Raw genomic sequence first — 57671 nt, 5'->3', positions numbered from 1 at the left:
ACAATTCCACTGGACGGCCTGGCTGGAGAGTAAATGATGAAAATTGTTAAATTGGCGCAGACCGTGTCAAAGGGAATTGCAGCCCTGGTAATGACGCTGGGGTTATCAACTCTGGTGCATGCCACGACGTTGGAAAATATCAGTTTTTCTTCACTGCCCGGTGATGTGACCGAAATCCGTCTTGATTTCGACTCAACGCCGCCGAAAGTCAGTGGTTACACCATTGAACAGCCAGCACGTATCGCGATCGACCTGCCAGGCGTGAACAGCAAGCTTAAGAGTAAGCGTCATACGATTGGTTCCGGTAATGCGCACAGCGCTATGCTGGTATCAACCAAGGATCGTTCCCGGTTGGTTGTTAACCTCAGTAAGCTCGTTGCTTACAGCACGGATGTTTCCGGTAACTCTCTGTTGATCAGAGTTGGTGCCGCTGGTGATGAATCTGTTTTCACTCAATCGAGTGATACCTTCGCTGCTTCTTCAGAGCCTGCAGCTGATGACCTGAAAGTGGTTAATGTGGATTTCCGTCGCGGCACTCTGGGGGAAGGTCAGATTCAGATTGCTGTAAATGATCCAAGTGCTTCTGCAAGCATTCGCCGTGAGGGATCAAAAATTATCGCGGATCTGAAAGGTGTACGTTTGCCTGAAGAGCTGAGCCGCCGTCTGGATGTGACCGACTTCTCCACACCAGTACGTTACGTCGATGCCAAAAAAGACGGTTCTTCTACGCAGATCGTGATCGAGCCAAATACGGATGACTTCGATTACCTGTCTTACCAGACGGACAAAATGATCTCCATTAATGTGTCTGTTCTCCCTGAAGATGAGCAGGAGAAACGCGCGCAGGTATTCCCATATACCGGCGAAAAACTCTCTCTGAACTTCCAGAATATTGAAGTTCGCGCCGTTCTTCAGCTGATTGCAGATTTCACCGGCCTGAATCTGGTGGCATCCGATACAGTGCAGGGCAGTATTACCCTGCGCCTGCAGAATGTTCCCTGGGATCAGGCTCTGGATCTGGTGCTGAAGACCAAAGGTCTGGGTAAGCGTCAGATGGGGTCTGTTCTGTTAATCGCACCGTCAGAAGAAATTGCAGCGCGTGAGAAAGTGGAAATGGAGGCCGTTCGTCAGGTTGAAGAGCTGGCACCGCTGGTCACTGAATATATGCAGCTGAAGTACGCCAAAGCCTCAGATCTGGCAATGCTGCTGACCTCTGAAGATGGTCTGCTGTCGGAACGCGGTTCTGCGGTTGTTGATGAACGTACCAATACTCTGTTAATGAAAGACACTTCAGCAAATCTTGAGAAGGTTCGCGAAGCTCTGCTGCTGCTGGATGTACCTGTACGTCAGGTATTAATTGAAGCGCGGATTGTTGTAGCGACTACTACTGTTGCTGAAGAACTGGGTGTTAACTGGGGTGGCGGCGGCTACGACCTGAGCAGTAAAGGTGACTCAGCTATTACTTTTGGTGGCAGTCAGACCACTCTGACTGAGGTGTCCGAGGTTCTCAATACCGGAAGTGGCGAAGTTACTTTCCCGGGTGCGAATGTTGTTGATGCCGGTGTAACTTCTCCGGGTGCCAGCAGCTTCGCGATCGGTTACCAGACCGTCGACATGATTCTCGATCTGGAAATCTCTGCACTGGAAACCGATGGCCGTGCCGAGATTGTTTCTCAGCCGCGGGTAATTACCGCAGATGGCAAAACCGCTGTGATTGAATCCGGTACCGAGATTCCATATCAGCAAGCTTCCTCCAGCGGTGCGACCAGTGTGTCGTTCAAATCCGCTGTGCTGAAACTGGAAGTAACTCCGCAGATTACTCCGGATGACCGTATCATTATGGACCTGATTATTAACCAGGATTCTGTGGGTGAGGAATACGCAGGTATTCCATCCATTGATACCAATGCGGTGGAAACTCAGGTGCTGGTAGACAACGGTGAAACGGTTGTACTGGGTGGTATCTTCCGCCAGGAAGAGGTTCATACCATCAGTAAAACGCCGTTCTTTGGTGATCTGCCATTAATCGGAGCTTTGTTCCGTTACTCCAATGAGTCAACGGATAAGAGTGAGTTGCTGGTGTTTATTACGCCGCGACTGGTTAAGGATTCCCTTACCAATCAGTAATTTATGACGCGTACTCCCTCTGTATTTCTTGTCGGGCCAATGGGTGCTGGAAAAAGCACCATTGGCCGTCTTCTTTCCGCAGAACTTAAGCTCGAATTCATTGATTCAGACAAGGTCATTGAAGAGCGCTGCGGTGCCAATATTCCCTGGATTTTCGATATGGAAGGCGAAGCCGGCTTCCGTGAGCGGGAAGAACAGGTTATTGATGAGCTGACACAGGCCAGTGGTATTGTCCTGGCAACCGGTGGCGGTGCGGTGTTACGCGAAGCTAACAGACGCAATCTTTCTGCCCGCGGTACGGTTGTGTATCTGTGCACGTCGGTTGAGCAGCAGCTTGCCCGCACAGCGAAGGATAAAAACCGTCCTCTGTTGCAGACCGAGAACCCTGAAGCTGTGCTGCGTGGCTTGTTTGAGCAGCGCGATCCGCTGTACCGTGAAGTGGCAGACATCATTATCTATACCGATAAGCGCAATCCCCGCTGGGTTGTGCAGGAACTGAAATCTCAAATTAAGGCAGAATAAATGAATACCCTGACTGTCGATCTTGGCGACCGTAGTTACCCTATTTACATCGGTACCGGACTGCTCGGGGAGAAGGATCTCTACGCACCTCATATTAAGGGACGCCAGGTGCTGATTGTTACCAATGAAACGGTCGCACCTCTTTATCTGGATACCGTCAAAGCTGCGCTGAAGGATTATCAGGTTGATGCCGTTATTCTGCCTGATGGCGAGTCCTACAAAAATCTGACCACCTTGAACCTGATTTACGATGCGTTGCTGGAAAAACAGCATAACCGCACCACAACACTGCTGGCCCTTGGTGGTGGTGTGATCGGAGATATGTGTGGTTACGCTGCAGCTTCCTATCAGCGTGGCGTTAACTTTATTCAGGTACCAACAACCCTGCTGTCGCAGGTGGATTCTTCTGTTGGTGGTAAAACCGGCGTGAATCATCCGCTCGGTAAAAACATGATTGGGGCCTTTCATCAGCCGCAGTGTGTTATCGCTGATACGGATACGCTGAATACCCTGCCGCAGCGTGAGCTGTCGGCGGGTATGGCGGAAGTTATTAAATATGGTCTGATCTGTGATCGTTCCTTCTACGACTGGATTAACGACAACATCAGTGACCTGATGAAGAAAAATCCGCAGGCGTTGGCCTATGCGATTGAACGATCCTGTCAGGATAAGGCCGAAGTAGTCGCTCAGGATGAAAAAGAATCCGGTATTCGCGCGATTCTTAATCTTGGGCACACATTCGGTCATGCCATCGAGGCCCATCAGGGCTACGGTAACTGGCTTCATGGGGAAGCGGTGGGGACGGGTATGCTGCAGGCTGCCGATCTTTGCTGCCGTATGGGGCAAATCAGTCCTGATGAGCTGACTGCGCTGCGCAATCTGCTGATTGAAGCCGGATTGCCCGTGGCAGGTCCGGATGATATGAGTACCGATGATTACATCAGCCGCATGCAGGTTGATAAAAAAGTATTGGATGGCCATTTGCGTCTGGTACTTCTGCGGGCAATTGGTGATGCTTATGTGACATCGGATGTGCCGCGGGATCTTTTGCTGCAGACCCTGCAGGCCGGCGATAAACTGGGCGTTCTGTAACTGGTAACGACAGAGCTGAGCAGTCAGGCAGGCAGAGTCACAGGAGTCGGTATGGAAACAGATTTCCCGCTTGAGCAGGATAACGATGAGGCTGTCACAGCAGTCACATCCCGGAGTTACACCATGTCGGTTCCAACCTTATTGCCAGGGCAATACAAACATCTTGAGCTTCTTGCTCACCTGGCGTCATTCAGTGAAATGCTGGTCGCCGTCAGTGGGCCGGACGGCAGCGGCAAGACAACGCTGGCGATGGCCTTGTCCGCACAATGCGAAGAGCCTGAATCCAGCCTGTTTATTGCTGCAGATCTGATGTTGGGTCTGCCGGCGATCCTGCAGGCAATTGCCAGACACTGGGATATGCCGCAACTGCCGGACGACCTGGTTGCTGCGCGTGATGCGGTCAGACAGGCTGCTCAGGAGCAGGCTGAAAACGGTAAAAGTCTGCTGATCGTTATTGATCAGGCTGAGCAGCTTGATCAGGACACGCTCAATGCTATTTCACATTTTGCTCTGCTGGCGCCACAGACGATATCGTTTGCCCTGTTCGGCTCCTCCGGTTTTGAGCTGCTGTTCCGGCAGAGCCCGGCCTCGGCGCCACTGCATGTTCTTGAGCTGGAACCTTTAAGTTCTGATGATGCTGCGCTGCTGCTGCAGTTGGTTTATACCCCTGGCCAGCCGCTCCCGCTCAATCCTGATGAGCTGGCTTCGATTTATGATATGTCCGGAGGCTGGCCATCGGCCCTACTGCTGGCGGCAGAATCGTTTCTGCTCGACGCATCGGCGGATGCGCCTGCGGCGTCTGTCCCTGAGGACAAAAAACCGGCGCGATTCCCGTTAGCTCATATCCTTGCCATTGTTGTCGTCGCAGCCGCGCTCGGAATCTCCTTTCTTTACCGTGGCGATGAAGCCTCAGATGCAGAGCCTGAGGTGACAGAAGCGGTCGCTCCGGCGGTGCCTGCTGTCGCACCTCAGACAATGGACGCTTCCCGTGACCAGGAGCCTGCTGCAGAAGAAAGTAAAGCGGGTGCTTTGTCCTCTTTAGAGACTGAAACTTCAGAAGTGAAGCCGCCGCAAGTTGCATCACTGCCGGATTACAATTACGTTGCTAAAGAATCCGATGCGGCCGTGGACAGTACTGCAGAAGAAGCGCAGACTAACGAGTCTTCAGTGGTTAAGGCTGATTCGGCGGACGTTAAAGCTGCTGAACCGGCGCTGAAGCCGCAGTCAAAAGCTGCGCCACCGGTTGAAGCGGGGCGCACTTATACCAGCGCAGAGAAGACGTTGCTGGCTACTGCAGATGGTTTTATTGTGCAGCTGTTTGGCAGCTATCAGTCGGCGAATGCTGCGTCGTTCCGCAAGGAGTGGCAAGGTAAGCTGGTTGGCAGTCTGTACCAGTATCAGACAATGCACAAAGGTAAGCCATGGCACGTGGTGGTTGCCGGGGTTTTTAACACCCGCGACGAAGCGAAAGCGGCCGTTGATACCATGCCCCCGGTACTGCGCCGGCAATCGCCCTGGATCCGCGATATTACTGCGGTACATGAGGCCCTGAAGTAGGCTGAGAAGCACACTGAACAACACCTATTCCACCCCGGGCCGGCGCCTGACCGGCCCCTGAAAACAATAAGATGGATGTGCCCGCATTTGTGGCAGGGGCTGCAGATGTGTAGAATGGGCGTCCTTTTGTCTCGATGCTGCTTATTTTTTGCGCAAAAGATTGGCGTAAGCCCTTGATATACCAATAGTTTTTACTGATGAGAGCTGTTCTATGAGAACTGGTCTGTATACCCCAGGCGACTTTAAGGACAACTGTGGTTTTGGTCTTCTGGCCCACCTTGAGGGTCAGCCAAGCCACAAGCTGTTAAAAACAGCCATTGAATCCCTGACCTGTATGACACACCGTGGCGGTATTGCTGCCGATGGTAAAACTGGTGACGGCTGCGGTCTGTTGCTGCAAAAGCCTGATTCATTCCTGCGTGCAGTAACGGCGGAAGCTGGTATTCAACTGCCTGCTCAGTATGCCGTTGGTATGCTGTTTATGGATCTGGACGACGCTGTTTACGCGAAACAAAAAGCTGCCACAGAGCAAGCTATCAGCGAACAGGGCCTTAGTGTCCTGGGCTGGCGTACAGTTCCCACAAATAACGACTGTCTCGGCCCGATGGCTCTCGACTGTCTGCCACGCTTTGAGCAGGTGTATGTAGCTCCAGCGGCAGAAATGTCCGATGAAGACTTTGCGATCAAGCTGTTTTATGCCCGTCGCTACGCCGAGAAAGCCCTTACTGAGTATCCTGACTTTTATATTGCCAGCCTGTCCGACCGAGTGCTGTCCTACAAAGGTCTGATGATGCCGGTGGATCTGCCGAACTTCTATCCGGATCTCGGCGACGAGCGTATGGAAACTGCTATCTGCGTATTCCACCAACGCTTCTCCACTAACACCATGCCGCGCTGGCCACTGGCTCAGCCGTTCCGCATGCTGGCACACAATGGTGAGATCAACACCATTCAGGGCAACCGTAACTGGGCCAATGCCCGTTCCGGTAAGTTCCACAGTGACCGTCTGCCGAACCTGACTGATCTGTCGCCGCTGGTGAACACCACAGGTTCTGACTCCTCCTCCATGGACAACATGCTGGAGCTGATGGTAACCGGTGGTATCGGTCTGTTCCGCGCTGTGCGCATGATGATTCCGCCAGCATGGCAGAATGTTGAAACCATGGATGCCGATCTGCGCGCATTCTATGAATACAACTCCATGCATATGGAAGCCTGGGATGGCCCGGCCGGTCTGGTTATTACCGATGGCCGTTATGCCGTGTGTGGTCTGGACCGTAACGGTCTGCGTCCGTCACGCTGGGTTATCACCAAAGACAAATTTATTACTGTGGCATCTGAAGTGGGTGTTTACAGTTATGAGCCGTCAGATGTTGTGGCAAAAGGCCGTGTTGGCCCAGGCCAGATGCTGGCCATCGATACTCAGGAAGGCAAACTGCTGAAGACTGATGATATCGACAGCCTGCTGAAAGCCGAGCAGCCATACAAAACCTGGCTGAAAGAGAACGCTATCCGTCTGGAAAGCCAGCTGCTGCTGCAAAAAGCAGAAGACGCTGAGCCGCTGTCCGGCGATATCCTGTCTTCTCATCAGAAGCTGCAGCTGGTCACCAACGAAGAGCGTGATCAGGTGCTGCGTCCAATGGGTGAAGACGGTCAGGAAGCGACCGGCTCCATGGGTGATGATACGCCGATGGCCGTGCTGTCTCAGCGTGTGCGTCATATGGCCGATTACTTCCGTCAGCAGTTCGCGCAGGTTACTAACCCGCCGATCGATCCGCTGCGTGAAGCCATCGTGATGTCACTGGAAACCTGTCTGGGTGCCGAGAAGAATATTTTCGAAACCAGCGCAGACCATGCTGACCGTATTATTCTGACCTCGCCAGTATTGTCGCCGCTGAAGATTCAGGGCATCAAGAACACAGGTAAAGATGCGTTCCGTCACACTCAGCTGTCCATGGCATTTGATCCTGCGGTTGGTCTGCAACAGGCCATCGTTAATCTGATCGAAAAAGCCGCACAGGCTGTTCGTGATGGCAATGTCATCCTGATTCTGTCTGACCGCGAAGTCAGCGAAGATCAGCTGGTCATCCCTGCCGCTATGGCAACCGGTGCCGTTCACCATTATCTGGTGGATAACGGCCTGCGTACTGACGCGAACATTATTATTGAAACCGGTGCGGCACGTGATGCGCATCAGTTTGCTGTGCTGTTGGGCTTTGGTGCGACTGCCGTCTACCCATGGCTGGCGTACGATATTCTGACCGATCTGCACCGCTCCGGCGAACTGCTGGGCGACCCGCTGAAGTCTCATCAGAACTTCCGTAAAGCGATCCGTAAGGGTCTGCTGAAAGTGATGTCGAAGATGGGTATTTCGACCGTTGCTTCCTACCGTGGCTCACAGCTGTTTGAAGCGGTTGGTCTGAGCAACGAAGTGGTTGAACTGTGCTTCTGTGGCGTCACCAGCCGTATCGGTGGTGCGACCTTTGAAGACTTCCAGAACGATCTCGAGCTGGTACGCAAAAACGCGTGGAAAACCCGCAAGAAAATCGATCAGGGTGGCCTGCTGAAGTATGTTCACGGTGGCGAATACCACGCTTACAACCCGGATGTAGTGAAAAACATTCAGGAAGCGGTACAGACCAACAGTCAGGAAGCTTACGACCGTTTCGCCGAGCTGGTGAACAAGCGTCCGGTAGCGACCATCCGTGACCTGCTGGGCTTCCGTAAGGACATTCAGCCAATCGATATTTCTGAAGTTGAACCGGCAGAAAGTATCTATCCACGTTTCGATACCGCTGCCATGTCGCTGGGTGCGCTTTCTCCGGAAGCTCACGAAGCACTGGCAATGGCGATGAACGAACTGGGTGGCCGTTCCAACTCAGGTGAAGGTGGCGAAGATCCGCTGCGTTACGGCACTGTGCGTAACTCCAAGATCAAACAGATCGCCTCTGGCCGTTTTGGCGTAACCCCGCACTATCTGTCCAGCGCTGAAGTGCTGCAGATTAAAGTCGCTCAGGGTGCCAAGCCGGGTGAAGGTGGTCAGCTGCCAGGCGGTAAGGTGAACAACCTGATCGCGACCCTGCGCTATTCCGTGCCGGGCGTGACGCTGATTTCGCCTCCGCCACACCACGATATTTATTCGATCGAGGATCTGGCGCAGCTGATTTACGACCTGAAACAGGTTAATCCGGAAGCACTGGTTTCTGTGAAACTGGTATCAGAGCCGGGTGTCGGTACTATTGCTGCCGGTGTGGCCAAGGCCTATGCCGACCTGATTACCATTTCCGGTTATGACGGTGGTACTGCGGCATCTCCGCTGACCTCTATTAAGTATGCAGGTTCTCCATGGGAACTGGGTCTGTCCGAAGCCCATCAGGCACTGCGTGCCAATGATCTGCGCGGCAATGTCCGGGTACAGACCGATGGTGGTCTGAAAACCGGTCTGGACGTGATCAAGGCTGCCATTCTGGGCGCTGAATCCTTCGGTTTCGGTACTCTGCCAATGGTGGCGGTGGGTTGTAAATACCTGCGTATCTGTCACCTGAACAACTGTGCAACCGGTGTTGCCACGCAGAACGATGATCTGCGTGCCAAGCACTACATCGGCACCAAAGACATGGTTAAAAACTACTTCCGCTTTATCGCTGAAGAAGTCCGTGGCCTGATGGCGCAGATTGGTGTGCGTACCATGGAAGAGCTGGTTGGTCGTACTGACCTGCTGGAAATGCTGGAAGGCACAACCGGTAAACAGCGCAACCTGGATCTGATGCCGATTCTGGCCAATGACCACATCCCGGCTGATAAGCCGCATACTGTTAAGGTAGCGCGCAACAAGCCGTACGATGAAGGTCTGCTGGCTGAGCGTATGGCGGCGGAAACCAAAGAAGCCATTACCAACAAAACCGGTGGTGAGTTCAGCTTCCATGTGACCAACTGTGACCGTTCCATCGGTGCCCGTCTGTCTGGTGAAATCGCCAAACTGTACGGTAACCAGGGCATGGCTGATAAGCCAATCCGCCTGAATCTGACCGGTGTTGCCGGCCAGTCATTCGGTGTGTGGAATGCCGGTGGTCTGGATATGATTCTGGAAGGTGATGCCAACGACTACGTGGGTAAGGGTATGACCGGCGGCAAGCTGGTGATTTTCCCACCGAAAGGATCAACCTTTAAAACCAACGAAACCTCTATCGTGGGTAACACCTGTCTGTACGGTGCGACCGGCGGTAAGCTGCTGGCTGCTGGCCGTGCGGGCGAGCGTTTCGGTGTGCGTAACTCCGGTGTTCATGCTGTTGTTGAAGGCGCTGGTGATCACTGCTGTGAATATATGACCGGCGGTATGGTATGTGTGCTGGGTGAAACCGGTTACAACTTCGGTGCCGGTATGACTGGCGGTTTCGCTTACGTTCTCGATCGTGACAACAGCTTTGTGGATAAATACAACCACGAGCTGGTGGATATTCACCGTATCTCGAACGAAGAAACTGAACAGTACCGCAGTCACCTGCGCAGCACTATCCGTGAGTTTGTTGAAGAAACAGGCAGCGCCTGGGGCCGTGAAATTCTTGAAGATTTCGATGGCTTTATCGGTAAGTTCTGGCTGGTTAAGCCAAAGGCTGCCGATCTGCAACAACTGCTGAACACTACCCGTGCTCGTCCTGAATAAGCGGAACGTAGCGGAACAGGATGAGGAGAGAGATTCGAGATGGTACAACGTCTGAATAACAACTTTCAGTTTGTCGATGTGGCCCGTAAGGACCCGACCAAAAAGTCGATTGGCAAGCGTAAAGCTGAATTCGTTGAAATTTATGAGCCGTTCAAACAGCAGCAGGTGACCGATCAGGCTCACCGTTGTCTGGCTTGTGGTAACCCATACTGTGAATGGAAATGCCCGGTTCATAACTTCATTCCTAACTGGCTGAAACTGGCCAGCGAAGGCAATATTCTGGAAGCAGTAGAACTGAGTCACCAGACCAACACACTGCCGGAAGTCTGTGGCCGCGTATGTCCACAGGACCGTCTGTGCGAGGGTTCCTGTACTCTGAACGATGGCTTCGGCGCCGTGACTATCGGTAACGTAGAGAAATACATTACCGACACCGCATTCGCGATGGGCTGGCGTCCGGATATGTCCAAAGTGGTTCCTACCGGTAAACGCGTAGCAATCATCGGTGCGGGCCCTGCAGGGCTTGGCGCTGCCGATATTCTGGTGCGCAACGGCGTTACTCCTGTGGTATTCGATAAATACCCGGAGATCGGTGGTCTGCTGACCTTCGGTATTCCTGAGTTCAAACTGGAAAAGAGCGTGATGGTTAACCGTCGTGAAGTCTTTGAAGGTATGGGCGTGGAATTCCGCCTGAACACTGAAGTCGGTAAAGATGTCGATTTCCAGAGCATCATCGACGAGTTCGATGCTGTGTTCCTGGGTATGGGCACCTACAACTACATGAAAGGCGGCTTCCCGGGTGAAGATCTGGAAGGCGTACACGATGCACTGGACTTCCTGATTGCCAACGTGAATCACAATCTGGGTTATGAAAAGAATCCGGAAGATTTCGTCAGCATGAAAGGTAAGCGTGTTGTGGTTCTGGGTGGTGGTGACACCGCGATGGACTGTAACCGTACTTCCATCCGTCAGGGTGCGAAGAAAGTGACCTGTGCTTACCGTCGTGACGAAGCCAACATGCCAGGCTCGAAAAAAGAAGTGGTTAACGCCCGCGAAGAAGGCGTTAAGTTCCTCTTTAACCGTCAGCCGGTTGCCATTGTTGGTGAAGACAAAGTCGAAGGCGTGAAAGTAGTGACTACTCAGATGGGTGAGCCTGATGAGAATGGTCGCCGCCGTCCGGAAGTAATCGAAGGTTCAGAAGAGATTCTGCCGGCTGATGCTGTACTGGTAGCTTTCGGTTTCCGTCCAAGCCCGGCGCCATGGTTCAAGGACTTCGGCATTGAAGTGAACAGCTGGGATGGCGTTGTTGCTCCGGCTGAGCAGGAATTTGCTTACCAGACCACCAATCCGAAAGTCTTCGCTGGTGGTGATATGGTGCGCGGTTCTGACCTGGTAGTGACTGCGATCTGGGAAGGTCGTCAGGCTGCCGAAGGCATTCTGGACTACCTCGACGTCTGATTACGTCAGTATTTTCAGCTTAAAATACGACAGACGGCACAAAACGCGGCTTTCCCGGTGGGAAGCCGCGTTTTTGTTTATGGCTTGCCGCCGCAACTGAATGTTATCCTTTAACCCTATAAAGATTGTTGGAGTATCAGGGAATGGCTTGGGCTGACACACTGAAAGCAAAATATTTACTGGCAGCGATGATGACAGCAGCATTGGCAGCCTGTGGCGGCGGAGGCAGTGGCAGCGGTGTTGCCTTTGGCGGCGGCGGTGGCCTTCAGGGTGACGATGAGCTGGATCCGGATGAAGACCCGGCCAATCCGACTGAACCGACCAGTACGGTTACCTATTATCCCCTGCAGTTTTTTCTGCAGGGAGAGAATTACGTTGAAGAAGACGTATTTGATGGCGTCTGGTTTGACCCCATGATCCATGGCTACGTGATTTCACCGGTGGATCAGGACACACTGGAACCCGTTGATGCTGACGTTGATGAGTTTATCCTGAGTGCTGATGGTGAACTGGTGGATGCTGCTGAACAAGGTGTGGTGATGCAGCGCCTTATGGGCATGGAGGTATCGCTGGATACCGCGATTCTGATCGATACCAGTGGCAGTAGCAGTGACATTGAAAGTGCCAGCAATCTTTTTCAGGAAGTCCGGGACTTTATCGCCGCTGCCCGTGCATCTTCTGATCCTGCAATCCGCAATCAGCGTTTTATCATCTGGGAGTTCAATGACCAGGTGAATGCTGTGACCACCACTCTGAGCACGGATGATAGCGCGTTGAATACCGCACTGAACGGTATGCAGAGCAGCTGGAATCCGGTCGGCGCATCAGGCCTTTATGAGGCGATTTTTTATTCAATCGGAAGCTATCTGCCTGACTCAACGCTGGAGCGTGAGACTGTGGCGTTGACGGACACTATCCCTGATCTGGTGGACGGCTACATATACAACGCTGATTACGGTTCAGGCCGCACCCGCCTGGACGGCATCCGCCTGACCAATATTGTGCTGTTTGCCTCCGGGCGTAATACCAAACAGGATGTATCTATGCTGGATGCCGAGGAGGCTTTGGGTTGGCAGTCTCTGGTTGTTTATGAAGAAGTTGCGGAAGAAGAGGGTGAGGACGGTACAGAGGATGACACTCTGGCTGAAGATGAGGAGCCTGCTGAAGAAGGGCAAAGCGAGGCGATTCAGGAAGGTACAGCGCTGTTGTCCAAGCCTATGATTTATGTGTCACTGGGAACACCGGCACCGGACACTGATCTGAGCGATATGTCAGCTGCTGTCATCGACACAAACTCCTGGAGCGATTTCAGTGGCACCGCAGAGCAGATCGTGAGTGCTCAGCAGGATATGGTTCGTCTGCGTACGCGCAACAGCAACCAATATATGATCCGCTATGTTGTGCCAGAGCGAAGTGGTACGCATGAGCTGGTGCTGACCAGTAATACGTCTGGATTTAACTATGCACTGACTACCTTGCTCGATTTGACATTGGCTGCGCCAGAACCTTTTGCTCAGCCAATGGTAGAAATCAGCGGCCCGGGTGATGCCTACCTGGTCGGTGATGTTGTCAGTCTCGATGATGCAACCCGTCTGTTCCCCAATACCCGCTGGACGACACAGGAATATGGTGCCGCGGATTACAGCTGGACGGTGAATGGCTCAGCACGCAGTAAAAACGCTGATGGTTCCATCACGCTGACTTCCGCTGATGCTGGTGCGACGGTTGTGCTGACTAATAACTCGTTGTCCTTCGGTACGGTATCCGCGACGGTGGCCGTAACAAATTGATCGGAAGCGAACTGATAGCACAGCGATAAAAAAAACCCGGCCATGTGCCGGGTTTTTGATTGCCCGTAAATTGTTCGCGCAAGAACCAAAGCACTGTATCGGGAAAACTCCAGCCTGCAGTCATCGTTCCACAGGTCCTGTAGGGCCTGTAGGTCTTTTAGGTACGAATCTACTTCCTTTGGCCTCAGCAGCTCCGTCTTTGGTCGCCCTTTAAATCTTTGCTGAGCAAAGTCAAAAAGCTTTCCTGCATTTTTTTGCTATCATACGCGGCAAATTTACTGTGCTGATCAGGTATTCCATGACCGAACTGAAAAACGACCGTTTCCTTAAGGCTCTGTTACGCCAACCCGTCGACCGTACGCCGATCTGGATGATGCGTCAGGCTGGCCGTTATCTGCCGGAATACCGCGCAAGCCGCGCTCAGGCCGGTGACTTTATGTCGCTGTGCAAGAACCATGAGCTGGCCTGTGAAGTAACTATTCAGCCGCTTGATCGTTACCCGCTGGATGCTGCAATTCTGTTCTCTGACATCCTGACCATTCCCGATGCGATGGGGCTTGGTCTGTACTTTGAAACCGGTGAAGGTCCGAAATTCAGCAAGATCATCCGTACCGAAGCTGACGTTCAGGCGCTGAACGTGGTTAACACCGAAGCGGATCTGGATTACGTGCTGAAAGCCGTGTCGACCATTCGCTCTGAGCTGAACGGCCGTGTGCCGCTGATCGGTTTCTCCGGCAGCCCATGGACACTGGCGACTTATATGGTTGAGGGCGGATCTTCCAAGGACTTCCGCCATGTTAAGGCGATGATGTACAACACGCCGGAAGTCATGCATCAGCTGCTGGATGTACTGGCCAGATCGGTTATCGATTACCTGAATGCACAGATCCGTGCCGGTGCTCAGGCCGTGCAGATTTTTGATACCTGGGGCGGCAACCTGAGTGATGTCGCTTACCGTGAGTTCTCGCTGAAGTATATGCAGCAGATTGTTGCCGGTCTGATGCGTGAATACGAAGGCCGCAAAATTCCGGTGATTCTGTTCACCAAAGGTGGCGGTCAGTGGCTGGAAGCCATGGCGGATACCGGCGCTGATGCTCTGGGTCTCGACTGGACGACCGATCTGGGCAATGCCCGTTCCCGTGTCGGAGACCGCGTTGCTCTGCAGGGCAACATGGATCCGTCTGTGCTGTATGCTTCTCCGGCGACTATCAGAGCCGAAGTTCAGCGTATTCTGGAAAGCTATGGCGAAGGCACTGGCCATGTGTTCAACCTGGGTCATGGCATTCATCAGTTTGTTGATCCGGACCACGCCAAGGCCTTTGTTGAAGCTGTGGTTGAGCTCAGCCCGGCATTCCACACCGCCTGATTGCCCGAGCGGAAGCCGTCCCGATGGTCATGTCGGGGCGCTTTCTGTTTTCTTGCTGGGCTGCCCGTCCTCGTTTATCTATTGTTTTATCTGTTAATCCCGCCTTTTTTCAGCACTTTACACATTCTTTACCTACTCTTTTTTTAGAGCCTTCTTACCTGTCATGGTATGGTTAGTGCTGGACTGTAAATCATCAAAGGGATGAAACCTTTATGACACTATTCTGGATTCCTGTGCTGGCATTGCTGGGAACCCTGGTGCCGTTGTTAACCTATCGTTTTGGACGCCGAACCACACTGGCAACCACAGTGATTGCTCCGGCGGCTTCTCTTTTTCTGGTGCTTTCGCTGCTGCCTGACGTCTATGCCGGGCAGGTCTTTATGTGGCAGCACGAGTGGATTCCTGCTGCTGGCCTGACGCTGTCCTTTCAGATGGACGGTCTGGGGCTGCTGTTCTGTCTGCTGATTCTCGGGATTGGCCTGCTGGTTATTCTGTACGCCCGTTACTATCTGTCGGAAAAAGATCATATGGGACGGTTTTATGCCTACCTGATCCTTTTTATGACGGCCATGCTGGGCATTGTTCTCTCCGATAACCTGCTGCAGCTGTGGTTTTTCTGGGAGCTGACCAGTATCAGTTCGTTCCTGTTGATCAGCTTCTGGTCACATAAAACCGAGGCGCGCAAAGGCGCCCGTATGGCGTTGACCATCACCGGGGCCGGTGGTCTGGCCCTGTTAGCTGCCTTTATTCTGATGGCTGAAGTCACCGGTACTTACAGCCTGCGCGAAATTCTGGCCAGTGGCGATATGCTGCGTGACAGCAGTCTGTATCCGGCGATTATTGCGCTGTTCCTGCTCGGCGCTTTCACCAAGTCTGCGCAGTTCCCGTTCCATTTCTGGCTGCCTCATGCCATGGCAGCACCAACCCCGGTTTCTGCGTATCTGCATTCGGCGACCATGGTGAAGGCCGGTGTGTTTATGCTGGCACGTTTCTATCCGGTGCTGTCCGGTACCGATCTGTGGTTTACCGTGGTCAGTATCGTGGGTCTGTCTACTCTGCTGCTGGGGGCTTATACCGCGCTGTTTAAACACGACCTGAAAGGTCTGCTGGCCTATTCCACCATCAGTCATCTTGGTCTGATTACGCTGCTGTTTGGTCTGGATACGCGCATGGCGGCCATCGCCGCTGTATTCCATATTATTAACCATGCGGTGTTCAAGGCGTCGCTGTTTATGGCTGCGGGTATCATTGACCATGAGTCCGGTTCACGTGATATGCGCCAGCTCAACGGTCTGTGGAAGTACATGCCCTATACCGCCACGCTGGCGATGGTGGCGGCGGCATCGATGGCTGGTGTGCCACTGCTGAATGGTTTCCTGTCGAAAGAAATGCTGTTTGCCGAAACCCTGCACCAGACCACGCTGGGTTCTCTGTCCTGGTTGATCCCTGTGCTGGCCACCGTCGGTGGAGCGCTGGCCGTCGCGTATTCTCTGCGCTTTATTCACGATGTTTTCTTTAACGGCGAGCCAATCAATCTGCCGAAAACGCCTCATGAGCCGCCGCGCTATATGCGGGTGCCGGTGGAGGTGCTGGTGGTGATCTGTCTGCTGGTGGGTGTTGTACCTAACTTCGCCGTTGGCGATCTGCTTAATACTGCGGCTGGTGCTGTGTTGCAGGCGCCGCTGCCGGAATTCAGTCTGGCAGTGTGGCACGGCTTTAATATCCCACTGCTGATGAGTCTGCTGGCGGTTGCCGGTGGTGCGGTTCTTTATCTGAACCGCCGCCATCTGTTTGGCCTGCAGGGGCAGTTTGCCGACATCGATGCCAAGTACGAATTTGAACGTTCAGTGCAGTGGGTTACCCGCAAGGCGGTCGCGGTTCAGGCACTGTTTGATAACGGCAAACTGCAGCGCTACGTCATTATGCTGGTATTGCTGGCCTTAGCCGGAGCCGGCTGGCCGTTGATTCAATTGGCTGATGTTAATGGATCTGTGGAACCTACCAAGGCGGATATGCCGATGGTCGCCGGTGCCATTATTCTGGTCATCGGTACGGTGTTGACTGTGCTCTACAGTCACCTGCGTTTACTGGCGCTGATTATGATTTCCATCGTCGGTCTGATGGTAGCTATTGCCTTTGCTTATTTCTCCGCTCCCGATCTGGCGCTGACGCAGCTGTCGGTTGAGGTGGCGACCATCATTCTGTTCCTGCTGGCGCTGTATTATCTGCCACAAAGAACACCACTCAAGGAAAGCTCGATTCAGCGTATTGTGCGTGATTTCGGTATCGCCTCAGCGGTGGGTGCGGTGGTCGGTACTCTGTGTTACGCCATGCTGACACGTCCACTGGACAGCATTTCCGGCTTCTTCCTGGAAAACAGTAAAACCGGCGGTGGTGGTACCAACGTGGTGAACGTGATTCTGGTCGATTTCCGTGGTTTCGACACCATGGGTGAAATCACGGTACTGGGGATCGCGGCGCTGGGTATTTATAAACTGCTGGCGGGTATGCGTCTGTATCTGCCGGCGGCAGACCATGAAGGTCAGGCCTGGTCGAAAGATAAGAACCCGCTCATGCTGGCGGTCGTCTCTCAAAGTCTGTTGCCACTGGCGCTGCTGGTTTCTGCTTATATTTTCCTGCGCGGGCATAACATGCCGGGTGGTGGCTTTATCGCGGGTCTGATTACAGCCATTGCTCTGGTGCAGCAGTACGTTGCCCATGGCAGCAGCTGGATGAAAGCGCGTCTGAATCTGCCATACCATGTTCTGATTGCCGTGGGCCTGTTGCTGTCCATTGGCGCGGGTCTTGGCAGCTGGCTGTTCGGCCGTCCGTTCCTGACAACCTGGTTCGATTATTTCTATCTGCCGTTAATCGGCAAGTTCGAACTGGCTTCCGCTCTGGTATTTGATCTGGGGGTATATTTCACCGTGATTGGCGCAACACTGCTGATTCTTGCCAACCTTGGGCAGCTCAATTCTGCCGAACGTCCACGGATAGGAGTGCGCTGATGGAAACGATTTACGCAATCTGTGTGGGTGCTATGACCACCGGCGGTGTTTTTCTGGTGTTACGCGGTTATACCTTTGCCGTGGTGCTGGGTCTGACTCTGCTGTCTTATGCTGTTAACCTGTTTCTGTTTGCCAGCGGTAATCTGAAAATTGATGCCGCGGCGATCCTCGGTGAAAGTGAAAGTTATGCCGACCCATTGCCACAGGCTCTGGTTCTGACCGCCATCGTGATCGGTTTTGCCATGACAGCGTTTGCGCTGATTCTGGCGCTGCGCGCGCGTTCTGATCTGGGTAATGATCATGTCGATGGTAAAACCGTTATTTATGATGAACTTGGACAGAACTCTGCCAATCAGCGCGGGGAGAACCAGTAATGTCTCTGTTACAGCATATGGTTTTTTTCCCGGTTCTGATCCCATTATTGATGGGTACGGTACTGCTGCTGCCGTTCTTCCATAAATACATCCGCCGTCAGCGAGTGGCGGTTATTATCGCCAACCTGCTGTTGCTGGTGGTGGCGGTGAAGTTACTGGCGGACAGTCTGCAGACCGGCACCACCATGTATATGATGGGCGACTGGCAGGCACCATTCGGTATTGCTCTGGTAAACGATCCGCTGGCGTCGGTGATGCTGGTTTTATCCTCCGTTCTCGGCCTTGCTGCACACCTTTACGCCTGCGCCGGTGACGATAAACGCGGGATGTTTTTCCATCCGCTGTTTATGTTTCAGATGATGGGGATTAACGGTGCATTTCTGACTGGCGACGTTTTTAACCTGTTCGTCTTTTTCGAAATTCTGCTGATGGCGTCCTATGCGCTGATCATTCACGGTGGTGGCAAACAACGCACGCAGTCGGCGGTGCATTATGTACTGCTGAACCTGGCGGGTTCGTCTTTCTTCCTGATTGGTCTGGGTATTATTTACGCGGCATTCGGCACGCTGAATCTGGCTGATATGGCGCATAAGGCGGCGCAGCTGGATGAAGATAATATTCAGCTGGCGAAATCCGGCGCCATGCTGCTGCTGATTGTATTTGGTCTTAAGGCGGCATTACTGCCGCTGCATTTCTGGTTGCCGCGCACTTACTCCTATACCGCGACTCCGGTGGCGGCGTTGTTTGCCATTATGACCAAAGTGGGTATCTACAGTATCTGGCGGGTACACACGGCGGTGTTTGGCAATCATGCCGGTGACCTGGCCAATATCACACCGGAATGGCTGTGGCCGCTGGCGTGGCTGACGCTGGTGATGGCGGTGGTTGCAGTGCTGGCCAGTCAGAGTCTGAAAATGATGGCCAGTAATCTGATTGCGGTGTCTGCCGGTACTTTGCTGCTGGCGATTGCGGTCAACACTGAGCAGGCTACTGCGGCTGCTATTTATTATCTGATTCACAGCACGCTGGCATCTGCTGCTCTGTTGCTGATTGCTGGTCTGATTACCGATCAGCGCGGTCAGGCGCAGGATCGTCTGGTTAAGGCGCGGGCCGTCAGTCAGCCGGCCATGCTGGGGATTTTCTTTTTTATAGCGGCACTGGCGCTGATCGGTATGCCACCGCTGTCCGGTTTTGTCGGTAAGGTCATGTTGTTGCAGGCGACGACCGCAGATGCGGGCTGGGTATGGCCACCATTACTGATTTCTGGTCTGGCAGCGCTGGTGATGTTGTCGCGGGCGGGCAGTACCGTGTTCTGGCGCACCAGTGGCGGAAATTCTTCTAATACGGCAGAAAAAGTCCGCGCCCATCCGCTGCAGGTTATTGCCGTACTCGTGCTGTTACTGGCGTTGCCATTGATGGTTATTTTTGGTGGCGCACTGACCGAAATTACTCAGCGTGCGGCAGAGATTCTGTATTTGGCTCCTCAACCGTTGGCGGAGGCTCTGTGATGGCGAAGGTGTTTAATAAATTGCTGCCAATGCCGATGCACAGTCTGATGCTGTTGATTGTCTGGCTGTTGCTTAATGATTTTTCTGTCGGCCATCTGGTGCTGGGCAGTTTTCTGGCGTGGCTGATTCCGGTGCTGACTTTCCCGTATGTGGATGATCAGAGTAAAGCGCGTAAACCGGTTAAAATCGTTGTGTATTTTCTGCGCCTGGTGCGTGACATTATCCAGTCCAATATCGAAGTCGCGCTGCGGGTGATGTATCCGAACCGTACGCTGCAACCGGGTATTGTCGCTTATCCGCTAAGCATGAAAGCAGAATTTCCGCTGACAGTACTGGCCAGCAGTGTGTCGCTGACACCTGGGACTGTGAGTGTCGAATTTTCTGATGACAGACGCTGGCTGTATATCCATGTACTGCATCTGCAGGATGAGCAGAAGCTGATCAGTGAAATCCGTCAGCGTTATGAGAAGCCACTGCGGGAGATTTTTTCATGTTAAGCAGTATTGTGCTTCAGGGCGCGATGATGATCACCACGGCATTGGTGGTGCTGGCCCTGTTAATGAATGTCTGGCGTATGATTATCGGCCCTACGGTGACCGACCGCATCCTGGCGCTGGATACCCTGTATATCAACAGCATCGCTCTGATCATTATGCTGGGGCTGTATAACGGTTCGGCATTGTATTTTGAAGGCGCACTACTGATTGCCATGCTGGGCTTTGTCAGTACCGCAGCATTGTGTAAATACATGCTGCGCGGCGACATCATCGAATAATCTGTGGGTGAGAATGTATGAGTGATTATCTGATTGCTACTTTGCTGATTATTGGTGGCCTGTTTATTTTTGTCGGTTCTTTCGGACTGCTGAAATTACCGGATTTTTATACCCGTCTGCACGCGCCGACGAAGGCGACAACATTGGGAATCGGCGCGGTCCTGATGGCCTCAGTGGCAGCCACAGCGGCGCGCGATGGCAGTTTCAGTGTGCACGAAATTGTGATCAGCCTGTTCCTGTTTATTACTGCGCCGGTATCCGCCAATATGCTGGCCAAAGCCGCACTGCATAAAAAAGTGCCGATGCGTGAGAACACCCGTAATCGCGAGTTGCAGAAAGTAATGGCAGAACAGAAAGCACCGGACGGTCAATAAGCCGTCCGCTGATAAAGATAACAATATTTAACCATCCCGCCATGTGACCTGCTCCGGATTTGCTAAGCTTAAAGTCCGGCCTGTTTTATGTTGTCAGAACAGGGGTTTTGAATCAGAGTCTTGTTCGGAGCAGACTATGGCGACCGGCCAGCATCAGGCATCTCAGGGATTATTGCTGTTTCAGCTGAATGAGCGGCAATCCTTCGGTATTGGCACACTGAAAGTTAAAGAGATTGTCCCTTTTCAGCCACTTACTGCTTTCCCTCAGTCCCACGCGGTCGTGCTGGGTGCTGCGCATATCCGTGGCGAAACCATCCCGGTTATCGACCTTGCCGCTGCAGTGGGCTATCGCCCGCAGCCAAAAGACATCCTTAAAGATTGTTTTGTGATTGTTACAGACTGCCAGCGTCAGCGGGTCGGCTTTCTGGTGCGTAAAATTGACCGCATTATCGACTACAGCTGGCGTAATATTTCACCGCCACCAAAAGGTGCCGGGCGCAGCATATACGCCACCGGCGTGATATCTCATGGCGATTCACTGATTCAGTTACTGGATATTGAAATGGTGCTGTCGCATATTTTTCCGGTGGCGGAAGATGAACTGCATGCACAGATTACCGCCACCGAGCAGGGACTGCTGCGCAGTCATCCGATCCTGCTGGTGGACGATTCCAGTGTCGCCCGTCGTCAGCTGGCAGAAGCACTGAATTATGTGAACGTGCCGTTTGATGTCTGCGGTGATGGCAGCGAGGCGCTGGCGATGATGCAACGCGCGGCAGAATCTGGTGAACCCTACGATATTCTGGTCAGTGATATTGAAATGCCGGGTCTGGATGGTTATGAACTGGCCTTCGAAGTGCGTAATAACCCACGCCTTGCCGGCATGTATTTAATTCTGCACACCTCACTGTCGAGTGAGATCAGTGTTGATCGAGCGCATCAGGTCGGGGCCAATGAAGCTCTGACCAAGTTCGATGCCAATGAGCTGATCCGCGCTATGTTGCGTGGCGCCGAACATGTGGAAAACGGCGACGTGGTGCCAGGCGTCGCCAGCCGGTTGCAGGTGTGAGAGCCAGCCGGTTGCAGGTTTGAGAGCAGATGCCCCCGCAACCTGCTCTGCTTCAGATACTCTCCAGCGCCTGCTGCAGTTTATCCACTCCGATGATTTTCATGCCCGGAATTTCCTGACGTGGCATATTCGCCTTCGGCACGATGGCGCGGGTAAAGCCGTGTTTAGCCGCTTCTTTAATACGCTCCTGACCAGACGGTACCGGGCGGATTTCACCGGACAGACCAACTTCACCGAAGACGATTAATTCTTTCGGTAATGGCTGATCGCGGAAGCTGGACAGCGCCGCCAGTAACAGCGCCAGATCTGCGGATGTCTCGTTTACTTTCACCCCGCCAACGACGTTGATATACACATCCTGGTCACCGAGATGAATGCCACCATGGCGGTGCAATGCCGCTAACAGCAGATTCATACGGTTCTGATCCAGCCCCACAGCCACGCGTTTCGGATGGCCGAAATGGCTGTCATCGACCAGTGCCTGAATTTCGACCAGCAGGGGGCGCGTGCCTTCCCAGATCACCATCACCACACTGCCGGCGGCGGGCTCTTCGCTGCGGCTTAAGAATATCGAGCTGGGATTTTTTACTTCTTTCAGGCCAGTGTCGATCATGGCGAAAACGCCTAATTCATTAATGGCGCCGAAACGGTTTTTGATGCCGCGCAGGGTGCGGAAGCGGCTGTCGCCATCGCCTTCCAGCATGATGGAGCAGTCGATCATATGCTCCAGCACTTTCGGCCCGGCGAGGGTGCCGTCTTTGGTGACGTGGCCAACCAGTAACAGAATGGTGCCGGTCTGTTTGGCAAAACGGGTGAGGGCAGCGGCGCTCTCCCGTACCTGTGACACACTGCCGGGCGCAGATTCAATGCCATCAACGTGCATCACCTGAATGGAGTCGATCACTACCACCTTAGGTTTGTGTTTCTGCAGCGTCTGAATCAGACGATCAACACTGGTCTCACTGAGCATATTCAGCTGGTCGGTGGGCAGTCCCAGACGCTTGGCGCGCATGGCCACCTGTTGCAGGCTTTCTTCGCCAGTGACGTACAGGGCTGGCATCTGTGCTGCCAGTGTACACATGGTCTGCAGCAGAAGTGTGGACTTACCAGCCCCCGGATGACCGCCGATCAGAATGGCGGAACCGGGTACCAGGCCGCCGCCCAATACACGGTCGAATTCCTGCATACCACTGCCTACCCGCGGCACTTCGGCCAGATCCACGTCGGCCAGACGCTGAATGCCCTGATCACCGGCAGCTCCGGCATAGCCTGCGTAGCTGGCATCACGGGATGGCGTTTTGGATGACGATACAACGAATTCCTGCAGCGTGTTCCAGGCGCCGCAATCGTTGCACTGGCCCTGCCATTTTGCGTGTTCAGAACCACAGTCACTGCAGACGTAGGCGGTTTTCTTTTTTGCCATTTTGGCTCCGGGCGGAAATAAAAAGTATTGGCGCGAGTTTACGGCGGGGGCAGGTGAATGCAAGTCAGCCGGCAAAGCCACTCTGTGATAAATGTTGTTACTGCTTAAGCACTACTACTTAACGGGCGGCGCTCTTGTTAGACTGCGGCTGCGCCAATGCAGACAATAACAGGCCGATACCAACCGGCTGACAGCAGAAGGAAGGAACCCCATGAAATTAGAAACCCAGGCGATCCATGCCGGCTTCAGCGAAGACCCGACCACCCGCGCCGTCGCGGTGCCCATTTATCAGACGACGTCTTACAGTTTCCGCGATACCCAGCACGGCGCCGATCTGTTTGATCTGAAAGAACCGGGCAATATTTACAGCCGTATTATGAACCCGACCAATGCGGTGCTGGAGGAGCGCCTGGCGGCCATGGAAGGTGGCATTGCTGCCTTGTGTATGGCTTCCGGGATGGCGGCGATTACTGCGGCTCTGCAAACTCTGGCCCGCGCCGGGGATAATATCGTCAGCGTCAGCCAGCTTTACGGCGGTAGCTATAACCTGTTTGCCCACACCTTTCCGCAGCAGGGCATCGAAGTGCGCATGGCATCCGGTGATGATGTGGCCGCGCTGGAAGCCTTAATCGACGATAACACCCGGGCATTGTTCTGCGAGTCTATCGGCAACCCGGCGGGCAATGTGGTGGATATTAAAGCGCTGGCGGATATGGCGCATAAGCACGGCGTCCCCGTGGTTGTGGATAACACAGTGGGAACGCCTTTCCTGTGCCGGCCATTTGAATTTGGCGCCGACATCGTGGTGCATTCGCTGACCAAATACATCGGTGGCCATGGCACCACGTTAGGTGGCGCCATTGTCGATTCCGGTAAATTCCCGTGGAAAGATAATCCGCGCTTTAAACAGTTTAATGAGCCGGATCCGTCCTATCATGGCGTGGTTTACACGGAAGCCATGGGCCCGGCGGCGTTTATTGCCCGCGCCAGGGTAGTACCGCTGCGTAATATGGGGGCAGCGCTGTCGCCGATGAATGCTTTTATGCTGTTGCAGGGACTGGAAACACTGGCACTGCGTATGGAACGCCATGTCGAAAATGCTCAGAAAGTTGCGGAATATCTGCAGGCTCATGAGCAGGTAAACTGGGTGAACTACGCCGGATTAAAAGATAACCGTTACTACGATGTTGCACAGCGTATGTTAGGCGGTAAGCCGTCGGCGATTTTAAGTTTCGGTATCAAAGGCGGTGCCGCTGCCGGGGCAAAATTTATTGATGCTCTGCAGATGATCAAACGTCTGGTGAATATTGGTGATGCGAAAAGTCTCGCCTGTCATCCGGCCACCACCACGTACCGTCAGCTGAATGAAAAAGAACTGGCGTCGGCTGGTGTCAGCAGTGATCTGGTGCGTTTGTCCATCGGCATTGAACACATCGACGATATTATTGCGGATATCGCTCAGGCTCTGGCGGCAGCGAATAACTGATCCGGCCTGACCTGCAGGCTGTCCGTCGTCTGTAGCCCGCTTTTGCCGGGTTATGTAAAGACGGCGGACGGTCTGTCATTTTCCCTCTGCTGCGATACTATAGAGCCCAATTTTTCCCGCAGCTGAGATCCTTATGTCGTTCGGCCAACTGATTGCATTAGCCAGTTTTATTCTCTCCATGGGCACCATCGCAGTGACCTACTGGGTCGGTACCTCTGCCGGAACCGCAGAACTCTGTAATCCTTTTATCGATGGCTGCACCGACATTACCCACACTGGTATGAAAGGCGACGGCGGTTTTATCTTCCGTGGCGGCATGATCGCGGCCTGCGTGTTTTTCATTATCTGGTGGCAGGTGATGCGTGTCTGGCTGAGTGGCACCAACATTAACAGCAACCGTATCGCGCTGAATGTTATGCATTTCTTCGGTGTCGTGGCGGCGCTGGGTCTGCTGGTCGGTACCGCGGTATTGTTGCCGGAAAAAGATTCTACCCGCTGGGGCGTGCATGTACGTGGCGCAAACCTGTTTTTTCAGGGCATGCTGATTGCGCTGACGATGAATTACATTCTGATTTTACGCGCATTTAAACGCGGCCTGCCGGTGCCCTCCATCCGCTTTAAAACCCTGATCATTGCCATCCTGTGGATTATGACGGTGGGCTTTGCCGGTGTTACCGTCGGCGTTGAAATGAGTCACGGTAAACGCATTATCGAATGGTGGGCGACGCTGTTTATCGGCATTTATTTCCTTACCTCTTTCTGGGACTGGAAACATATCCGTCTGGTCAATCAACAGCAGTACTGATTTAAGCCGGCCAGCAAACCTGCTGGCCAATACTCCGTTATCACACAGGGAATGATGCATGACTGTGCCGCAGCGAATTGCTCTTCTGGCCGTTGTTTTACCCTTTTTGACCATAGGAAGCACTTACGGTCTGTCCGTTGCAGGCGGTCATGTGCCGCTGTGTATTCCATGGTTTGACGGCTGTTCCACCATTACCGCCACCGGGGTTTATTATCCGGCGGCGTACGTGTTCCGCGCCGGACTGATCAGTACTGCCGTGATCGCTATCCTCTGGTGGTACTGCGTTCGTGCCTGGCTGGAAAGTGTCGGCCATCCGCAACATCACCCCTGGGTACACCGGCTGGTGGCATTCGCTACCGTGGCCAGCATTCTGCTGGTGGCTTCCATTGCCGTGTTAGGCGAGCACATGGTGCCGTCGCGTGATCATAAATTCCTGTGGCGCTTCCACACCATTACCGCTGTGCTGTTTTTTCTCACCACGGCGATCTGCCAGATTGTGATGACATGGCGTATGCGCCAGCTGCAGCAGGAGCTGAATATTAAATTCAGTGGCATCGTGTTTAAGCAGGTTCTGGCTGTGCTGCAGCTGCTGCTGATTCTGTGGCTGGCGGTGATTATGATCTTCGATCTGAATACGGATGGTCCGATTGAAATTGCCGAATGGTGGCTGGCGTCCCTGAGTTCACTGTATTTCGGGACTACATGGCGTGACTGGAAGGAATTCCGCCTGACCCGCCGCGAGAAAGGCGACGGCATTCATGCACAGGAGGCCAGCGTATGACTTTGCCACAGCGCATTGCGCACACCAGCTTCTGGTTATCCCATGGCAGTTTCTGGCTGACGCTGGTGATGGGTATGTATTTGGGGACAACGGACATTTGCGTACCGTATCTCACCGGCTGTACCAGCATCACCGCGACCGGTATTCCGGATCCTCAGGCCTTCGTGTTCCGTGGCGGGCTGATTTCTGCCTGCGTACTGTTTGCTGTGTGGTGGTATTGCATGCAGTCCTGGCTGATTGAAATTGCACCGGAGCGTCCGATCTGGACGGTGCGCTACATGGTCACTGCCGGAGTGATCAGCTCGGTCTGTCTGATTATCGCCACTGCGGTGCTGCGTCCGGACAAAGACCATTTACCATGGACCCTGCATACCGTTTTTGCCGCGTTGTTTTTCCTGATTTCTTTATTGGTGCAGACCCGTGTGACTTACTGGCTGAAACACCTGAAAAAGCGTGGTGTGGATATCGGCAGCAGCCTCAAACAGAAGTTTGCACTGATTTATGCTCAGTGGTTTTTCCTCGGTGTGATGATCGTTCTGCAGGTAGTGGATTCGGATGATCGTTGGAAGAGCGTGGTGGAGTGGTGGATGGCTTTGCTGATCGGCCTGTATTACCTGAGCAGTGCTCAGGACTGGAAGCATTTCCGCCTGACAGAAACGGATTAAAGATGCAGCAAAATAACGCAATAACCCGGATGAAACTGATCCGGGTCATTCTGGCGTAATTTGCTGGTCGCTATTTCAGTGGCACAGGCATAGTCTGAATTTACCCAATAAAAAAGGATTCAGACGATGCCGATTTCTTCAGAACTGATGAGCGAAATGACGTTACTGGCGCAGTTCGATCTGCACAGCATGCAGAAAGGGATTAAGGTGCATAACGACGCCAGTCCGGAACTGCTGGCAGCGGTAAAACGCCTGCATGAGAAAGGCCTGATTGATGATGCTGACGGTGGTTACCTGACCAGTCTCGGTCACACCGCGGCAGAGCATCTGCAATATCTGCTGGAAATTCTGAAAAAACGCCAGAGCCCGGAATAGTCTGACGTCAGAAATCGCCCCACTGATACTGAAACACACTCAGGGCCGTTAATGCGGCCGTTTCTGTGCGCAGAATACGCGGCCCGAGTGTCAGTCCATGAAAGCCTGCAGCAAGCACCTGTTGCACTTCTGTCTCACTGAAACCACCTTCAGGTCCAACCAGCAAAGCCAGTGTCTGCGGCTGTGTGTAATCACGCAGCGGTTTCTGATCGTGTGGATGCAGAATAAATTTCAGATCCGCCTCCGTCTGCGCACACCAGTCATTGAATGACAGTGGCGGGTGAATGCGGGGTATGACATTCCGCCCGCTCTGTTCGCAGGCACTGACCGCTACTTTCTGCCAGTGTTCAATCTTCTTATCCAGTCGTTCACCTTTCAGGCGGACTTCACAGCGTTCACTCCACAGTGGCGTGATGTCACTGATGCCCAGCTCGGTGGCTTTCTGAATGGTGAAGTCCATGCGGTCGCCTTTCGAAACCACCTGACCGAGATGAAGCTGCAATGGCAGTGGCGCATCTTCCCGCACGACACCGGTGATATCAGCGGAAGCGGATTTCTTACCGCTGTCACTCAGGGTCGCGGCGTATTCACAGCCGTCACCATTAAACAGCCGCAGCGCGTCGCCGTCAGTCAGGCGCAGCACGCGCACCAGATGAGTCGCAGCCTGGCTGTCGAGCTCCAGACGCGATCCCGGTGTTAATGGCTGGGGGGTGTAAATTCGTGGTCCTGAACTCATGGTACTGGCTCTGCTGCATCTGCGGTTTTCAGGTCGCTGATAATAGCAAAGCGGATTTACTGCGGCGATAGTCTGCGGCTTTTGCCGACAGGCCCTTGCAGGCCGTCAGCTTCAGGCCGCCGCGACTGAGGCAGATAAGTTGGAGGAGTCAGAGCCGGTTCCCCGGCTCAATGATCGCGCATATGCTTCAGGGTTTTTGACTGCAACTGAAACAGATGCTGAATCAGCAGTTCCTGCTCGGATTCCTGAATGCCATCGAAATTCACCCGAACCAGAAACGGATTGTTGGTCTGCTGGGTTTTTTCTGCAGAAACGACGGTACCCGCCAGATTAAGCATGGCGTTGGAAGGTTTCAGCTGTAACTGAAACAGCAGGTGGCTGGACCCACTGAGATCAGAATCGGTATAAAACGACATACCACAGGCACTGAGGTTAACCCGTACCCGTGATTCAGTACCGGACATAGGTGCTCCACTGCTGTCATCTTTATGGCCACTCAGCAGGTTAATCTTGCGGTTATACAGTTCCAGAATCTGCGCCAGTGACGGGTGCACGGAGCGCATCTGATGGAGCAGTGTTCCCAGTTCCTGCTCCAGTTCCCTGAGCTCGTTTTTTTCCAGTGACTGACTTTCTTTCCAGTGCTGGAACTCTTCCTGAGAAATGGCCTGGAAATCCATAACCACTTCATCATCCAGGCGGAAATAGCGGCGGCGTTCTTCCATTTCTTTTCCTTTTTTTGTCAGAAGATCTCATTTGGTCTGAGTTCAAAATCTTCCGGTTGTGCGTTCAGAGCATCGTTCACAGCGGCGTCATCGGTTTCAATTTCCGGCACATCGTCATCGTCGCCCGGTTGTTTGCGCAGAATAATAATTTCTACCCGGCGATTACGTTCACGGGCTTCCGGACTGTCGTTGGCCACCAATGGCTGGGTGTCAGCGTGACCAACAATCTGGAAGCGGCTTTCGTCCATTTCCGGTGCGACAAATAATTCCTCTGCGAAAGCGGCCGCACGGGCGGATGACAGCGTCCAGTTACTGCGGAAACGACCGCCACTGACTGGAATATCGTCGGTATGGCCTTCCACTGAGATCATGCCGGGAATGGTCACCAGTACCTCGCGGATTTTGTCGATCACCGGCAGAAATCTGTCTTCGATATAGTCAGAACCCGAACGGAAAGCGCCACGCTGCTGAATACGGATAATGATCTTTTTACCCACGGTTTCGATTTCGACCTGACCCTGAGCAATTTCATTTTCCAGTTTTGCAGCCATTTTCATGGCTTCCTCTTCGGTTTTTTCGTTCTCCATATCTTCTTTGGGGACGACCACTTCGCGGGTCAGTTCACCTTGATCACCCTGACGTTCTTCCTGTTGTGTCACTTCGTCCTGACACAGAACCTCCAGCGAACTTTTGGTGATGTCACTGGTTTTCTGCCGTACTTCGTTGATCGGCGTCGGTTCCGGAATGGACGGGCTGAAATGCCGGGCAATCACACTGGTGCCTTTGGGCGGATCGGATACGTTGACCACCGTCTGCACACCAAATGCCTGACGCAGCTCACCGGCCAGACGTTTGAACTTCAGTGCGTCCATCTCGGAGAAAGACAGCAGCAGCACGAAGAAACACATCAACAGCGACATCAGGTCGGCAAAGGTCGCCAGCCAACCCGGTATCGCGGGACAGGGTGGGCATTCCTGTTCTTCTTCGGCAGACATGATTACTCACCTGAACTTGTGCGTTTGCCTTCCTGAATGTAGGCCTGCAGCATGGATTCAATCACACGCGGATTCTGACCACTCTGAATAGCCAGCAAGGCGTCGATAATCATAGATTTGAGACGGTCTTCTTCGTCCTTTCTGAGGGTCAGCTTGTCGCCTACTGGAAGGGCAAACATGGTCGCCATCATGGCGCCGTAGAGCGTTGTCAGCAGTGCAACCGCCATCGCCGGACCAATGGTTTTCGGATCGTCCATGTTCGACAGCATGGCCACCAGACCAACCAGGGTACCGATCATCCCCATCGCCGGTGCTACGTCGCCGATGGCTTTAAAAATATTGATACCGATGTCATGGCGTTCACTGGCCTGCTTCATTTCTTTGCTCATCAGAGTGCGCACGACGTCCGGGTCATGGCCGTCGACCAGCAACTGAATGCCTTTGCCAAGAAAATCATCACTGACTTCTTTACCTTCCAGCGACAGCAGGCCGCCTTTACGCGCCAGACCGGCAAGCTCGACAACTTCTTCAATGATGGTTTCCGGTTTGCTCAACTTGAATGAGAAGGCCTTGGCTGCCACTTTCACTGCGCCAAGAAACTGGCCCAGTTCGAATTTCATCATTACTGCGAAAATACTGCCGACGACCACGATCAGAACCGACGGTATATTGATGAACATGCCGAGCTCCCCACCCAGCATCATGGCCATCACAACGATACCGAAGGCCCCGACCAGGCCAACTAATGATGCGAGATCCACAGTCGCTCCTTGGAAAATCAATTTTCAATGATTCTGAGTTTAGTCAAACATTTGTATTCTTCCTCAGCGCTGACGAATTTATTGGTAGGGAATCCGGGGTGTGGCATCTTTCCGCACGGCCGTACCTGCCGGCGGCCGCTTGACCCTGTACATGCATAGCGTTAGTGTTGCCGCGCCCTGCGCATGCCTCTGTCGACGCAGGCTCTATTCCGGTACCCTGACACTGAATAACAGTGAGAGACCCCTATGACCGACGGCAAGCCCGCATTTAATTTTGAACAGGCACTGCAGGAGCTGGAACAGCTGGTGGTGCGTATGGAAAGCGGCGAACTGACTCTGGAAGATTCATTACAGGCATTTGAACAGGGCATTGGCCTGACCCGTCAGTGTCAGCAGGCGCTGGCCAGTGCCGAACAGCGGGTACAGATACTGCTGGAACAGAATGGCAACAGTGTTGCGCAGCCATTCGATGACGGAGAATAAAATGCAATCAGCCCTGCAAATCGCCCGTGAGCGTGTAGAGCAGCAACTGCAACAACACATCCGTCAGCTTGATTTACAGCACCAGCGTCTGGCTGAAGCCATGACCTATGGTGTGCTCAACGGCGGCAAGCGACTGCGCCCGTTTCTGGTGTATGCCACGGCAGAAGCGTTAGGCGGCAACCGCGAGCAGGCAGACAGCGCAGCGGTGGCGCTGGAAATGGTCCACAGCTACAGCCTGGTACACGATGATCTGCCGGCCATGGACGACGATGATCTGCGTCGTGGCAAACCGACCTGCCACATTGCCTTTGATGAAGCCACCGCGATTCTGGCCGGTGACGGTCTGCTGACTGCAGCCTTTGAAATTCTTGCCAACGCGCCATATCAGAACGATGCCCAGCGTCTGACGCTGATCCGCCTGCTGTCCAGCAATGCCGGTGGCGCCGGTATGGTGGCTGGCCAGAGTATCGATCTGACCAACGTCGGTAAGCAGATGACACTGGCGGAGCTGGAAAACATGCACCGTCACAAAACCGGAGCCCTGATCCGGGCGGCGGTTCTGATGGGCGCCTGTTGCGTGACAGAACAGCCGGACAGCGCAACGCTGGATTCTCTGACCCGTTACGCCGATGCCATCGGTCTGGCCTTTCAGGTATGGGATGACATCCTCGACATCGAAGGCGACACCTTGGTACTGGGTAAAAATCAGGGCGCGGACCTGGCGTTGAACAAGCCAACCTATCCGGCTCTGTTAGGTATGGACGGTGCCCGCAGTAAAGCGCTGGAGCTGGTGGATGATGCCATCGCCGCTCTGAGTGGTATTGATGGTGATGTCAGCGTGCTTAAGCAGCTGGCGGATTACATCATTACCCGTGATCACTAAACAATCCGCCCATGTCAGAGCGGTAATGTACTGTTCAGGCAACGCTGCATGGGCCTTGTCTGCAACTGTACTTGTCAGTAATCCCACAACGCTACTCATTGGCGGCAAGTGTCGGTAGAATGGCCTCCTTTTGTGACAGCGGACACTGGCCGTCACTGACATCCGACATACCGAAGTAGCCGATGATTCTTACAGAGATCCCCGAAAACCGGCCTGACACGCCTCTGCTGGACACGATTAATTCACCGGCAGATCTGCGCGATCTGAATGCAGATCTGTTACCTCAGCTGTGCGCTGAGCTGCGTGAATATCTGGTCTACAGCGTTGGCCAGTCCGGCGGACATTTCGGCGCGGGTCTGGGCGTTGTTGAGCTGACCGTCGCCCTGCATCACGTCTTTAATACCCCGGATGACCGTCTGGTATGGGATGTGGGTCATCAGGCATATCCGCATAAAATTCTGACCGGCCGCCGCGAGCAGATGCCACTGATCCGCAGTGAAGTGGGCCCGGCAGCCTTCCCGACGCGTAATGAAAGTGAATACGACACCTTCGGTGTTGGTCATTCCAGTACCTCTATCAGTGCTGCACTGGGCATGGCGCTGGCGGCGCGAGCCCAGCAGAACGACCGCGAGTGCATCGCTGTCATTGGCGATGGTGCTATGACCGCCGGTATGGCGTTTGAAGCTCTGGATCACGCCGGTCAGGAAAAGGCCGACATGCTGGTGATTCTGAACGACAACGATATGTCGATCTCCAACAATGTCAGCGCCCTGAACAAATACTTCACCCGTATCTGGTCGAGCCGCACCTACTCAGCCATGCGCGCCGGCAGTAAGCGCGTGCTGGAAAAAATCCCGGCGGCGTGGGAATTTGCCCGCCGTACCGAAGAACACATGAAAGGTATGGTGGCCCCGGGCACCCTGTTTGAAGAGCTGGGTTTTAACTATTACGGCCCGATTGACGGTCATGATCTGGATGAGCTGGTGCTCACCCTGCAGAACCTGAAAAAGCTCAAAGGTCCGCGCTTTCTGCATATTGTGACGCGCAAAGGCAAAGGCTTCGCGCCGGCCGAAGAAGATCCGGTGAAATACCACGCGCTGAAAGCATCGGCACCGGTGGCGGCGGTGAAAAAGCCGACCTACTCCAATATTTTCGGTCAGTGGCTGTGCGATATGGCCGCCGCTGATGAGCGCCTGATGGGCATCACGCCGGCCATGCGTGAAGGCTCTGACCTGATCCGCTTCTCTGAAGAATTCCCGCAGCGCTATTTCGACGTTGCTATTGCGGAACAGCATGCTGTTACCCTGGCGGCGGGTCTGGCCTGTGATGGCTCCAAGCCGGTGGTGGCGATTTACTCGACCTTCCTGCAGCGCGCCTACGATCAGCTGATTCACGACGTAGCGCTGCAGAATCTGGATGTGCTGTTTGCCATCGACCGTGCCGGTCTGGTGGGCGAAGATGGCCCGACCCATCACGGTGCTTACGACCTCAGTTATCTGCGCTGCATTCCGAATATGGTGGTGATGACACCATCCGATGAAAACGAATGCCGGCAGATGCTGTACACCGGTTATCAGCACCAGGGCCCGGCGGCGGTGCGTTATCCGCGTGGCACTGGTAGCGGTATCAGCCCGGCGAAAGAAATGCAGATGCTGCCGATCGGTAAAGGCATTGTGCGCCGTGAAAGCCAGGCGGTGAGCGGTCAGCGGGTGGCACTGCTGGCCTTTGGCGCGCCACTGGCAATCGCTGCTCAGGCGGCCGAAACCCTCGATGCGACCGTCGCGGACATGCGCTTTGTGAAGCCGCTGGATGCTGAACTGGTGGCTGAACTGGCGCAGAGTCATGATCTGCTGATCACGCTGGAAGAAAATGCCGTTATGGGCGGAGCCGGCAGTGCTGTACTGGAAGCTCTGGCTCAGGCCGGTATACAGGTGCCGGTACGAACCCTGGGCATTCCCGACGAGTTCATCGAACATGCCGCTCCGGCGCGCCAGCTGCAGGTCTGTGGCCTGACCGCAACGGATGTCGTCGCCACTGCGCGCAGCGTGTTGCCAGCCATTACCCCGGTACTCAGCGCCGGTAAAAGCTGATCTCAGACCCGTCTGCCTTCTGATCTTTGTGCCGGTCACACGCCAATGGCGTGAACCGGCGCAGACTTTCCGCTCTGATTCCCCCGTTTTCCCGCTGAACTGCTTTACTTGATGTACTGGTAAAGCAAACGTCCGTTGGCGGGGAAGGTGCTTTGAAACGTTATCTGCTGATCATCATTCTGATTGTGCTGGGCTCGGCTGCTGCGGTGTACGACGTCGTACTGCGCATGGAGAACGAGCGTGTGCAGAATATGAGTGAGCATCTGCTGGAGCGCGTATTTATCCGCGGCCTGCGTGACTACTACGGCATGCTGACCGACGCCCGCACAGTGATGGAAAACGGCGGCTCGGCGGAAACCCTGAAGGCACTGCAGGGCAGCACAGATATGGGGTCTTATATGACCTTTGCCGATCGTCCGCAGGAGGTTCTGCAGCCCGGCGACTGGCATGTACGCCTGACGCTGGATGATCTTGTGGCCAGTGTTACTGTCCATCAGGCAGAAAAATTTCATCCGCTGGATCATAAACCCGCCGTCGTTCTGGATCTGATGCTCAGTGAGGCGCAGCCGGACGGACTGTCAGTGCGCATTTATGCGGTACGCTGGCTGCAGCACATCACTGAAGATCTGGGGCTGGGTAATATGCCGCTGCAGATCCGCTGGCAGGGACACATGATGACGGCGGATGTCACCGAGCCACGGGAAATGATGCTGGTATTCAGCGATTTTATGATTCCCCAGTTCAGCCTCTATCTGAGCTATGCCCGCATTGATGGGTTGTTTAATCAGAAGCTCACCGCACTGGTACTGGCGCTGCTGGTGGCGATTCCCGAATTTGTGCTGTTGTTCTGGCTCTGGCGGCAACATTTTTACAGCTACCGGCTGCGTCGTGCGCTGGATAAATCGCGCAAAGATCTGCTCGACGAGCAGCATGTCAGTGAGGCCCGTTCGCGTCTGTTACACAACACCTCTGCTCAGGTTGAGCATCTGAATCAGAGCCTTGAAGAAGCCCGCCGGCGCATGGAACTGTCCGAACGGCTGGCCGCGTTGGGCGAGATCTCCGCGGGTATTGCCCATGAAATCAATAACCCGGTGGCTTACTGCCGTAGCAATCTGGAGACCCTGCGCGAGGACCTGGACGCCCTGCAGGCCTTTATTCGGCGTGTCGATCAGATGTCGGATAGTCTGGCGAAGGATTCCGATTTTTACCATGAGCTGGCGGAGAGTTATCAGCAGCTGGCATTGCCGGAAGCTCTGGCTTCTCTGCCTGAGCGTATCGACGATCTCAGCGAAGGAATTGACCGTATTGCCCGCATCGTCAGTGATATGCGCAAGCTCAGCCGGCGCAGCACAGATGTAATGGAACCCAGCCTGCTCAATGAGCAGCTGGACAGCGTGATCAATATGGCGCGCAGCCGTATTAAGGGCAATATCCGTCTGGAGGTCAGACTGCAGGAGTTGCCACTGATTCCCTGTAATCCTTCCCAGATAGGTCAGGTGGTGCTGAATATTCTGGTGAATGCGATTCAGGCGCTGGCGGCGAAAAAGGATGATGGTGTGATCACTCTGAAAGAAACATTGTCCTCGGGCTGGCTGGCGATTGAGATCCGGGACAACGGCCCGGGTATGGATAAAGAGGTTGCCAGCCGGGTGTTTGAGCCTTTCTTTACCACCAAAGGCGAGGGCGAGGGGACCGGCATGGGACTCGCTTTGTGCTATCAATTAATAGAGGCCCATCATGGGCGGATCGAGCTGGAGACTCAGCCGGGTGAAGGTACCTGCTTCACCATCTGGCTGCCTCTGGATGCCAAACGGCTGCAGGAGTAATACCGATGTTAAGTGAAGGCTATGTGCCACAACCACGGGAAAAAAATGGCCGCTTGTTGATTGTCGACGACGAAGAAGCCGTATTACAGGCACTGAAGCGCCTGTTTCACCGTCAGTACGATGTCGTCACTCACAGCAGTGGTGCAGCCGCGCTGGAGGAGCTTAAAAATGACTCTTTCGACGTGATTATTTCTGATATGCGCATGCCGGGAATGACTGGTGCTGAGTTACTGAAAGCCTGTTTTGAACAATATCCGCAGATGATACGTATTCTGCTGACAGGCTATTCCGACCTGGAGTCGGCCATTAAGGCGGTAAACGAAGGCAATATTTATCGCTACATCGCCAAGCCCTGGGATAACGATCAGCTGCGTGCCGTGATTGCAGAAGCGATTGATAACCGCGATCTGAAATCGGCGAACGAAAAACTCAACGCGCATATCGTTGAACAGAACAAAGAGCTGGAAAGTCTGAACCGGCACTTACAGGAAAAATTCCACGAAACCAGTTTCGATCTGGGCGAAGCGGAAGCCAAACTCACCGATGCCTATCGTACCCTGCGGCAGGAATTTAACAGTATGGTGCATATTCTGGTGGGCATCATGGAGCGGCGTAATGGTGAAGAAGAAGGCAGCTCAGAAAAACTCGCCCGGCTGGCGAAAGAGTTCGCCGAATTTGCCGGTCTGGAAGGGCAGCAGATTCAGGATGTGTATTATGCCGCGCTGCTGAGAAATATCGGTAAAGTGTCACTGTCTGACGTGATTCTGAATAAAGCCATCGGCCAGATGACACGCGCGGAAAAACAGGAATATGCGCACTTCACCATTAACGGCCAGACCAGCCTGATGCTGCTCGAACCGCTGCAGAATGCGTCCAATATCATCCGCTCACACATGGAGCTGTATAACGGTAAGGGCTTCCCGGACAAGCTCTCCGGCGACGCCATTCCCAAAGAAGCGCGGATTCTGCGTATCGTCACCGATTATGTCGAAATTCAGCGTGAATATAATTTCCTTGGCGAAACCCTCGACGAAGAGCAGGCACGGGAATATCTGCTGAAGATGGCCGGACAGCGCTACGACCGCGAGCTGGTAGACATTTTCATGGATGTGCTGGAAGACTTTGATGAGGGCGTTGTGCCTAATATGGAGAGGATTCCGATTCAGGACGCGCGCATTGGTATGACGCTGGTGGGTAATCTGGTGAGTCCCGCCGGTGTTATTTTGTTATCGATTGGTACGGTACTGACTGAGCGTCATGTGGAAAAAATGCAGGCGATGGCACGTCAGTTTGAAGGCCATGAAATCAAACTGCATGTGAAGCGCGAGAAACCGCCGGAGAAAGAGCCTAAAGAAGGCGATCAGAGCTGACGAATTAAGGAACCGCATGGCCAGACCTGACGTCTGGCCGCGCTTATAACTGACCGGCTTCCGGCTCGTCGTCCTGATGGGTCGGAATTCCCTGCGGTGGCGTATCCAGCGGCAGAAAGTGACCCAGCTTGGAGGCTTTGGTGTTCAGATAGCCATCATTGAACGGGTTACGGCCAACCTGCAGCGGCACACGCTCAGCGATTTCAACGCCAGCATCGCTCAGAGCCTTCACCTTACGTGGGTTGTTGGTCATCAGGCGTATGGTGTGAATGCCCAGAAGATCCAGCATCGGCCGACACATGCTGTAATTGCGCATGTCGGCGGCAAAACCCAGACGTTCGTTGGCTTCGACGGTATCTGCGCCCTGATCCTGCAGATGATAAGCGCGGATTTTATTCAGCAGGCCAATGCCACGACCTTCCTGACGCAGATACAGAACTACACCATGGCCGGCTTCAGCCACTGCTCGCAGAGCCGCTTCCAGCTGGTAGCCGCAGTCGCAGCGCATGCTGAACAGGGCATCGCCGGTCAGGCACTCAGAATGTGCGCGGGCCAGGACTGGCTGGCCATCAGCAACATCACCCATCGACAGCGCCACGTGCTCTTTACCGGTTTCTTCGTCTTCGAAGCCGTGCATAGTGAACACACCGAACGGCGTGGGCAGTTTGGAAGATGCAATGTACTTAATACTCAACGGGAGTACTCCGGGGGTAAATCAGGGCGCGTATTCTATCAGCGAAGGGGCAGGCTGACTAATCCGCGTACGAATTAGTTTGTCGCAATTCCTGCAGAAATGGTCAGAAAGACACAAAAACGGGCTTCAGAGCTGGTGTTATGCTGCAGTAGAATCCTTGTTGAAACAAAGAAAACAGGACGGATAACCAATGCTCTGGCTGCTGCTGGTACTGATTTTACTGGCGATATTGCTTCTGCCCGGTCTGTGGGTAAGGCAGGTACTGAAGAAGCATTCAGCACCGCGTGACGATTTCCCCGGCAATGGCGGTGAAATGGCGCTGCACCTGATCAATAAATTTGGGCTGAAACGGGTGAAGGTTGAGGAAACCGCCGCCGGCGATCACTACGATCCGACCACGCGCACCGTGCGCCTGACCAAAGACAAGCTGGAAGGCAAAAGCCTGACGGCAGTGGTGGTAGCCGCCCACGAAGTCGGCCACGCCATACAGCATGCGCACGGCGAGTCACTGTTCAGTCTGCGTACCGGCATGGCGACAGTCACCTACTGGATGCAGCGCGTCGCACCGGTTGCCCTGCTGCTGTCACCACTGCTGCTCACGGTATCTCCGCCACTGGCGCGACTGCTGCTGATCTTTGCCGTTGGTGCCATGCTGATGAGTACGCTGATGCATCTGATCACCCTGCCAGTGGAATGGGATGCCAGCTTTGGCAAAGCCTTGCCGGCGCTGGAGCAGGGCGACTATCTGGATGCTGAAGATATGCGCAACGCGCGCACCATTCTGCGTGCTGCAGCATTCACTTATGTCGCCGGATCGCTGATCAGTCTGCTCAATCTCGGTCGCTGGCTGCGCTACCTCAGGCGTTAATACCCTTTCAATGTGTAATGTTTCTATTGTGTTAATTACAACAAAAGCCATCCGCGCTGTGTTGTACTAAACCCCACAAAACTCCCCTCCAGTAAATCCAAAATCTATATAAAACAATAACTTAACTTTCAGGCATCGCCATTGCAGTACTGATTCAGCAACCGACCCCGACTATGTATCAGCGCGGGAATCCAGATTAGAAATGCCCCATTAACAGAGGGCAGGGTACTGAAAAGGAGCTGAGGCCATGCAATTGAATGTGCTTGGACAAGAAAATGGTGGAGAAGCAGCCGCCAGCAGTTGTGCATCCGGTTCTTGTGGCAGTGATAACGACCAGATGGCCGCACTGCCGGAAGCGATCCGTGAAAAAGTAAAAAACCACCCATGCTATTCCGAAGAAGCGCATCACTATTTTGCGCGTATGCATGTGGCGGTGGCGCCGGCCTGTAATATTCAGTGCCACTACTGCAACCGTAAATACGACTGCTCCAACGAGTCCCGCCCTGGTGTGGTGTCTGAACTGCTGACACCGGAAGAAGCCGTGATGAAAACCAAAGCGGTAGCGGCCAACATTCCGCAGATGACCGTACTGGGTATCGCTGGCCCTGGTGACCCGCTGGCCAACCCGGAGCGTACCTTCAGCACCTTCCGCATGCTCAGCGAAGAAGCGCCGGACATCAAACTGTGCGTTTCCACTAACGGTCTGGCACTGCCGGATGCGGTGGAAGAGCTGTCCAAGCACAACATCGACCACGTCACCATCACCATTAACTGTGTTGATCCGGAAGTGGGCGCCAAAATCTATCCATGGATTTACTGGAACAACAAACGCATCTTCGGCAAAAAAGCCGCCAAAATTCTGATTCAGCAGCAACAGAAAGGTCTGGAGATGCTGGTGGCAAAAGGCATTCTGGTGAAAGTGAACTCGGTAATGATTCCGGGTGTGAATGATGATCACCTGAAAGAAGTCAGCCGCATCGTGAAAGAAAAAGGCGCCTTCCTGCACAACGTAATGCCACTTATTTCTGAAGCTGAGCACGGTACTTTCTACGGCATCATGGGTCAGCGCGGTCCAGAGCCGGAAGAGCTGCAGGATCTGCAGGACGCCTGTGCCGGTGACATGAACATGATGCGTCACTGCCGTCAGTGCCGGGCTGACGCTGTTGGTCTGCTGGGCGAAGACCGGGGCGAAGAATTTACCCTGGATAAAATCGCCGCCATGGATATCGACTACGACGCCGCGATGAAAACCCGCGCTGCCGTGCACGCCGGCATCATGGAAGAGCTGGATGAGAAAGAAGAAAAACGCAAACGTCTGGCGGCGGTTAATGTGCCTGCGGTTGAAGACCGTATTCCGGAAGAAACCCGTCCGGCATTAATGGCCGTGGCGACCAGTGGCGGTGGTCTGATTAACCAGCACTTTGGTCACGCGACCGAATTCCTGATTTATGAAGCATCACCGAAAGGCGTGCGTTTTATCAGTCACCGTAAAGTCGATCAGTTCTGTATCGGTAACGATACCTGTGGTGAAAAAGAAAGCGCCCTGGCCGGCTCCATCCGTGCCCTGAAAGGCTGTGAGTCTGTGCTCTGTTCCAAAATTGGTTACGAGCCATGGTCACTGCTGGAAGAGGCCGGAATCTTACCTAATGGCGAACATGCCATGGAGCCGATCGAGGAAGCCATTATGGCGGTTTATAAGGAAATGATTGCCAATGGCAAACTGACCGAAAAAGCGCCGGAAATGGCCAGTATCAGTGCCTGAGACACTGAATTAAAAACATAAGGCGAATACTCCGGGGGCAACCCCGGGGGCTTTAACATCAAACAGAAGAGCGTTCCTTTATTCTGCAGCAATAAGGAACAAATGGAGGTCACCATGGCGTTATCCATTGTCGATTCCTGTGTGAACTGCTGGGCCTGTTACGACGTATGCCCAAGTAATGCGATCTATCAGAGCAGCCCACATTTCAAAATCAATGCGAAAAAATGCACCGAATGCGAAGGCGATTACGCTCAGCCTCAGTGCGCCAGCATTTGCCCGATTGAAGAAACTATTCTCGATGCAAGTGGCGTTGCCATTAATCCACTGGGATCACTTACCGGTATTCCGCCGGAAAGAATGAAAGAAGCCATGGAAGAAATTCAGGCCCGTTGAGGATCTGCCGATGACTGCTGTTCTGCATTTTTATGAAAAGCCAGGCTGTATCAACAACACAAAGCAGAAAAGAATCCTGCGCAACTGTGGCGTTGAACTGGAAGCACACAGCCTGTTGACAGAGCAGTGGCAGAAAGAGGAATTACGCCGTTTTTTTCATGGTCGTCCGGTTGCTGAATGGTTTAATCCTTCAGCGCCTGCGGTGAAAGAAAAGCGTATTCGCCCGGCAGAATGCAGTGCCGATGAAGCACTGGATGCGATGTTAAAAGATCCTCTGCTGATCCGTCGGCCACTGATGAAAATGGGCGACTGGTACAGCGTTGGATTTGAATGGGAACGACTGCAGCAGGCGCTGGATATTCAGCCTCAGGCAGCAGAACAGGTGGCAGTCCCACAGGGGGTAGAAGCCTGTGCTCATACAGCAGAATAAAGACAGACAGTTAAACCTCAGCCGCAAAATGCAGAAAAAGGATGGAAGAGAATGATGAATCTGGTGACCGCTTTCCGCCCTGATCAATGGGCACAGCATATCGCACTGAATGGCCAGCAACGCAGTTTACTGAGTGCCAATAACAGTCGCTGGCTGAGCCAGATCGTACGCAGTCAACGCCAGGGGCGTACCTGTCTGCCGTATTTCCTCGGCCTGTCTACGGTTGATTATCACTGGATGATGCACCGCCAGTTACTGGGTCGCCAACGCCGCATGCCATTGGTATCGCTGTGGAATCAGGGGCACGACGCACCGCTGCACGAAGAAGATCTGCGTCAGCAGCTGCTGGAAATGCGCAAGGATGAATGGCTGGAAATCCGCAATTTGTTGCGCCAGAACAAAGCTGGAAAAAATGACTGCGAACTGATTATGTCAGATATCGTTGCTGCCGGTTGTTTAGGTGGTGACCATTTATGGCGTGATCTTGGCCTGCAGTCCCGCAGCGAACTGAGTCAGTTAATGCTGCAGAATTTCCCCACCCTGGCCGCAGCTAACAGTGGTGATATGAAGTGGAAAAAATTCTTCTACAAACAGTTGTGTGAAGCCGGTGGCGGTTATGTCTGCCGTGCCCCCAGTTGCGATCAGTGCAGCGCCTACAGCGACTGCTTTGGTCCGGAAGAATAATCGCCTGGCCCGGCGAAAGATCACAGAATTTAAACACTCAGCGGAGGATTTAGCATGATTAAGTGGCATAACATCAGTGTCAGCGAAGCGGAAGAAATGCTTTACGACAGCCATATGCTGGTTCTGGATATGCGTGATTTCCGTTCGTATCTTGCAGATCATCATCCCCGCGCTCTGCATTTAACCAGTGACAATTTACGTGCAATTCTGAAGCACACCGCACGGTCAGTACCTGTGCTGATTTATTGTTATCACGGTCATCGCAGCCAGGACATGGCACAGCTGTTCAGTGATTTCGGTTTTACCAGTTGCTACAGCCTGGACGGTGGCTATGAAGCCTGGTGTCCGGATATCCGTCATCCTGACAACGAACTGAGCAAAGAGCTGCGACAGTGGATGCTGGAGCATAATTTCATGCTAGCCAATCTGGATGAGCGGGGCGATAACAATGAAACCGCACTGATGCACGCCTGTCGTGCAGGACTCTATCCGTTTGCGCGTGAACTGGTGCTGGCCGGTGCAGGTATCGATCTGGTGAATAAAGACGGTAACAACGCGCTGTGGATGGCCTGTCAGAGCGGCAACGAAGATATCGTTAATTTATTGCTGAACAACGACATCGACATGGATCAGCAGAATGATCATGGTGCCACAGCGCTCATATATACCGCTTCAGCCGGTAACCTGGCGTTAACAGCCATGCTGATTGAAGCCGGAGCGGATACCACGCTGACCACTCTGGATGACTTCAGCGCTCTGGATGTGGCGGCCAACGCCAAGACCCTGCGTATGCTGCAGTACTGCATGATGCCGGATCAAAGATACGTCGCTTAATAAAGGATTTGAGGAAAACTTATGACAACTTCATCTGTGGTCGAAATTATTGAAAAACAAATCGCGTCTAATCCGGTACTGATTTATATGAAAGGTACACCGGATGCACCTGAGTGTGGCTTTTCCGCCGCAGCGATTAAAGTTCTGAAAGCGGTGGGAGCTGAGTTCGCGTTTGTGAACGTATTGCAGGCGCCTTCTATCCGTGAGCGTTTACCATCTGTTTCACAATGGCCAACCTTTCCGCAGTTGTTTGTTAACGGTGAATTAATTGGTGGCAGCGACATCGTCGTTAACATGGCAGCCGACGGCAGTCTGAAAACTCTGTTAGCCGACGTGAAAGCCGCAGCGGAATAATTATGGAAACAACAGACGTTATCAGCCGTATAGAACAGGCTTTGAGTAATGGTGAAGGTGCCGTTACTGACGGCACAGTGGTGGAAGTCAGTGGTGCTGACTGTAATTTCACCACCCAGGTGATCAGCACCGCGTTTGATGGTTTACGGCCGGTACAGCGACAGCAGAAAGTTCTGTCCGCTTTTTCCGATGTACTCAGTGACGGACGTTTGCATGCCCTGAGTATTGAAGCCTTTACCCCAGGTGAGTGGGAAGCCAGATCCACTTCGTCACTGACTCAGCTGAGCTGAAGTGAACATTGCCAAATAAGAGGAATCGATTATGAGTGATATGCCAAATATAAGCCGTGATGCAGCCCTGCGAATTGCCATGGCTGCCCGTGCGATTCCGGACATCAGCGTCGGCCAGCTGCTGGAAATCATCGCCCGTCGCATTGATGGCGACCTTGATGAAGAGGCGCTGACAACCATTACTGTGACCGATCTTAAAACCGGCTTCGGTTCTGCTGATGGTGAAGAAGATGGTGAAGACATCAGTATGGGCCTGGCCAATATCAAAGAAGCTGTGCGTATTCTTTGGGGCGAAGCTGACGAAGATAATCTGCCAGCCATCGAAGCCGAAGCGGCATCTATGCCAGATTCCATTCGGGTGGCGGTGGCCTCCAATAACGGTGAAATCCTCAATGGCCATTTTGGTTCCTGTCTACGTTTTCTGGTGTACCAGATGAACGCACAGGAATGTCATCTGATTGATGTGCGCTCGACAGTGGAAGCCGATATGGCTGAAGACCGCAATGCATTCCGCGCGAATCTGATTGCTGACTGTCAGATTATGTACGTCCAGTCGATTGGTGGTCCGGCAGCTGCGAAAGTGGTACGTACCGGTATTTATCCGATCAAACAGAAAGAGTCCGTTGATGCGCGTGAAGTATTAACCCGTCTGCAGGAAGTAATGAAAAAATCGCCACCACCCTGGCTGGCGAAAATCCTCGGTGCCAGTGCGGAAGATCGTATCCGCTTTGCACAGGAAGCCTGAGGCTCGCCAGCGTCTTCGGTACTGGATTTTCGTTTCTGTATTATTCGGTACTGGGGCTGGCTGCAGCCACAGTACCGATATTTACGGTTAATTTTCTGACATAAGTTCCTATTTTTATAGATTGTGCGCCTGCACATCTGAGCTCATGACGAGCTCCGAATATTTCTTATATCCTCCTTTCTGAAAAAATTCTGGCTGTTAAAAAGCAACGGTTTTTATCAGGGAATTCGGTGCGTAACAGAGGGTTTTTGCTGTTTGCTACACAGCAAATCCGCTCAGCCAGACGGAAAGAATACGACAAAGTCCCACCGCCTGTTTCTGTCATAAAGCTCACAATTGTCTGAACAGGACCACAGTGTATCTGATGCAGGCTTATGATTTTTAAACACTTTTTTCAGATTCCGGGCAGGCAGGATTCTTGCCATAGCTAATTAGCTAGTGGAACCCTCAATAACTGACAGGAAATAACCATGTTACTCAATACTTATAAAGACTCTGGATTGCTGTTCTACACCAACTTTCTGGAAGAAACCCCGGATGGCAGCGCACTGGCATACCGTGGTGATCTGGTTCTTGTTCCGGGTGAAGCCGGCGATGACCAGGGCCACTCCAAACCGCCAAAAGAAGTGCTGCGTGAAGCTGTTATTCTGGCTAATGAAAAAATCGATATGCTGATCGGTGGTCTGGACAAGATGGCCTCGGTGAGCACGCTGCTGGATAAGTACAAGGATGACTTCGCCGCAGATATGAAAGCCATGCTGTTTGTGGTTAACCTGACTGCTCCGGTACAGCTGGACGTTAATGGTGCCAGCCTGCTGCTGATCCCCCTGGTACAGGGCGTGCCATGGAACGAATCCATGGAAGAGCTGGCAATGGAAAAAAGCGACTTTAAAGGTCAGAAACCTGGTGAAAAGCTGCAGACTATGTTTGCTGAGCTGAAAGGCTACAAGCCGAAGAAATATCCGTTGGTGGCGCTGGAAGAAGCATTAGCCATGACAAATAATGCGGTACGGGAAGTTCACGGAGCCGTGTAATATCTGCCCGTGAGCGGCCGTGTGCTGCCGACCCCTCTCTGTCGGCAGTACACGGAACTTTCTTACGACCAGTACGGCAGTAAGGCCATTAAAGCCAGCGGTTGGCAGTTAATAGTTGCTGCTTATAGTGCTGGTTGGCGGTAAGCGGGTAAAAATGTTTTCAGCTGCTAGACTTTCCTGATGGAATTTATAAACCGTCATCAGGAGATGCAATGTCCGGCAGACTGATACTGATTACAGCCAGCTGGCTATTCTGTCTCGCTGTCAGCCGTTCTCCCCTTCTTTATGCAGATTCCCTTGCATCTGTAAGCGTCAGCCCCCCGGTCGTTGTCACACTTTATTCTTATCATGCGCATATACCATGGAATCGTTCCTTCAATAAGGGGCTGACTCAGGGATTGGCAAAACGTAATAAAAAATACTTTTTTATGATGAATATCTGGATGCTGGCCGATTTTCCTCATCCGGATACTATCAGGCTTTTTATCAATATCTGACCAGTAAGTATGCCGGTCAGGCCCCGGATATTTTGCTGACCGACAGCGAACCTGCACAGGCGTTTCTGTTGCGGTATCCGGATCTGTTCCCGGGGGCGCAGCGCATCGTATTTCAGACGGATGAAAGCCTCTCTGACATTTCATCATCCGCCGATGGCAGCTGGAACATCAATATCGTTAATAATTACAGTAAATCGGTTGAGCATATGATGCGTTTAATGCAACCCGATAATGTTTATGTGATTGGTGATACCAAAGAACCGGCCGGTGCCAAGCGCCTGAACGCTTTCCGCCAGCTGGTTTCGCTCAGGAAGGATGACAGCAGCTATAATAAAGCGAAGATGCACTATCTGATTAATCTGCCACTGGAGCAGCTTAAGATTATTGTCAGCCAGCTGCCTCAGAACAGCGTCATTTACTATCTGCTGATGTTCAGTGACATGGAAGGGAATAATATGACGCCGTATCAGATCGCCGAGGTTCTTGCCCGTCACGCTAATGGTCCGATATTTACCCACTGGCAGTCGCTTATGGGCAGCGGTGTGCTGGGTGGCTATCAGATATCGTCAGAGCGGGTGGGGGCGATGGCTGCAGGATCAGTGCTCGATTTTCTGCAGGGCGGCGAACTTAAGATTAACACGGATCAGGCTTTTAATGATTACTACGACTGGCAGCAGCTGAAGCGCTGGGATATTGATGAAAGCCGCCTGCCGGCGGGCAGCACAATCAGCGGTCGTCCGGTCAGTATTGTGGACCGCTACCAGGTTTCATTTATCATCGCTGCTCTGATCGGTGTGTTTCTGCTGCTTTTCTCCTTTCTGATCTACCGTAATCTGTTAATTCACAATATCCGTAAGCACAGCATGCTGCTGGCTAATACGGATAGCCTGACCGGTTTAAATAACCGGCGTGTGATACTGCCATTGATCAATAAAGAAATAGCGCGCTGCAATCGCTTTCACAACAGTGCCTGTCTGTTAATGGCGGACGTCGATCATTTTAAATCCGTGAACGATGATTATGGCCACCTGACTGGCGATAAAGTGTTGATTGACATTGCACAGGTTCTGCAGGAGTCGCTGCGTGCAGCAGATACCATTGCCCGCTGGGGTGGGGAGGAGTTTATTATCCTGACCCCAAATACCGATGCGGAAAGCGGCAGGGAAGTCGCTGAAAAACTGCGCGTTGGCATCGAGCAGATTCAGCATCCTCATGGTAAGTGGGTGACCATCAGCTTTGGTGTTGCCGCTTATGCTGAAGGGGAGAGTTTTAACAGCTGGGTGAATCGCGCTGACTCTGCGCTGTATCAGGCCAAGAAAAATGGCAGGAACCGGGTAGTCGTCGCCAGTGATGAACAACTGACTCTGATGAAGGGAATTCCGGATCCTGCCATAAACTCTGAAGACAGATAATCTTCTGTCTGATCAGACTGCTTCTGCTGCCAGACTTTCTTCCATCAGATCCTGCCAGCTGGCATCAACGATGGTCAGATTTTTCTTTTTACAATAACGGATTTCTTTGTCGGTCGGATCGGGTAACAGTACCCAGCCCGCCGGACTGCCAGCGGCATAAATAATATCGCTCAGCACCATGCGTTCGGTATCACGCAGCATACGCAGACCGCAGAACAGGTACTGTTTACCTTTGCGGTATTCCTTCAGAAAGCCGGGAATGGCAAAACCGCCCATCAGCTCTGTAATGTAATCCACGTAGTCCGCATCAGAAGCAATGTAGTTCGCTTCCGGTTTAGGGGAACCAACCGGTTTGAATAACACGGGCAGAGATGTATCGACGTTCTGCTGGGTTATTTCACGATATTCACCGCTGTAATACTGATATATCCGGAAACGGAAGTCGGTACCCGCAATGCGTGCGACACCAACAATCAGTGTATGTGGACGATCAGAATAGAAATCCTGTAGCTGGGTGTCACGATTGATATCGATGACATAAGGAAGGTTCATGCCGGCGATCCATTGATGGAACGCTGATGAGGTCCACTGCTTTTCACCATAAGTCGTATTCAGGAAGCGCTCGATGAATTTACGTCCCTTTTTGTTCTCCAGGTTCATTGCTGCACGAGGGAATTCATACATCAGACGGGGAGCCATTGGCTTACCATCGTTCATCGCCAGAATCAGGCTGTCGCTGTCTGCCGGAATCGGGGCACCGGACGCTTTATCCGTAACACCGCTGAGGGTGTCTGCTCCCAGGTAAGGAACGATCTGTCCACTGCGGATTCCTTCTTTCAGTGTGTCCAACAGTTCTGCACTGCCCATAATGAGTACCTCTCTGCATAGCTTAATTGTTGTAGGCATGTCGTAAGCATGTTGTAAGAAGAGTTACCTTCAAGAACCAAGCCAGCTATTCACTGCTCATTTGTGCTGTAAGCGTCTCCTTACTGTGTGTCGCAAATACCACACACCCCGACTTAAACTGATGAAATATCGATATTTTTTAAAATACCAGAGTAATCGAGTTGGATAGTTCAATTGCCGCGCTCATTCTTCCGGGACTGAAGCAGAAGGCACATAACAGGTGTTTTGTCGTATTTACTGCAATCTTAATCCGCCTCATTGTACAGAGGGTGCTGTTGATTTCAGGAAAAGCAGGCTGCGTCTTGTGTTCAGTTGTTAAATGGCTTTAGTGGCCATTATTTTCTATGGTTTCCTGTAAGAACTATCTCTTTATTATGTATTCCTGCCTTATTTATTTCTGCGGTAATTCTTCCGGATTTAATTACCCCCTCTTAAGTATGCTTATTCAGCTGTTCATTTATCAGCGCGAGTGAGTGTCAGTCAGATACGCCATCCGGCAATATGAAGGTTTTACTGAGAATGCACAGCCGAGTATTTTGTTGAAGATCTGCCTGGCACGGTACTTATTGATCGATGTTGCTCTGGCAGAAAAAAAATGATCTGAAGAGACTGCGTAACGATAAAAGAGAGGCTTATATTTTCGTCTGGCGCTGTCATAGCAAACCGACACAAACAACGACACAAACAACGACAATGCCCCGCGTTTTGTTGTTGGTAGTAAGACATATCCCCCTTCTTTGTAGGGTAAGAAACCCTACACTTTCTCAGTGTAAAAAACAAAAACCTATATAAAACAGCAAGTTAAACATCGATCTGGCGGCTGGCATAAGGCGTGCAGAAGCTGGTGTGTGATGCGGACAAATGTGCTCCCCGTTCAGATGTCTGCCTTCCGCTGCCTCTGGTAGCAACGTTTGTTGAAAGATCAGAGGCAAAGGTCCTCGCCTGGAAAAATTATAGGAGATACAACTATGGCTATGCGTCAATGCGCCATTTATGGCAAAGGCGGTATCGGTAAGTCCACTACCACCCAGAACCTGGTTGCTGCTCTGGCAGAATCCGGTAAAAAAGTAATGATCGTGGGTTGTGACCCAAAAGCAGACTCAACCCGTCTGATCCTGCACTCAAAAGCTCAGAACACCATCATGGAAATGGCTGCTGAAGCCGGCACCGTGGAAGATCTGGAACTGGAAGATGTACTGAAAGCCGGTTACGGCGATATCCGTTGTGTTGAATCCGGTGGTCCAGAGCCAGGCGTAGGTTGCGCTGGTCGTGGTGTTATCACCGCCATTAACTTCCTGGAAGAAGAAGGCGCATACGAAGACGATCTGGATTTCGTATTCTACGACGTACTGGGTGACGTTGTGTGTGGTGGTTTCGCGATGCCTATCCGTGAAAACAAAGCACAGGAAATTTACATCGTATGTTCCGGTGAAATGATGGCTATGTACGCAGCCAACAACATTTCCAAAGGTATTGTGAAATACGCAAACTCCGGCGGTGTTCGTCTGGCGGGTCTGATCTGTAACTCTCGTAACACTGACCGTGAAGACGAGCTGATCATGGCTCTGGCTGCCAAACTGGGCACTCAGATGATCCACTTCGTTCCACGTGACAACGTGGTACAGCGTGCAGAAATCCGTCGTATGACAGTAATCGAATACGATCCTTCTGCTAACCAGGCTGACGAATACCGTCAACTGGCTTCAAAAATTGTTGCCAACGAAAAGTTTGTGATTCCAACGCCTATCACTATGGATGAGCTGGAAGAGCTGCTGATGGAATTCGGCATCATGGACGAAGAAGACATGAGCATTGTAGGTAAAACTGCAGCTGAAGAATAAGCCTGGCTTATTCGCTTGGCAGGCATCAGTGCTCTGCACTGATTCCTGTTGATCGGGATGGCGCAGATTAGCGCCATCGGAACCCGGGATGAATATTCATCCGGTCTGTTACCCGTTAATAATTAAGGAGGCCCATCATGGCCATGTCACGTGATGAAGTTGAATCTTTGATTCAGGAAGTGCTTGAGGTTTACCCTGAAAAAGCTCAGAAAAACCGCGCCAAGCACCTGACGCCAAACGATCCTGAACTGGAACAATCCAAGAAGTGTATTACTTCTAACAAAAAATCCCTGCCGGGTGTAATGACCATCCGTGGTTGTGCATACGCAGGTTCTAAAGGTGTGGTATGGGGTCCTATTAAGGACATGATCCATATTTCACACGGTCCTGTAGGTTGCGGCCAATACAGCCGTGCCGGTCGTCGTAACTATTACATTGGTACCACAGGTGTGAACACCTTCGTTACCATGAACTTTACGTCTGACTTCCAGGAAAAAGACATCGTATTCGGTGGTGATAAAAAACTCGCCAAACTGATCGACGAAATCGAAACTCTGTTCCCGCTGAATAAAGGTATTTCTATTCAGTCCGAGTGTCCGATTGGTCTGATCGGTGATGACATCGAAGCCGTTGCCAAACAGAAAGGTGCTGAGCACAGCAAAACTATTGTGCCTGTACGCTGTGAAGGTTTCCGCGGTGTTTCTCAGTCTCTGGGTCACCACATTGCCAACGATGCGGTACGTGACTGGACTCTGGGCGCCCGTGACGATGACAACAGCTTCGAAACAACGCCTTATGACGTAGCCATCATTGGTGACTACAACATCGGTGGTGACGCATGGTCTTCCCGTATCCTGCTGGAAGAAATGGGTCTGCGTGTTGTTGCACAGTGGTCTGGTGACGGTTCTATTGCTGAAATGGAACTGACGCCAAAAGTGAAACTGAACCTGGTTCACTGCTACCGCTCTATGAACTACATTTCCCGTCACATGGAAGAGAAGTACAAAATTCCATGGATGGAATACAACTTCTTTGGTCCAACCAAGACCATCGAATCCCTGCGCAAAATTGCTGCACAGTTTGACGAATCTATTCAACAGAAATGTGAAGAAGTTATTGCCAAATATCAGCCAGAGTGGGAAGCGGTTGTTGCTAAATACCGTCCTCGTCTGGAAGGCAAACGCGTCATGCTGTACATCGGTGGTCTGCGTCCACGCCACGTAATCGGCGCTTATGAAGACCTGGGTATGGAAGTGGTTGGTACCGGTTATGAATTCGGTCACAACGATGACTATGACCGTACTCTGAAAGAAATGGGTGATTCTACTCTGCTGTATGACGATGTGACTGGCTACGAATTCGAAGAATTCGTTAAGAAAGTTAAGCCAGATCTGATCGGCTCCGGCATTAAAGAGAAATACATCTTCCAGAAAATGGGTGTGCCTTTCCGTCAAATGCACTCCTGGGATTATTCCGGTCCTTACCATGGCTTTGATGGCTTCGCTATCTTCGCCAAAGATATGGATATGACCCTGAACAATCCATGCTGGAAAGTACTGACTGCACCGTGGAAAAAAGCAGCAGCGGAAGCTGATGCCGTGGCAGCTTCTGCCTGATCCCTGGTGTTGAAGGTTAGCGGGTACGCATAACGCGTATCCGTTTAAAAAATCCCATTTACCCGCCAGACCACAGATTCGTGGCGCGGGAGGAGGACTATCATGAGTCAGCAAGTTGATAACATCAAGCCAAGCTATCCCCTGTTCCGTGAAGACGAATACAAAGATATGCTGGCTAAGAAAAAAGCCGATTTCGAAGAAGCACACCCGCAGGACAAAATTGATGAAACATTCCTGTGGACCACTTCTGAAGAATACAAAGAACTGAACTTCCAGCGTGAAGCTCTGACCGTTAACCCAGCCAAAGCCTGCCAGCCTCTCGGTGCGGTACTGTGCTCCCTGGGTTTCGAAAAAACCATGCCATACGTGCACGGTTCACAGGGCTGTGTTGCTTACTTCCGTACTTACTTCAACCGTCACTTCAAAGAGCCGATCGCCTGTGTATCCGACTCTATGACTGAAGACGCTGCGGTATTCGGTGGTCAGCAGAACATGAAAGACGGTCTGGAAAACTGTAAAGCCATTTACAAGCCAGACATGATCGCTGTGTCTACTACCTGTATGGCCGAAGTTATTGGTGACGACCTTAACGCCTTCATCAACAACTCCAAAAAAGAAGGTCATGTACCTGAAGAGTTCCCGACTCCGTTCGCTCACACTCCAAGCTTTGTTGGCAGCCACGTAACTGGCTGGGACAACATGTTTGAAGGTATTGCGCGCTACTTCACTCTGAACCACATGGAAGACAAAGAAGTAGGTAAGAGCGGCAAACTTAACCTGGTTCCTGGCTTTGAAACCTACCTGGGCAACTACCGCGTAATCAAACGCATGATGAAAGAAATGGACGTTGATTTCACCATGCTGTCTGATCCGGAAGAAGTTCTGGATACTCCGGCTGACGGTCAGTTCCGCATGTACGCAGGCGGTACTACTCAGGATGAAGTGAAAGAAGCGCCAAACGCTCTGAACACTATCATGCTGCAACCGAACCAGCTGGTTAAAACCACCAAGTTCGTTAAAAACACCTGGAACCACGCGGTACCGGATCTGAAAATTCCTATGGGTCTGAGCTGGACTGATGAATTCCTGATGAAAGTCAGCGAAATCACCGGCAAGCCAATCGCCGCAAGTCTGGAAAAAGAACGTGGTCGTCTGGTTGACATGATGACTGACTCCCACACCTGGCTGCATGGTAAAAAATTCGCTCTGTGGGGCGATCCTGACTATGTAGAAGGTATGGTTAAGTTCCTGCTCGAACTGGGCTGCGAGCCAACTCACATCCTGTGCAACAACGCTAACAAGCGTTGGAAGAAAATGATGGATGCGATGCTGGCTGAATACCCACAAGGTGCAGACTGTGAAGTTCACATCGGTAAAGACCTGTGGCACATGCGTTCCCTGGTATTCACCAACAAGCCGGACTTCATGATCGGTAATTCTTACGGCAAATTCATTCAGCGTGACACCCTTTACAAAGGTAAAGAGTTCGAAGTTCCGCTGATCCGTATTGGCTTCCCGATCTTCGACCGTCACCACCTACATCGTCAAACCACCCTGGGTTACGAAGGTGCCATGCAGATCCTCACTACTCTGGTGAACTCTGTTCTGGAACGCCTCGACGAAGAGACCCGTGGTATGCAGACTACGGACTATAACTACGACTTAGTACGCTAAGGTCGTTCCGGACTGGCTGCGTTGTCAGGGCGGTGTTGGAAATTATTTCGGAATGCTCATTTAGGTTAACTAAACTCCGCTTCCTCAATAATTTCCGCCTTGCCCTGACGGCCTCGCCGACGTCCGGGTGCGTTAATGAATATTTCATTCACGCAGTTTAGTTTGTAGGGTGCGCACTGCGCACCAGGTTTTTAGGTCGCGCACTGCGCACCAGATGCAAAGCGAAATACCAGTCAGGCAATGTGATCCAGAGCCTGATCCGGTATCCGGACCCGTCCAGTCGTTCCACAAGATGTGGCTGGCGGGTTTGACCATTTTTAGAGAATTGTTTTTGACCCCTGAAGGTCATGCATAAAAAGAATTTTCCACCGGCTGAAAGTAATTATTCAGCGGTAAATTATTACTTGTGGAGAGCGTCATGCCTAACGTTATGCTGCGTGAAAACGACAAGGGCGAGCTGACCCTGTACGTACCCAAAAAAGACCAGGAAGATGTTATCTCGTCGATTGAATTCGACAGTGCTGATGCCTGGGGTGGCGAACTGACTCTCCCTGACGGTTCCAGTTTTATTATCGACAAGCTGCCGGGTAAACCGGATCTGCCGATTACTGTACGCGCTAAGCGTGGAGCGGAGGCCTGAGCCATGGTACCGCGGCACGATCTCACAGATCAGGTCGCACTACGGATCGGCATGGCGTCACGCCAGCTGGACGGCGTTGATCTGTCTGACTGGATGGCGATTCTGATCCGTGCCGTGGGCTTGCCTCTGAGCCCTCAGCGTCTTGGCCGGTTGCGCCTGAATCGTCTGCGTCAGGCCAGCAAAGGTCAGTTCGACCGCTTTTCTGATGACCAGCTGCGCTCTGTCATCGCTTTACTGCGCGGACACGGTGTCGACATCCGCCAGTCTGTTCCTGCCCCCCAGGCCTTCGATGCCAGCGATATGCCGGGTTCAATCCGCATCGCCTGTGCTTCCAATCGTGGCGATCGCATTGATGGCCCTTTCGGTACCTGTGAACGCTTTCTAATTTATCAGGTATCGGCGCAGGAAATGCGTCTGATCGATGTGCGTGAAGTCCCGGATCTGAATAGCAGTGACGATAAACATCTGGCGCGCGCCAATATGATCTGTGATTGCCATGTGCTGTGTGCATTAACCATAGGCGGTACCGCCGCGGCCAAGACCGTTCGGGTCGGGCTGCATCCGGTAAAGACCGGTGTGCCAAGAGCTGCCCCGGAATTAATGCGGGAATTTCAGCAGGTGTTAGAAACAACACCACCACCCTGGCTGATGAAAATTATGGAAGCTTCGGCGCGGGAATCCTGGAGCAGGAAGCAAACGTATTCACAGGAATTGCAGTAAACCTTTCAATAATTCAAGCAGTACCCGATACGGGTGCCCGGAGTCCGATATGATTGCGCAGGAACAGTTACAGTCAATGATCAGTTTTGTCGAACAGAAGGGTCTGGATGAAGCGACACTCAGTGAGCTGCGCCAGCAATATTCCGGTGTACATTTTACCTGGTGCTGGGATGACGATATTAATTACGAACATCCGGTAGCGGAACGCAGTAATTTTAACGTATTTCTGGTGGACTCCAGCGATCACTGCTCAACGCTGACCAAAGACTCAGACTGTGCGTCTGGTGTGGTGTTCGCCGAAATTATCGAATGAGGTCTCTATGAATCATCCGGAAGATAATTTAACGCCTATTGGTGACTGCCGGCGCTGTCGCTACCGTATGAATTTATTATTGGGCGGGCGCTGTATGCCGGGCGATGCCTGTATCGCTGTAGACAGCGGTCGTCAGATGGACCGCTTTTTACGCATTAATCCCGAGCTGGCACCTCATTACCTGACTGACAGTTTCTGGGAGCGGCGTGCGATTGCGGTGCGTTATGTGCCGCTGGAAGCTTTGCCACCGCTGATTAAAGATTCAGATGAAGCGGTGCGACGTGCTGTTGCCTATCGCCTGCCACGCGATCAGTTGATTAAATTAATTCACGACGAAGACCGTGAAGTGCGCATTACTGTGGCCGACCGTATCCCACTGGAACAGCTGGAACAGATGGCAGCTGATCGCGATTATCTGGTACGGGCCTACGTAGTACAGCGGGTACCGGAAGGGCGTCTGTTCCGCTTTATCCGCGATGAAGATCGTCAGGTACGTAAACTGGTGGCGAAGCGGCTGCCGGTTGAAAGTCTGGTGTTAATGGCTCATGACCCGGAACCGGAAATCCGCCGTATCGTTGCCTCCCGCCTGGGCGGTGATGATGTGAGAATTATGCTTGATGACCCGGACTGGACAGTGCGGCTGGAAGCCGTTGCCAATGCACCAGCGGATGCCCTGCAGAGTATGCTGGAAGATGAAGACAGCGAAGTGCGTGAGGCCGCTGCCAACCGGCTGCAGGAAAACCCATGAGCAGCTTACGTATTGCTGTCGCCAGTAAAGATGGTATTTCCATTAATCAGCATTTTGGTCACGCCAGGGAGTTTCTTATTTTTGATGTCTCCACAGAAGCTGTCCGCTTTGTTGAAAAGCGTGATGTGGCCCTGTATTGCCATGGTCATCATGGTGATCAGACGGCAATGAAAGATATTCTGCAGACCATCAGCGACTGTCGTGCAGTGATGGTTGCCAAAGTAGGCGACGGCCCGGCAGAAAAACTGGCGGCGATTGGTGTCACCCCCGTGGATGACTATGCCTATCTTGGTATCAGTGAATCTTTAAACGCCTGTTATCAGTCACTGACTGAGCAGGAGGCAATATGAGCACAGTGCAGCAATATACCGGCCGTAACGAAGAGCCTTTATTTAATCAGGAATCCGCTGTTGAGCAATGGCTTATGGCTAACAGTCTGTCGCCGGATTATCTCGATTGTGCGACTGCCGTTATGCTTAAAATTCTCGATGGCAAATGCAAAATGCCAGAGCATGAAAAAGTCATTATGGCGGCACTGTATCACGCGGTAAAAGACCTGCCGGGAAAGGCGCTGGGGGACGATATGCATGATCTGATCCGCTATGCCTGTGACAGCCTGAATATGAATGACCCCAGCGCTTCAGACGAAAACCTTAAGCTGTTTATTTACGAGAAGCGGGTATTGGCAGAAAGCGGGATCTCCCGTCCGGTGATGAAACGCTTTAAAGGTATGTTACGCCAGACAGGATTGCTGCCCGTGAAGAATGCCTCAGATACGTCTGCGGAGCAGGATGAATGACCATGCTGATCCGGGATTTGTTCGGTGATGCACCGTTAAGCGAAGAAGACAAATCATCGCTGGATATTCAGCGCCTGCTGCGTGAGCCGATTAATATTCAGCAGGACTGGCAGCGGGCTGAACAGCTTCTGCTCGGTGCTGTCCGTAAAATGCCACAACGCCTCGAAGTCAAAATTGCCCTGTATAAAATGTACGCTTATGCCAACCGTTTCGATGCTTCCCGGGAACTGATCTTTAAAGTGCTGGAACAGGCAGCCTCGCAGGTGGGCTTTGAGCCTGACTGGCGTTCACTGACAATAAACAGCGTCGACTGGAGCAAGCCGGCCGGTGCTACGAGGTTGTATCTGTACAGTATGAAAGCGCTGGGATTTGTCTCGTTGCGCGTAGGTAATATTCCATTAGCGACAGCAGTGCTGGAAAAGTTACTGGAGCTCGATCCGGCGGATGAAGTTGGCGGCAGTGTGGTTTATGATATGGCGCAAAGCTTACTGGACGCAGAGCAGGCCTGATACTGAACTCTGCAGATCTTCTGGTTATCCCGTTTCTGCTCCGGTATTTCTTCCTTTCTCTTCTTGCGGGCAATAACTTCCGGTGAACCCTTCCAACAACACCAGCGCATTCAATATTCTCGTGGCAGAGGATAATTTCACCAATCAGGTGATTCTCGAAAAAATCCTGCAGGCTGCGGGCTGGCAGGTCAAAACTGCCCTGAACGGCCGTCAGGCATTGGAATATCTGGCACAGCAAACGTTTGATCTGGTGTTGATGGACTGGCAGATGCCGGTCATGGACGGTCTGACGGCTACCCGTGAAATCCGTAATAGCAAGGCAGCCTGGGCAAAGATCCCGGTGATCGGTATCACAGGCAATTCGTCAGCGGACGAACGCAGTCGCTGCCTGGCGGCGGGTATGAATGATGTTATGGCTAAACCAGTAAACCGCCAACAGCTGACAGAGATGATCAACAGTTTTTTAGTTGGTTGAAAAAGTGGCCATAGGTGTTTTTGACTGATCGGTTTCAGCCGCGGAAGTTGTGTAACGAATCTGGGGTGTTTTGTAGGAGCGGCTTCAGCCGCGGAAATTGTGCAACGAATCTGGGTTATTTTGTAGGAGCGGCTTCAGCCGCGAATCCTTGCAAAGGGCCTGCGGCCATCGGAGCTGAAGCACCTCCTACGATGTATTTGATTTTGCTTACGGCGAACCATTACAGAAGCGGCTTCCGCAGTGCAAGGTAAGAAAGGAATATGAAGAATTTTGTAGGAGCGGCTTCAGCCGCGAATCCGGCGCAGCCGGCATTGGTGGGCGGAGGCCACCCTACGAAAAACAGGTTTAT

At 52.6% G+C, this 57671-nt stretch carries 56 protein-coding genes (1 of these 56 running past the window's edge); 49 read left to right on the top strand and 7 right to left on the bottom strand.

Features of this window, described 5'->3' with window-relative positions; all coding sequences use genetic code 11:
- The 16 genes from B2Z72_RS02625 to B2Z72_RS02550 form a co-directional block, all read left to right on the top strand.
- On the top strand, window positions 1-33 hold the 3' end of the coding sequence (locus B2Z72_RS02625; RefSeq protein ID WP_296984948.1) for a pilus assembly protein PilP. Its footprint begins 507 nt before the window's first position; the window shows 33 of its 540 coding nt (coding positions 508-540); the start codon falls outside the window, past its left edge; its stop codon occupies window positions 31-33.
- Window positions 34-2127 (top strand): type IV pilus secretin PilQ, encoded by a 2094-nt coding sequence (gene pilQ, locus B2Z72_RS02620; protein ID WP_296984947.1) that lies wholly within the window; start codon window positions 34-36, stop codon window positions 2125-2127.
- A 3-nt stretch (window positions 2128-2130) separates the two neighbouring features.
- The gene (gene aroK, locus B2Z72_RS02615) at window positions 2131-2649 is read left to right on the top strand and encodes a shikimate kinase AroK (RefSeq protein WP_296984945.1); all 519 of its coding nucleotides are present in this window, start codon (window positions 2131-2133) and stop codon (window positions 2647-2649) included.
- Complete coding sequence (gene aroB / locus B2Z72_RS02610; protein WP_296984944.1) at window positions 2650-3741, top strand: 3-dehydroquinate synthase; 1092 nt, start codon at window positions 2650-2652, stop codon at window positions 3739-3741. It begins immediately after the preceding gene.
- 51 nt (window positions 3742-3792) lie between these two features.
- Window positions 3793-5298 (top strand): SPOR domain-containing protein, encoded by a 1506-nt coding sequence (locus B2Z72_RS02605; protein ID WP_296984941.1) that lies wholly within the window; start codon window positions 3793-3795, stop codon window positions 5296-5298.
- 211 nt (window positions 5299-5509) lie between these two features.
- Window positions 5510-9961: a glutamate synthase large subunit gene (gene gltB / locus B2Z72_RS02600; RefSeq protein ID WP_296984939.1), complete on the top strand. Its 4452-nt coding sequence runs from the start codon at window positions 5510-5512 to the stop codon at window positions 9959-9961.
- Between the two features lie 39 nt (window positions 9962-10000).
- Complete coding sequence (locus tag B2Z72_RS02595; RefSeq protein WP_296984937.1) at window positions 10001-11419, top strand: FAD-dependent oxidoreductase; 1419 nt, start codon at window positions 10001-10003, stop codon at window positions 11417-11419.
- A 143-nt stretch (window positions 11420-11562) separates the two neighbouring features.
- On the top strand, window positions 11563-13209 hold the full coding sequence (locus B2Z72_RS02590) for a vWA domain-containing protein (RefSeq protein ID WP_296984936.1): 1647 nt from the start codon (window positions 11563-11565) through the stop codon (window positions 13207-13209).
- A gap of 298 nt (window positions 13210-13507) precedes the next feature.
- Window positions 13508-14575 carry a uroporphyrinogen decarboxylase gene (gene hemE, locus B2Z72_RS02585; RefSeq protein ID WP_296984933.1) on the top strand — a complete coding sequence of 356 codons (1068 nt, stop codon included), beginning with the start codon at window positions 13508-13510 and terminating at the stop codon, window positions 14573-14575.
- 212 nt (window positions 14576-14787) lie between these two features.
- Window positions 14788-17583: a monovalent cation/H+ antiporter subunit A gene (locus B2Z72_RS02580; RefSeq protein WP_296984932.1), complete on the top strand. Its 2796-nt coding sequence runs from the start codon at window positions 14788-14790 to the stop codon at window positions 17581-17583.
- Window positions 17583-17957 carry a Na+/H+ antiporter subunit C gene (locus B2Z72_RS02575; protein ID WP_296984930.1) on the top strand — a complete coding sequence of 125 codons (375 nt, stop codon included), beginning with the start codon at window positions 17583-17585 and terminating at the stop codon, window positions 17955-17957. The genes B2Z72_RS02580 and B2Z72_RS02575 overlap by 1 nt, the downstream gene beginning before the upstream one ends.
- Window positions 17957-19465 (top strand): monovalent cation/H+ antiporter subunit D, encoded by a 1509-nt coding sequence (locus B2Z72_RS02570; RefSeq protein WP_296984928.1) that lies wholly within the window; start codon window positions 17957-17959, stop codon window positions 19463-19465. The genes B2Z72_RS02575 and B2Z72_RS02570 overlap by 1 nt, the downstream gene beginning before the upstream one ends.
- On the top strand, window positions 19465-19962 hold the full coding sequence (locus tag B2Z72_RS02565; RefSeq protein WP_296984926.1) for a Na+/H+ antiporter subunit E: 498 nt from the start codon (window positions 19465-19467) through the stop codon (window positions 19960-19962). The genes B2Z72_RS02570 and B2Z72_RS02565 overlap by 1 nt, the downstream gene beginning before the upstream one ends.
- Window positions 19956-20240 carry a K+/H+ antiporter subunit F gene (locus tag B2Z72_RS02560; RefSeq protein WP_414716380.1) on the top strand — a complete coding sequence of 95 codons (285 nt, stop codon included), beginning with the start codon at window positions 19956-19958 and terminating at the stop codon, window positions 20238-20240. Before B2Z72_RS02565 ends, B2Z72_RS02560 begins: the two co-directional genes overlap by 7 nt.
- 17 nt (window positions 20241-20257) lie before the next feature.
- Window positions 20258-20614, top strand: coding sequence for a Na+/H+ antiporter subunit G (locus B2Z72_RS02555; protein ID WP_296984923.1), 357 nt, complete (start codon window positions 20258-20260; stop codon window positions 20612-20614).
- Between the two features lie 136 nt (window positions 20615-20750).
- Entirely contained in the window at window positions 20751-21683 is a 933-nt protein-coding gene (locus B2Z72_RS02550; protein WP_296984921.1) for a chemotaxis protein, read from the top strand.
- 52 nt (window positions 21684-21735) lie between these two features.
- Here the strand turns inward: B2Z72_RS02550 and radA are convergent, their stop codons facing one another.
- Window positions 21736-23106 carry a DNA repair protein RadA gene (gene radA, locus B2Z72_RS02545; protein ID WP_296984919.1) on the bottom strand — a complete coding sequence of 457 codons (1371 nt, stop codon included), beginning with the start codon at window positions 23104-23106 and terminating at the stop codon, window positions 21736-21738.
- Window positions 23107-23317: 211 nt separating this feature from the next.
- Between radA and B2Z72_RS02540 the strand changes: the two genes are divergently transcribed.
- The 5 genes from B2Z72_RS02540 (at window position 23318) to B2Z72_RS02520 (ending at window position 27218) form a co-directional block, all read left to right on the top strand.
- Window positions 23318-24592, top strand: a complete 1275-nt coding sequence (locus B2Z72_RS02540; RefSeq protein ID WP_296984916.1) for an O-acetylhomoserine aminocarboxypropyltransferase/cysteine synthase family protein — start codon at window positions 23318-23320, stop codon at window positions 24590-24592.
- Window positions 24593-24725: 133 nt separating this feature from the next.
- Window positions 24726-25397 (top strand): hypothetical protein, encoded by a 672-nt coding sequence (locus tag B2Z72_RS02535; protein WP_296984914.1) that lies wholly within the window; start codon window positions 24726-24728, stop codon window positions 25395-25397.
- Between the two features lie 58 nt (window positions 25398-25455).
- The gene (locus B2Z72_RS02530; protein WP_296984912.1) at window positions 25456-26178 is read left to right on the top strand and encodes a hypothetical protein; all 723 of its coding nucleotides are present in this window, start codon (window positions 25456-25458) and stop codon (window positions 26176-26178) included.
- Entirely contained in the window at window positions 26175-26843 is a 669-nt protein-coding gene (locus B2Z72_RS02525; RefSeq protein WP_296984910.1) for a hypothetical protein, read from the top strand. The genes B2Z72_RS02530 and B2Z72_RS02525 overlap by 4 nt, the downstream gene beginning before the upstream one ends.
- A 126-nt stretch (window positions 26844-26969) precedes the next feature.
- Window positions 26970-27218, top strand: a complete 249-nt coding sequence (locus B2Z72_RS02520) for a TIGR02647 family protein (protein WP_296984908.1) — start codon at window positions 26970-26972, stop codon at window positions 27216-27218.
- A 7-nt stretch (window positions 27219-27225) separates the two neighbouring features.
- Here B2Z72_RS02520 and B2Z72_RS02515 read toward each other — a convergent pair whose 3' ends face one another.
- The 4 genes from B2Z72_RS02515 to pomA all read right to left on the bottom strand — a co-directional run bounded on the left by B2Z72_RS02515 (window position 27226) and on the right by pomA (window position 30432).
- On the bottom strand, window positions 27226-27954 hold the full coding sequence (locus tag B2Z72_RS02515; protein ID WP_296984906.1) for a 16S rRNA (uracil(1498)-N(3))-methyltransferase: 729 nt from the start codon (window positions 27952-27954) through the stop codon (window positions 27226-27228).
- A gap of 167 nt (window positions 27955-28121) precedes the next feature.
- Complete coding sequence (locus B2Z72_RS02510) at window positions 28122-28676, bottom strand: PilZ domain-containing protein (RefSeq protein ID WP_296984905.1); 555 nt, start codon at window positions 28674-28676, stop codon at window positions 28122-28124.
- 17 nt (window positions 28677-28693) lie between these two features.
- Window positions 28694-29671 (bottom strand): flagellar motor protein MotB, encoded by a 978-nt coding sequence (locus B2Z72_RS02505; protein WP_296984901.1) that lies wholly within the window; start codon window positions 29669-29671, stop codon window positions 28694-28696.
- A gap of 2 nt (window positions 29672-29673) precedes the next feature.
- The gene (gene pomA, locus B2Z72_RS02500) at window positions 29674-30432 is read right to left on the bottom strand and encodes a flagellar motor protein PomA (protein ID WP_296984900.1); all 759 of its coding nucleotides are present in this window, start codon (window positions 30430-30432) and stop codon (window positions 29674-29676) included.
- A gap of 246 nt (window positions 30433-30678) precedes the next feature.
- Between pomA and B2Z72_RS02495 the strand changes: the two genes are divergently transcribed.
- From B2Z72_RS02495 to B2Z72_RS02475, 5 genes are all read left to right on the top strand, one after another.
- The gene (locus B2Z72_RS02495) at window positions 30679-30915 is read left to right on the top strand and encodes an exodeoxyribonuclease VII small subunit (RefSeq protein ID WP_296984897.1); all 237 of its coding nucleotides are present in this window, start codon (window positions 30679-30681) and stop codon (window positions 30913-30915) included.
- Window position 30916: 1 nt separating this feature from the next.
- Window positions 30917-31798: a (2E,6E)-farnesyl diphosphate synthase gene (gene ispA / locus B2Z72_RS02490; protein WP_296984895.1), complete on the top strand. Its 882-nt coding sequence runs from the start codon at window positions 30917-30919 to the stop codon at window positions 31796-31798.
- A 182-nt stretch (window positions 31799-31980) separates the two neighbouring features.
- A complete protein-coding gene (gene dxs / locus B2Z72_RS02485; RefSeq protein ID WP_296984894.1) occupies window positions 31981-33888 on the top strand; it encodes a 1-deoxy-D-xylulose-5-phosphate synthase in 1908 nt (635 codons plus the stop codon).
- A 152-nt stretch (window positions 33889-34040) separates the two neighbouring features.
- Window positions 34041-35714: a sensor histidine kinase gene (locus tag B2Z72_RS02480; protein ID WP_296984892.1), complete on the top strand. Its 1674-nt coding sequence runs from the start codon at window positions 34041-34043 to the stop codon at window positions 35712-35714.
- Window positions 35715-35719: 5 nt separating this feature from the next.
- Entirely contained in the window at window positions 35720-37084 is a 1365-nt protein-coding gene (locus tag B2Z72_RS02475) for an HD domain-containing phosphohydrolase (RefSeq protein ID WP_296984890.1), read from the top strand.
- A gap of 43 nt (window positions 37085-37127) precedes the next feature.
- Here the strand turns inward: B2Z72_RS02475 and ribA are convergent, their stop codons facing one another.
- Window positions 37128-37778 carry a GTP cyclohydrolase II gene (gene ribA, locus B2Z72_RS02470; RefSeq protein WP_296984888.1) on the bottom strand — a complete coding sequence of 217 codons (651 nt, stop codon included), beginning with the start codon at window positions 37776-37778 and terminating at the stop codon, window positions 37128-37130.
- 190 nt (window positions 37779-37968) lie between these two features.
- Here ribA and B2Z72_RS02465 point away from each other — a divergent pair, with 190 nt between their 5' ends.
- The 12 genes from B2Z72_RS02465 to B2Z72_RS02410 all read left to right on the top strand — a co-directional run bounded on the left by B2Z72_RS02465 (window position 37969) and on the right by B2Z72_RS02410 (window position 47081).
- Window positions 37969-38646 (top strand): zinc metallopeptidase, encoded by a 678-nt coding sequence (locus B2Z72_RS02465; protein ID WP_296984886.1) that lies wholly within the window; start codon window positions 37969-37971, stop codon window positions 38644-38646.
- Window positions 38647-38893: 247 nt separating this feature from the next.
- Window positions 38894-40408 (top strand): nitrogenase cofactor biosynthesis protein NifB, encoded by a 1515-nt coding sequence (gene nifB / locus B2Z72_RS02460; protein WP_296984884.1) that lies wholly within the window; start codon window positions 38894-38896, stop codon window positions 40406-40408.
- Between the two features lie 114 nt (window positions 40409-40522).
- Window positions 40523-40801, top strand: a complete 279-nt coding sequence (locus B2Z72_RS02455) for a 4Fe-4S dicluster domain-containing protein (protein WP_296984881.1) — start codon at window positions 40523-40525, stop codon at window positions 40799-40801.
- A gap of 10 nt (window positions 40802-40811) precedes the next feature.
- Window positions 40812-41231, top strand: coding sequence for an ArsC/Spx/MgsR family protein (locus tag B2Z72_RS02450; protein WP_296984879.1), 420 nt, complete (start codon window positions 40812-40814; stop codon window positions 41229-41231).
- Window positions 41232-41282: 51 nt separating this feature from the next.
- Complete coding sequence (locus tag B2Z72_RS02445; protein ID WP_296984878.1) at window positions 41283-41915, top strand: nitrogen fixation protein NifQ; 633 nt, start codon at window positions 41283-41285, stop codon at window positions 41913-41915.
- Window positions 41916-41969: 54 nt separating this feature from the next.
- Complete coding sequence (locus tag B2Z72_RS02440; protein ID WP_296984876.1) at window positions 41970-42749, top strand: ankyrin repeat domain-containing protein; 780 nt, start codon at window positions 41970-41972, stop codon at window positions 42747-42749.
- 21 nt (window positions 42750-42770) lie between these two features.
- A complete protein-coding gene (grxD, locus tag B2Z72_RS02435) occupies window positions 42771-43103 on the top strand; it encodes a Grx4 family monothiol glutaredoxin (RefSeq protein WP_296984874.1) in 333 nt (110 codons plus the stop codon).
- 2 nt (window positions 43104-43105) lie between these two features.
- Window positions 43106-43393 (top strand): BolA family protein, encoded by a 288-nt coding sequence (locus tag B2Z72_RS02430; protein WP_296984871.1) that lies wholly within the window; start codon window positions 43106-43108, stop codon window positions 43391-43393.
- Between the two features lie 31 nt (window positions 43394-43424).
- Window positions 43425-44138, top strand: coding sequence for a dinitrogenase iron-molybdenum cofactor biosynthesis protein (locus tag B2Z72_RS02425; protein ID WP_296984868.1), 714 nt, complete (start codon window positions 43425-43427; stop codon window positions 44136-44138).
- A 470-nt stretch (window positions 44139-44608) separates the two neighbouring features.
- Window positions 44609-45172, top strand: a complete 564-nt coding sequence (locus B2Z72_RS02420) for a hypothetical protein (protein WP_296984866.1) — start codon at window positions 44609-44611, stop codon at window positions 45170-45172.
- 212 nt (window positions 45173-45384) lie between these two features.
- Window positions 45385-45669: a hypothetical protein gene (locus B2Z72_RS02415; RefSeq protein ID WP_296984864.1), complete on the top strand. Its 285-nt coding sequence runs from the start codon at window positions 45385-45387 to the stop codon at window positions 45667-45669.
- Between the two features lie 32 nt (window positions 45670-45701).
- The gene (locus tag B2Z72_RS02410; RefSeq protein WP_296984863.1) at window positions 45702-47081 is read left to right on the top strand and encodes a GGDEF domain-containing protein; all 1380 of its coding nucleotides are present in this window, start codon (window positions 45702-45704) and stop codon (window positions 47079-47081) included.
- Between the two features lie 12 nt (window positions 47082-47093).
- On the opposite strand, the gene B2Z72_RS02405 is transcribed toward B2Z72_RS02410, so the two are convergent.
- Window positions 47094-47948 (bottom strand): SIR2 family protein, encoded by an 855-nt coding sequence (locus tag B2Z72_RS02405; RefSeq protein ID WP_296984860.1) that lies wholly within the window; start codon window positions 47946-47948, stop codon window positions 47094-47096.
- Between the two features lie 1007 nt (window positions 47949-48955).
- On the opposite strand from B2Z72_RS02405, the gene nifH reads away from it, so the two are divergent.
- From nifH to B2Z72_RS02350, 11 genes are all read left to right on the top strand, one after another.
- The gene (gene nifH / locus B2Z72_RS02400) at window positions 48956-49828 is read left to right on the top strand and encodes a nitrogenase iron protein (protein ID WP_297004088.1); all 873 of its coding nucleotides are present in this window, start codon (window positions 48956-48958) and stop codon (window positions 49826-49828) included.
- 137 nt (window positions 49829-49965) lie between these two features.
- Complete coding sequence (nifD, locus tag B2Z72_RS02395; RefSeq protein WP_296983951.1) at window positions 49966-51444, top strand: nitrogenase molybdenum-iron protein alpha chain; 1479 nt, start codon at window positions 49966-49968, stop codon at window positions 51442-51444.
- A 102-nt stretch (window positions 51445-51546) separates the two neighbouring features.
- On the top strand, window positions 51547-53118 hold the full coding sequence (gene nifK, locus B2Z72_RS02390) for a nitrogenase molybdenum-iron protein subunit beta (RefSeq protein ID WP_296983949.1): 1572 nt from the start codon (window positions 51547-51549) through the stop codon (window positions 53116-53118).
- Window positions 53119-53536: 418 nt separating this feature from the next.
- Window positions 53537-53758: a putative nitrogen fixation protein NifT gene (gene nifT / locus B2Z72_RS02385; protein ID WP_296983947.1), complete on the top strand. Its 222-nt coding sequence runs from the start codon at window positions 53537-53539 to the stop codon at window positions 53756-53758.
- 3 nt (window positions 53759-53761) lie between these two features.
- Window positions 53762-54478 carry a dinitrogenase iron-molybdenum cofactor N-terminal domain-containing protein gene (locus B2Z72_RS02380; RefSeq protein WP_296983946.1) on the top strand — a complete coding sequence of 239 codons (717 nt, stop codon included), beginning with the start codon at window positions 53762-53764 and terminating at the stop codon, window positions 54476-54478.
- Between the two features lie 49 nt (window positions 54479-54527).
- On the top strand, window positions 54528-54791 hold the full coding sequence (locus B2Z72_RS02375; RefSeq protein ID WP_296983945.1) for a hypothetical protein: 264 nt from the start codon (window positions 54528-54530) through the stop codon (window positions 54789-54791).
- 7 nt (window positions 54792-54798) lie between these two features.
- Complete coding sequence (locus tag B2Z72_RS02370; RefSeq protein ID WP_296983943.1) at window positions 54799-55539, top strand: 4Fe4S-binding leucine-rich repeat protein; 741 nt, start codon at window positions 54799-54801, stop codon at window positions 55537-55539.
- Complete coding sequence (locus B2Z72_RS02365; protein WP_296983941.1) at window positions 55536-55889, top strand: NifB/NifX family molybdenum-iron cluster-binding protein; 354 nt, start codon at window positions 55536-55538, stop codon at window positions 55887-55889. The genes B2Z72_RS02370 and B2Z72_RS02365 overlap by 4 nt, the downstream gene beginning before the upstream one ends.
- Window positions 55886-56338, top strand: coding sequence for a hypothetical protein (locus B2Z72_RS02360; protein WP_296983940.1), 453 nt, complete (start codon window positions 55886-55888; stop codon window positions 56336-56338). The genes B2Z72_RS02365 and B2Z72_RS02360 overlap by 4 nt, the downstream gene beginning before the upstream one ends.
- A complete protein-coding gene (locus tag B2Z72_RS02355; RefSeq protein ID WP_296983939.1) occupies window positions 56335-56847 on the top strand; it encodes a hypothetical protein in 513 nt (170 codons plus the stop codon). The genes B2Z72_RS02360 and B2Z72_RS02355 overlap by 4 nt, the downstream gene beginning before the upstream one ends.
- 82 nt (window positions 56848-56929) lie before the next feature.
- On the top strand, window positions 56930-57322 hold the full coding sequence (locus B2Z72_RS02350; protein WP_296983938.1) for a response regulator: 393 nt from the start codon (window positions 56930-56932) through the stop codon (window positions 57320-57322).
- Window positions 57323-57671 lie beyond the last annotated feature (349 nt).

The sequence above is a fragment of the Thalassolituus sp. UBA6592 genome, from assembly GCF_002433655.1.
Taxonomy (GTDB): Bacteria; Pseudomonadota; Gammaproteobacteria; order Pseudomonadales; family Oceanobacteraceae; genus Venatoribacter.
Note: the sequence above shows the minus strand (reverse complement) of the source record. Positions and strands in the feature narration are given on the sequence as shown.

Coding starts and splice junctions, on each gene's coding strand:
- pilQ (WP_296984947.1), top strand. CDS start 34: ATGATGAAAATTGTTAAATTGGCGCAGACCGTGTCAAAGGGAATTGCA.
- aroK (WP_296984945.1), top strand. CDS start 2,131: ATGACGCGTACTCCCTCTGTATTTCTTGTCGGGCCAATGGGTGCTGGA.
- aroB (WP_296984944.1), top strand. CDS start 2,650: ATGAATACCCTGACTGTCGATCTTGGCGACCGTAGTTACCCTATTTAC.
- B2Z72_RS02605 (WP_296984941.1), top strand. CDS start 3,793: ATGGAAACAGATTTCCCGCTTGAGCAGGATAACGATGAGGCTGTCACA.
- gltB (WP_296984939.1), top strand. CDS start 5,510: ATGAGAACTGGTCTGTATACCCCAGGCGACTTTAAGGACAACTGTGGT.
- B2Z72_RS02595 (WP_296984937.1), top strand. CDS start 10,001: ATGGTACAACGTCTGAATAACAACTTTCAGTTTGTCGATGTGGCCCGT.
- B2Z72_RS02590 (WP_296984936.1), top strand. CDS start 11,563: ATGGCTTGGGCTGACACACTGAAAGCAAAATATTTACTGGCAGCGATG.
- hemE (WP_296984933.1), top strand. CDS start 13,508: ATGACCGAACTGAAAAACGACCGTTTCCTTAAGGCTCTGTTACGCCAA.
- B2Z72_RS02580 (WP_296984932.1), top strand. CDS start 14,788: ATGACACTATTCTGGATTCCTGTGCTGGCATTGCTGGGAACCCTGGTG.
- B2Z72_RS02575 (WP_296984930.1), top strand. CDS start 17,583: ATGGAAACGATTTACGCAATCTGTGTGGGTGCTATGACCACCGGCGGT.
- B2Z72_RS02570 (WP_296984928.1), top strand. CDS start 17,957: ATGTCTCTGTTACAGCATATGGTTTTTTTCCCGGTTCTGATCCCATTA.
- B2Z72_RS02565 (WP_296984926.1), top strand. CDS start 19,465: ATGGCGAAGGTGTTTAATAAATTGCTGCCAATGCCGATGCACAGTCTG.
- B2Z72_RS02560 (WP_414716380.1), top strand. CDS start 19,956: ATGTTAAGCAGTATTGTGCTTCAGGGCGCGATGATGATCACCACGGCA.
- B2Z72_RS02555 (WP_296984923.1), top strand. CDS start 20,258: ATGAGTGATTATCTGATTGCTACTTTGCTGATTATTGGTGGCCTGTTT.
- B2Z72_RS02550 (WP_296984921.1), top strand. CDS start 20,751: ATGGCGACCGGCCAGCATCAGGCATCTCAGGGATTATTGCTGTTTCAG.
- radA (WP_296984919.1), bottom strand. CDS start 23,106: ATGGCAAAAAAGAAAACCGCCTACGTCTGCAGTGACTGTGGTTCTGAA.
- B2Z72_RS02540 (WP_296984916.1), top strand. CDS start 23,318: ATGAAATTAGAAACCCAGGCGATCCATGCCGGCTTCAGCGAAGACCCG.
- B2Z72_RS02535 (WP_296984914.1), top strand. CDS start 24,726: ATGTCGTTCGGCCAACTGATTGCATTAGCCAGTTTTATTCTCTCCATG.
- B2Z72_RS02530 (WP_296984912.1), top strand. CDS start 25,456: ATGACTGTGCCGCAGCGAATTGCTCTTCTGGCCGTTGTTTTACCCTTT.
- B2Z72_RS02525 (WP_296984910.1), top strand. CDS start 26,175: ATGACTTTGCCACAGCGCATTGCGCACACCAGCTTCTGGTTATCCCAT.
- B2Z72_RS02520 (WP_296984908.1), top strand. CDS start 26,970: ATGCCGATTTCTTCAGAACTGATGAGCGAAATGACGTTACTGGCGCAG.
- B2Z72_RS02515 (WP_296984906.1), bottom strand. CDS start 27,954: ATGAGTTCAGGACCACGAATTTACACCCCCCAGCCATTAACACCGGGA.
- B2Z72_RS02510 (WP_296984905.1), bottom strand. CDS start 28,676: ATGGAAGAACGCCGCCGCTATTTCCGCCTGGATGATGAAGTGGTTATG.
- B2Z72_RS02505 (WP_296984901.1), bottom strand. CDS start 29,671: ATGTCTGCCGAAGAAGAACAGGAATGCCCACCCTGTCCCGCGATACCG.
- B2Z72_RS02495 (WP_296984897.1), top strand. CDS start 30,679: ATGACCGACGGCAAGCCCGCATTTAATTTTGAACAGGCACTGCAGGAG.
- ispA (WP_296984895.1), top strand. CDS start 30,917: ATGCAATCAGCCCTGCAAATCGCCCGTGAGCGTGTAGAGCAGCAACTG.
- dxs (WP_296984894.1), top strand. CDS start 31,981: ATGATTCTTACAGAGATCCCCGAAAACCGGCCTGACACGCCTCTGCTG.
- B2Z72_RS02475 (WP_296984890.1), top strand. CDS start 35,720: ATGTTAAGTGAAGGCTATGTGCCACAACCACGGGAAAAAAATGGCCGC.
- B2Z72_RS02465 (WP_296984886.1), top strand. CDS start 37,969: ATGCTCTGGCTGCTGCTGGTACTGATTTTACTGGCGATATTGCTTCTG.
- nifB (WP_296984884.1), top strand. CDS start 38,894: ATGCAATTGAATGTGCTTGGACAAGAAAATGGTGGAGAAGCAGCCGCC.
- B2Z72_RS02455 (WP_296984881.1), top strand. CDS start 40,523: ATGGCGTTATCCATTGTCGATTCCTGTGTGAACTGCTGGGCCTGTTAC.
- B2Z72_RS02450 (WP_296984879.1), top strand. CDS start 40,812: ATGACTGCTGTTCTGCATTTTTATGAAAAGCCAGGCTGTATCAACAAC.
- B2Z72_RS02445 (WP_296984878.1), top strand. CDS start 41,283: ATGATGAATCTGGTGACCGCTTTCCGCCCTGATCAATGGGCACAGCAT.
- B2Z72_RS02440 (WP_296984876.1), top strand. CDS start 41,970: ATGATTAAGTGGCATAACATCAGTGTCAGCGAAGCGGAAGAAATGCTT.
- grxD (WP_296984874.1), top strand. CDS start 42,771: ATGACAACTTCATCTGTGGTCGAAATTATTGAAAAACAAATCGCGTCT.
- B2Z72_RS02430 (WP_296984871.1), top strand. CDS start 43,106: ATGGAAACAACAGACGTTATCAGCCGTATAGAACAGGCTTTGAGTAAT.
- B2Z72_RS02425 (WP_296984868.1), top strand. CDS start 43,425: ATGAGTGATATGCCAAATATAAGCCGTGATGCAGCCCTGCGAATTGCC.
- B2Z72_RS02420 (WP_296984866.1), top strand. CDS start 44,609: ATGTTACTCAATACTTATAAAGACTCTGGATTGCTGTTCTACACCAAC.
- B2Z72_RS02415 (WP_296984864.1), top strand. CDS start 45,385: ATGTCCGGCAGACTGATACTGATTACAGCCAGCTGGCTATTCTGTCTC.
- B2Z72_RS02405 (WP_296984860.1), bottom strand. CDS start 47,948: ATGGGCAGTGCAGAACTGTTGGACACACTGAAAGAAGGAATCCGCAGT.
- nifH (WP_297004088.1), top strand. CDS start 48,956: ATGGCTATGCGTCAATGCGCCATTTATGGCAAAGGCGGTATCGGTAAG.
- nifD (WP_296983951.1), top strand. CDS start 49,966: ATGGCCATGTCACGTGATGAAGTTGAATCTTTGATTCAGGAAGTGCTT.
- nifK (WP_296983949.1), top strand. CDS start 51,547: ATGAGTCAGCAAGTTGATAACATCAAGCCAAGCTATCCCCTGTTCCGT.
- nifT (WP_296983947.1), top strand. CDS start 53,537: ATGCCTAACGTTATGCTGCGTGAAAACGACAAGGGCGAGCTGACCCTG.
- B2Z72_RS02380 (WP_296983946.1), top strand. CDS start 53,762: ATGGTACCGCGGCACGATCTCACAGATCAGGTCGCACTACGGATCGGC.
- B2Z72_RS02375 (WP_296983945.1), top strand. CDS start 54,528: ATGATTGCGCAGGAACAGTTACAGTCAATGATCAGTTTTGTCGAACAG.
- B2Z72_RS02370 (WP_296983943.1), top strand. CDS start 54,799: ATGAATCATCCGGAAGATAATTTAACGCCTATTGGTGACTGCCGGCGC.
- B2Z72_RS02365 (WP_296983941.1), top strand. CDS start 55,536: ATGAGCAGCTTACGTATTGCTGTCGCCAGTAAAGATGGTATTTCCATT.
- B2Z72_RS02360 (WP_296983940.1), top strand. CDS start 55,886: ATGAGCACAGTGCAGCAATATACCGGCCGTAACGAAGAGCCTTTATTT.
- B2Z72_RS02355 (WP_296983939.1), top strand. CDS start 56,335: ATGACCATGCTGATCCGGGATTTGTTCGGTGATGCACCGTTAAGCGAA.